51 protein-coding genes (1 of these 51 running past the window's edge) are annotated in these 57671 nt (G+C 70.1%); 26 read left to right on the top strand and 25 right to left on the bottom strand.

Going from position 1 to position 57671, the window contains the following annotated elements:
* Window positions 1-561, top strand: the 3' portion of a protein-coding gene (locus M1203_RS09545; RefSeq protein ID WP_249949140.1) for a small ribosomal subunit Rsm22 family protein. It extends 444 nt beyond the left edge of the window; only the last 561 of its 1005 coding nucleotides appear in the window; the start codon falls outside the window, past its left edge; it ends in the stop codon at window positions 559-561.
* Here the strand turns inward: M1203_RS09545 and M1203_RS09540 are convergent, their stop codons facing one another.
* Together M1203_RS09540 and M1203_RS09535 are read right to left on the bottom strand one after the other, a co-directional pair.
* Window positions 562-846 carry a DUF397 domain-containing protein gene (locus tag M1203_RS09540; protein WP_249949139.1) on the bottom strand — a complete coding sequence of 95 codons (285 nt, stop codon included), beginning with the start codon at window positions 844-846 and terminating at the stop codon, window positions 562-564.
* Window positions 843-1676, bottom strand: coding sequence for a helix-turn-helix transcriptional regulator (locus M1203_RS09535; RefSeq protein WP_249949138.1), 834 nt, complete (start codon window positions 1674-1676; stop codon window positions 843-845). Before M1203_RS09535 ends, M1203_RS09540 begins: the two co-directional genes overlap by 4 nt.
* Before the next feature lie 116 nt (window positions 1677-1792).
* Here M1203_RS09535 and M1203_RS09530 point away from each other — a divergent pair, with 116 nt between their 5' ends.
* The 9 genes from M1203_RS09530 (at window position 1793) to M1203_RS09490 (ending at window position 5156) form a co-directional block, all read left to right on the top strand.
* The gene (locus M1203_RS09530) at window positions 1793-1948 is read left to right on the top strand and encodes a hypothetical protein (RefSeq protein ID WP_249949137.1); all 156 of its coding nucleotides are present in this window, start codon (window positions 1793-1795) and stop codon (window positions 1946-1948) included.
* A complete protein-coding gene (locus M1203_RS09525) occupies window positions 1935-2144 on the top strand; it encodes a hypothetical protein (RefSeq protein ID WP_249949136.1) in 210 nt (69 codons plus the stop codon). Before M1203_RS09530 ends, M1203_RS09525 begins: the two co-directional genes overlap by 14 nt.
* The gene (locus M1203_RS09520; RefSeq protein ID WP_249949135.1) at window positions 2141-2314 is read left to right on the top strand and encodes a hypothetical protein; all 174 of its coding nucleotides are present in this window, start codon (window positions 2141-2143) and stop codon (window positions 2312-2314) included. The genes M1203_RS09525 and M1203_RS09520 overlap by 4 nt, the downstream gene beginning before the upstream one ends.
* On the top strand, window positions 2311-2580 hold the full coding sequence (locus tag M1203_RS09515; protein ID WP_249949134.1) for a hypothetical protein: 270 nt from the start codon (window positions 2311-2313) through the stop codon (window positions 2578-2580). Before M1203_RS09520 ends, M1203_RS09515 begins: the two co-directional genes overlap by 4 nt.
* A gap of 97 nt (window positions 2581-2677) precedes the next feature.
* On the top strand, window positions 2678-2902 hold the full coding sequence (locus M1203_RS09510; protein WP_249949133.1) for a hypothetical protein: 225 nt from the start codon (window positions 2678-2680) through the stop codon (window positions 2900-2902).
* Window positions 2903-2906: 4 nt separating this feature from the next.
* Entirely contained in the window at window positions 2907-3419 is a 513-nt protein-coding gene (locus tag M1203_RS09505) for a DUF6879 family protein (protein ID WP_374402752.1), read from the top strand.
* Entirely contained in the window at window positions 3388-4260 is an 873-nt protein-coding gene (locus M1203_RS09500; RefSeq protein ID WP_308404859.1) for a helix-turn-helix transcriptional regulator, read from the top strand. The genes M1203_RS09505 and M1203_RS09500 overlap by 32 nt, the downstream gene beginning before the upstream one ends.
* Window positions 4261-4336: 76 nt before the next feature.
* Window positions 4337-4570, top strand: a complete 234-nt coding sequence (locus M1203_RS09495; RefSeq protein WP_249949130.1) for a DUF397 domain-containing protein — start codon at window positions 4337-4339, stop codon at window positions 4568-4570.
* An 88-nt stretch (window positions 4571-4658) separates the two neighbouring features.
* The gene (locus tag M1203_RS09490; RefSeq protein ID WP_249949129.1) at window positions 4659-5156 is read left to right on the top strand and encodes a hypothetical protein; all 498 of its coding nucleotides are present in this window, start codon (window positions 4659-4661) and stop codon (window positions 5154-5156) included.
* 83 nt (window positions 5157-5239) lie between these two features.
* Here M1203_RS09490 and M1203_RS09485 read toward each other — a convergent pair whose 3' ends face one another.
* A complete protein-coding gene (locus tag M1203_RS09485) occupies window positions 5240-5557 on the bottom strand; it encodes a hypothetical protein (RefSeq protein ID WP_249949128.1) in 318 nt (105 codons plus the stop codon).
* A 208-nt stretch (window positions 5558-5765) separates the two neighbouring features.
* Window positions 5766-5999: a hypothetical protein gene (locus M1203_RS09480; RefSeq protein ID WP_249949127.1), complete on the bottom strand. Its 234-nt coding sequence runs from the start codon at window positions 5997-5999 to the stop codon at window positions 5766-5768.
* Window positions 6000-6331: 332 nt separating this feature from the next.
* Between M1203_RS09480 and M1203_RS09475 the strand changes: the two genes are divergently transcribed.
* Window positions 6332-7522 (top strand): hypothetical protein, encoded by a 1191-nt coding sequence (locus M1203_RS09475; RefSeq protein WP_249949126.1) that lies wholly within the window; start codon window positions 6332-6334, stop codon window positions 7520-7522.
* A 15-nt stretch (window positions 7523-7537) separates the two neighbouring features.
* On the opposite strand, the gene M1203_RS09470 is transcribed toward M1203_RS09475, so the two are convergent.
* Together M1203_RS09470 and ddaH are read right to left on the bottom strand one after the other, a co-directional pair.
* The gene (locus tag M1203_RS09470; protein WP_249949125.1) at window positions 7538-8566 is read right to left on the bottom strand and encodes a hypothetical protein; all 1029 of its coding nucleotides are present in this window, start codon (window positions 8564-8566) and stop codon (window positions 7538-7540) included.
* A gap of 157 nt (window positions 8567-8723) precedes the next feature.
* The gene (gene ddaH, locus M1203_RS09465; protein WP_374402556.1) at window positions 8724-9569 is read right to left on the bottom strand and encodes a dimethylargininase; all 846 of its coding nucleotides are present in this window, start codon (window positions 9567-9569) and stop codon (window positions 8724-8726) included.
* A gap of 213 nt (window positions 9570-9782) precedes the next feature.
* On the opposite strand from ddaH, the gene M1203_RS09460 reads away from it, so the two are divergent.
* The gene (locus tag M1203_RS09460; protein ID WP_249949123.1) at window positions 9783-10418 is read left to right on the top strand and encodes a TetR/AcrR family transcriptional regulator; all 636 of its coding nucleotides are present in this window, start codon (window positions 9783-9785) and stop codon (window positions 10416-10418) included.
* Window positions 10419-10684: 266 nt separating this feature from the next.
* Window positions 10685-11437 carry a bifunctional DNA primase/polymerase gene (locus tag M1203_RS09455; RefSeq protein WP_249949122.1) on the top strand — a complete coding sequence of 251 codons (753 nt, stop codon included), beginning with the start codon at window positions 10685-10687 and terminating at the stop codon, window positions 11435-11437.
* A 54-nt stretch (window positions 11438-11491) separates the two neighbouring features.
* Here the strand turns inward: M1203_RS09455 and M1203_RS09450 are convergent, their stop codons facing one another.
* The 7 genes from M1203_RS09450 to M1203_RS09420 all read right to left on the bottom strand — a co-directional run bounded on the left by M1203_RS09450 (window position 11492) and on the right by M1203_RS09420 (window position 19074).
* Window positions 11492-12412 carry a hypothetical protein gene (locus M1203_RS09450; protein ID WP_308404858.1) on the bottom strand — a complete coding sequence of 307 codons (921 nt, stop codon included), beginning with the start codon at window positions 12410-12412 and terminating at the stop codon, window positions 11492-11494.
* Entirely contained in the window at window positions 12363-13331 is a 969-nt protein-coding gene (gene efeU, locus M1203_RS09445; protein WP_249949121.1) for an iron uptake transporter permease EfeU, read from the bottom strand. Before efeU ends, M1203_RS09450 begins: the two co-directional genes overlap by 50 nt.
* A gap of 29 nt (window positions 13332-13360) precedes the next feature.
* Window positions 13361-14659 (bottom strand): iron uptake transporter deferrochelatase/peroxidase subunit, encoded by a 1299-nt coding sequence (gene efeB / locus M1203_RS09440; protein ID WP_249949120.1) that lies wholly within the window; start codon window positions 14657-14659, stop codon window positions 13361-13363.
* Between the two features lie 11 nt (window positions 14660-14670).
* Window positions 14671-15816: an iron uptake system protein EfeO gene (gene efeO, locus M1203_RS09435; protein WP_249949119.1), complete on the bottom strand. Its 1146-nt coding sequence runs from the start codon at window positions 15814-15816 to the stop codon at window positions 14671-14673.
* 202 nt (window positions 15817-16018) lie between these two features.
* Complete coding sequence (locus tag M1203_RS09430; protein ID WP_249949118.1) at window positions 16019-16855, bottom strand: heme ABC transporter ATP-binding protein; 837 nt, start codon at window positions 16853-16855, stop codon at window positions 16019-16021.
* Between the two features lie 34 nt (window positions 16856-16889).
* On the bottom strand, window positions 16890-17951 hold the full coding sequence (locus M1203_RS09425; RefSeq protein WP_249949117.1) for an iron ABC transporter permease: 1062 nt from the start codon (window positions 17949-17951) through the stop codon (window positions 16890-16892).
* Between the two features lie 4 nt (window positions 17952-17955).
* Entirely contained in the window at window positions 17956-19074 is a 1119-nt protein-coding gene (locus M1203_RS09420; protein WP_374402751.1) for a hemin ABC transporter substrate-binding protein, read from the bottom strand.
* Window positions 19075-19279: 205 nt separating this feature from the next.
* Here M1203_RS09420 and M1203_RS09415 point away from each other — a divergent pair, with 205 nt between their 5' ends.
* The 3 genes from M1203_RS09415 (at window position 19280) to M1203_RS09405 (ending at window position 23165) form a co-directional block, all read left to right on the top strand.
* Window positions 19280-20719, top strand: coding sequence for an HtaA domain-containing protein (locus M1203_RS09415; RefSeq protein ID WP_249949115.1), 1440 nt, complete (start codon window positions 19280-19282; stop codon window positions 20717-20719).
* Between the two features lie 122 nt (window positions 20720-20841).
* A complete protein-coding gene (locus M1203_RS09410) occupies window positions 20842-22503 on the top strand; it encodes an HtaA domain-containing protein (protein WP_249949114.1) in 1662 nt (553 codons plus the stop codon).
* Window positions 22504-22511: 8 nt separating this feature from the next.
* The gene (locus M1203_RS09405) at window positions 22512-23165 is read left to right on the top strand and encodes a PhzF family phenazine biosynthesis protein (RefSeq protein WP_249949113.1); all 654 of its coding nucleotides are present in this window, start codon (window positions 22512-22514) and stop codon (window positions 23163-23165) included.
* A gap of 27 nt (window positions 23166-23192) precedes the next feature.
* Here M1203_RS09405 and M1203_RS09400 read toward each other — a convergent pair whose 3' ends face one another.
* From M1203_RS09400 to map, 3 genes are all read right to left on the bottom strand, one after another.
* Window positions 23193-26501 carry a S8 family serine peptidase gene (locus M1203_RS09400; protein WP_249949112.1) on the bottom strand — a complete coding sequence of 1103 codons (3309 nt, stop codon included), beginning with the start codon at window positions 26499-26501 and terminating at the stop codon, window positions 23193-23195.
* 204 nt (window positions 26502-26705) lie between these two features.
* Entirely contained in the window at window positions 26706-27371 is a 666-nt protein-coding gene (locus M1203_RS09395) for a heme oxygenase (biliverdin-producing) (protein ID WP_249949111.1), read from the bottom strand.
* Window positions 27372-27533: 162 nt separating this feature from the next.
* Entirely contained in the window at window positions 27534-28391 is an 858-nt protein-coding gene (gene map / locus M1203_RS09390; RefSeq protein WP_249949110.1) for a type I methionyl aminopeptidase, read from the bottom strand.
* A 58-nt stretch (window positions 28392-28449) separates the two neighbouring features.
* On the opposite strand from map, the gene M1203_RS09385 reads away from it, so the two are divergent.
* Window positions 28450-28737 carry a hypothetical protein gene (locus M1203_RS09385; RefSeq protein WP_249949109.1) on the top strand — a complete coding sequence of 96 codons (288 nt, stop codon included), beginning with the start codon at window positions 28450-28452 and terminating at the stop codon, window positions 28735-28737.
* Window positions 28738-28774: 37 nt separating this feature from the next.
* Here M1203_RS09385 and M1203_RS09380 read toward each other — a convergent pair whose 3' ends face one another.
* Together M1203_RS09380 and M1203_RS09375 are read right to left on the bottom strand one after the other, a co-directional pair.
* Window positions 28775-30076 carry an MFS transporter gene (locus tag M1203_RS09380; protein WP_249949108.1) on the bottom strand — a complete coding sequence of 434 codons (1302 nt, stop codon included), beginning with the start codon at window positions 30074-30076 and terminating at the stop codon, window positions 28775-28777.
* Window positions 30077-30164: 88 nt separating this feature from the next.
* Window positions 30165-30782: a hypothetical protein gene (locus M1203_RS09375; protein WP_249949107.1), complete on the bottom strand. Its 618-nt coding sequence runs from the start codon at window positions 30780-30782 to the stop codon at window positions 30165-30167.
* A 166-nt stretch (window positions 30783-30948) separates the two neighbouring features.
* Between M1203_RS09375 and npdG the strand changes: the two genes are divergently transcribed.
* A complete protein-coding gene (npdG, locus tag M1203_RS09370) occupies window positions 30949-31659 on the top strand; it encodes an NADPH-dependent F420 reductase (RefSeq protein ID WP_249949106.1) in 711 nt (236 codons plus the stop codon).
* 87 nt (window positions 31660-31746) lie between these two features.
* Here the strand turns inward: npdG and M1203_RS09365 are convergent, their stop codons facing one another.
* Complete coding sequence (locus M1203_RS09365) at window positions 31747-31941, bottom strand: hypothetical protein (protein ID WP_249949105.1); 195 nt, start codon at window positions 31939-31941, stop codon at window positions 31747-31749.
* 295 nt (window positions 31942-32236) lie between these two features.
* Between M1203_RS09365 and M1203_RS09360 the strand changes: the two genes are divergently transcribed.
* The 3 genes from M1203_RS09360 to M1203_RS09350 all read left to right on the top strand — a co-directional run bounded on the left by M1203_RS09360 (window position 32237) and on the right by M1203_RS09350 (window position 42020).
* Window positions 32237-40066, top strand: a complete 7830-nt coding sequence (locus M1203_RS09360; RefSeq protein ID WP_249949104.1) for an RHS repeat-associated core domain-containing protein — start codon at window positions 32237-32239, stop codon at window positions 40064-40066.
* Window positions 40067-40295: 229 nt separating this feature from the next.
* Entirely contained in the window at window positions 40296-40439 is a 144-nt protein-coding gene (locus M1203_RS09355) for a hypothetical protein (RefSeq protein WP_249949103.1), read from the top strand.
* A 501-nt stretch (window positions 40440-40940) separates the two neighbouring features.
* Window positions 40941-42020 (top strand): Dyp-type peroxidase, encoded by a 1080-nt coding sequence (locus tag M1203_RS09350; protein ID WP_249949102.1) that lies wholly within the window; start codon window positions 40941-40943, stop codon window positions 42018-42020.
* A 21-nt stretch (window positions 42021-42041) separates the two neighbouring features.
* On the opposite strand, the gene M1203_RS09345 is transcribed toward M1203_RS09350, so the two are convergent.
* The gene (locus M1203_RS09345; protein WP_249949101.1) at window positions 42042-42851 is read right to left on the bottom strand and encodes a site-2 protease family protein; all 810 of its coding nucleotides are present in this window, start codon (window positions 42849-42851) and stop codon (window positions 42042-42044) included.
* A 356-nt stretch (window positions 42852-43207) separates the two neighbouring features.
* Between M1203_RS09345 and M1203_RS09340 the strand changes: the two genes are divergently transcribed.
* The gene (locus M1203_RS09340; RefSeq protein ID WP_249949600.1) at window positions 43208-46681 is read left to right on the top strand and encodes a BTAD domain-containing putative transcriptional regulator; all 3474 of its coding nucleotides are present in this window, start codon (window positions 43208-43210) and stop codon (window positions 46679-46681) included.
* 125 nt (window positions 46682-46806) lie between these two features.
* On the opposite strand, the gene M1203_RS09335 is transcribed toward M1203_RS09340, so the two are convergent.
* From M1203_RS09335 to panB, 3 genes are all read right to left on the bottom strand, one after another.
* Window positions 46807-47667 carry an ABC transporter permease gene (locus tag M1203_RS09335; protein ID WP_249949100.1) on the bottom strand — a complete coding sequence of 287 codons (861 nt, stop codon included), beginning with the start codon at window positions 47665-47667 and terminating at the stop codon, window positions 46807-46809.
* On the bottom strand, window positions 47664-48692 hold the full coding sequence (locus tag M1203_RS09330) for an ATP-binding cassette domain-containing protein (RefSeq protein WP_249949099.1): 1029 nt from the start codon (window positions 48690-48692) through the stop codon (window positions 47664-47666). The genes M1203_RS09335 and M1203_RS09330 overlap by 4 nt, the downstream gene beginning before the upstream one ends.
* 264 nt (window positions 48693-48956) lie before the next feature.
* On the bottom strand, window positions 48957-49847 hold the full coding sequence (gene panB / locus M1203_RS09325; protein ID WP_249949098.1) for a 3-methyl-2-oxobutanoate hydroxymethyltransferase: 891 nt from the start codon (window positions 49845-49847) through the stop codon (window positions 48957-48959).
* Window positions 49848-50004: 157 nt separating this feature from the next.
* On the opposite strand from panB, the gene M1203_RS09320 reads away from it, so the two are divergent.
* The 4 genes from M1203_RS09320 (at window position 50005) to M1203_RS09305 (ending at window position 55119) form a co-directional block, all read left to right on the top strand.
* Window positions 50005-51627: an MFS transporter gene (locus M1203_RS09320; protein WP_249949097.1), complete on the top strand. Its 1623-nt coding sequence runs from the start codon at window positions 50005-50007 to the stop codon at window positions 51625-51627.
* Window positions 51628-51755: 128 nt separating this feature from the next.
* Entirely contained in the window at window positions 51756-52433 is a 678-nt protein-coding gene (locus tag M1203_RS09315; protein WP_249949096.1) for a TetR/AcrR family transcriptional regulator, read from the top strand.
* Window positions 52434-52660: 227 nt separating this feature from the next.
* Window positions 52661-53689 carry an endonuclease/exonuclease/phosphatase family protein gene (locus tag M1203_RS09310; protein WP_249949095.1) on the top strand — a complete coding sequence of 343 codons (1029 nt, stop codon included), beginning with the start codon at window positions 52661-52663 and terminating at the stop codon, window positions 53687-53689.
* Between the two features lie 203 nt (window positions 53690-53892).
* Window positions 53893-55119 carry an MFS transporter gene (locus M1203_RS09305; protein ID WP_249949094.1) on the top strand — a complete coding sequence of 409 codons (1227 nt, stop codon included), beginning with the start codon at window positions 53893-53895 and terminating at the stop codon, window positions 55117-55119.
* Window positions 55120-55192: 73 nt separating this feature from the next.
* Here M1203_RS09305 and M1203_RS09300 read toward each other — a convergent pair whose 3' ends face one another.
* Window positions 55193-56950: an NAD+ synthase gene (locus M1203_RS09300; RefSeq protein WP_249949093.1), complete on the bottom strand. Its 1758-nt coding sequence runs from the start codon at window positions 56948-56950 to the stop codon at window positions 55193-55195.
* A 144-nt stretch (window positions 56951-57094) separates the two neighbouring features.
* Entirely contained in the window at window positions 57095-57514 is a 420-nt protein-coding gene (locus M1203_RS09295) for a CBS domain-containing protein (protein ID WP_249949092.1), read from the bottom strand.
* Window positions 57515-57671 lie beyond the last annotated feature (157 nt).

Genomic DNA, 57671 nt, shown 5'->3' with positions numbered 1-57671 from the left:
GCCAGGATCGACGCGGCACTGAAACTGCCGGAGAGCGACCTCGTGACGATCTCGTACGTACTGAACGAACTCACCGAACGCGACCGCACCGCCCTCGTCGCCGAGGCGGCGCGGGCCGGGCAGGCCGTGGTGATCGTGGAGCCCGGTACGCCCGACGGCTATCTCCGGATCATCGAGGCCCGCGACCAGCTCATCGCGGCGGGGCACCGTATCGCCGCCCCCTGCCCGCACGATGGCGCGTGCCCGATCGAACGGGGCACGGACTGGTGCCACTTCGCGGCGCGGGTCAGCCGCTCCTCGCTGCACCGCCAGGTCAAGGGCGGCTCGCTGCCGTACGAGGACGAGAAGTTCAGCTACGTCGCGGCGGCCCGCTTCGACACGCACCCGGCGCGGGCCCGGGTGACGCGGAAGCCACAGATCCGCAAGGGCCAGGTGCTTCTGGACCTGTGCACGAGGGACGACGGCCTGCGCCGAGACACGGTCACCAAGCGCCACGGCACGGCGTACCGGGCGGCGAGGGACACGGCCTGGGGCGACACCTGGCCGCCGCACGAGGCGTGATTACTGAGCGACGAAGGCGACGAAGTCGTTCCAGGCGGTGGGGGTGAGCAGGAGGACGGGCCCGGTGGGGGACTTGCTGTCGCGTACGGGGACGATGCCGGTGGGGGCGAGGTTGCGGGCGAACTCGACGCACTCGCCTTCGATGGTGCTGCTGTAGCTGGATTTCTCCCACTGTGCGCCGGAGACCGCGAGGAACGACCGGCTGAACTCGACGCACTCGCCGCCCTGGCCGCTGCTGTAGCTGGACTTCTCCCACTGTGCGGCGGAGAGATCGAATGTGCTCATCGGGTCCAGTCCTCCATTACCTTGCGCAACATGCCGACCGACTCTTCCGGACCGAGCGCGTCGGCTCGCAATCGATCGTAGAGCACGCTCGCATCTTTCACGGTCTTCCGGGAGTCGGTCACATGGCCTGCCCCCAGCGTCTCTTGGTAGAGCATGTCGGGCTCGTCGTCGGCGAACTTCAGCAGCGTGAAACCCAAATGCCAGGACATCGCCCCTGAACTGAACGGGAGCACCTGAAGGGTGAAGCGAGGAGACTCCGCTTCCTTGATCAGGTGTGCCATCTGCTCAGCCATCACCGCCGGACTGCCCACCACCCGCCGTAGGCAGGACTCGTCCAGGACGACCCAGACCAGCGGGGGATTCTCGCGTTCCAGTACTTGACGACGCTTCAGTCGCAGCCCGACCCTAACGGCGATGTCCTCCGGCGTGTCGGTCGGATTCGCCTTTCGGAAGACCGCCTGCGCGTATGCCTCGGTCTGCAACAGACCCGCTACCAGCCCGTTGCTGAAGTTCAGAGTCGCGGACGCCTGCCGTTCGAGCAAGACGTACGGCTCGAACCAGTCGGGATAGCCACCCTTTTCGGCGCAACGGTCCCGTAGCCGGGCGAACGTACGCGGCGTACCGAAGACTTGATCGCAGCCCGCGGCGAACTCGGGGCTCGCCATCCGATCCCCGGCCTCCACCTTCGCCACGTACTGCTGCGCGTACCGCGCGGGGGCGCCCACCTCGCGCTGGCTCAGCCCTCTGGCCAGCCGCCACTCCCGCACCTCGTTGCCGAAGTAGGCGGCTCCGCTGACCGGTCCGACCGGCCCTTTCGGTTCGTCGGCCATACCTCTTCCTCCTTCACCCCAGGCCCGTTGACGTGCGCTCAACCCTGTTCGGCGAAGGCACGCATGCCGAATCTTGAACACACACAGTAATGCCACGACGACGGAGGGGCGCGCCAATGGCAGAGAGGGAAGCACCGGCCTCGGCCACCGAGGACTACGAGGTGGTCGTATTGATCCCCGCTGGGGTGCCATGGGAATTCGCCGAACCGACACCGGAGTTGGTGCGGCGCGTGGAGCGCGGACTGCGGAGGCTGGCCGATGAGGCGAAGTGAGGCGCGCAGGCGTCTGTCGCTGATGATCGCCGCGTACGGGGTGGACGGTTCGCTCGTCGTACCGAATTCCGTGTACGACCCCGGCGCCGAGGGCGCGGACCTCGCTCCCGGGGACGCGCTCAAGTGGCCGCCGTGCGTGTGCGGTCACCCGTCGTGCCCCGACTCGGCACCCCGCCCCGGCGAGGACGAGCGATGACCGTATCCCTACCCGCGCGTGAGCCGGCTCCCGCGACCGGGTGCGACGTGTGCGCGGCGCTCTGCCGACAGCGCGAGGACGCGCGGGCGGTCGGCAACGGCCGCATGGTGCGGGACTGGAACGACGAACTCCGCAACCACCCGCACCGCCGCCCGGAGGACTGGAAATGAGCCCTCTCGCGCACCCGCGCCCGCGCCCGCTTCCTGTGTCACGGCCGGGGCCGGGCGAACTCCGCGTCGGCATGGCGGTGTTCGACCGCCACTACGACATGCCGGCGGAGATCACCGGCTTCGCCGGCCCGATGGTCCTCCTGACCCGCCCCACCGGCCTCCACTGGCGCGTCCACCCCATCTCGCTCCGCCCCGCCACGCCGTACGAGGAACGCCAACTCCTCGCTCTCGCGGCCCTCCACAGAACCCGCCTGAGAGGCCGCTGAAGCCGTTCTATGCGACTTCGTGACTTGAGCCGCGCCCGCCTTGTGGCGCGGGTGCCACCGTCCGTAACTTTCCGAGTACAGACCGGAGGAGGTTCGAGTGGAAGAACTGCGGGTGATCGCAGGCGGGTCCTGCAATCAAGGTGGCGATGACGATGACAAGTGTGGGAACGGCGACTGCCCGACTGTGTACGCCACACCAGAGCCCGGCATGCTGGCTGTCCAGGGCTACGACGTGGCCCACCCGACTCCGGACGGCGAGTCGATTGTGTTGATGCCCGAGGACATCCTCAAGGAGGCGGCCCGTGCCCGTGGATGGCTCTAGCCCTGTGCTGCTGGACGGCGACGAATGGCAGGCGTACTTCCGAGACTTCAAGCGCTCCGCATTCCGGCTGGAAGTCCACCAGACGTACACCATGCCAGCAGAGGACGCCACCGTCCGTGACTTCCTGGCCGGAGCCCCGAAGCCGGACGGCTTCAACGCGCCATGGCACCAGACCATTCGGGATCATGCGGCAGCCGGGCGGACGATGACCCGTGCCAAGATCGTCCGCCGGCCGCTCACGCCGTACAGCCGATACCTGTTCGAGTGGTGCATCCCGGGGAACGTGGCGGCCGGGGAGAACTACCACATAGTCGATCTGACGGACCGACCGAACCCCGGACTGCCTGGGCAGGACTTCTGGCTGTTCGACGAGACGGTCGTGGTCCATCTGAACTATCGCCCTGACGGGACGCAAATCAATCGGGAACTGATCCAGGACCCGGACATTGCCTCGTATCTCGCATGGCGGGATCTCGCCCTGGAAAGTGCAGTACCGTTCAGTGCCCATAGAACCTGAAAAACAATCACGCGAGCGGAGAGATCTGGCGGAGGCCCTTCGGGGCCTTCGTCGTGCATCCGGTCTGAGTGGCGAACGGCTGGCGATTCGCTGCAACATGAGTCAAACGAAGATCAGCCGCATCGAAACCGGCAGAGCGCTGCCGACGGTTCTGGATGTCGAGCGCATCCTCAGGGCGCTTTCCGTACCCAATGAAGTCGCCGAAGAGATTGTCGGTTTGACCCGTAGGGCGAACGTTGATTACGTGTCGTGGCGCGCGCACGCGAGGGTCGGCCTCTACCACAAGCAGGCGGAACTGAAAGCCCTTGAATCCTCGGCGCGTGTGATACGGCATTTCCTGCCGGCTGTTCCGACGGGCCTGCTCCATGTCCGTGAGTATGCGACGGAGACACTGTCGCCGACCGTCATCGGCGACCCGAGGAGGGACGTCGCGCGAGCGGTACAGGCACGCTTGGATCGTCAGGCCATCCTGGACGATGCCTCACGATCCTTCTGGTTTCTGATGACTGAACAAGCTGTCAGGTGGCGGCGTGTGCGTGCTGAGACCATGGCGGCCCAGTGCGCGCACATGGCCCAGGTCAACGGGAAGCCCAATGTGGAGATGGGGATCATTCCCGACGCGGCGCAGGTTCCGGGCATCCCGATGAATATCTTCGTCGTGTATGACGACCGCTTGGTGACTGTCGAACTGTTCTCCGGTGAAGTAGTGCTGCGCGATCCGAGAGACATAACCCAGCATCTGAATCTGTTCGATCTCTTTTGGTCCCACGCGCTGACGGGTGATGACGCCTCAGCCTACTTGGAAGAGGCGGCGACCAGGTTTATGCGTCAACGCGACTAGCGCTTCATCTGTACCTGGGCCGACGGGATGATGGATTCAACCACTCGGTATTTTCCCTCACCAGGAAGGTATATCGATGCTGAATGGCACCGATCTGTACGCGCTCGACATTGACGGAGCCGCGTTCGCCAAGGCATGCGGCGGCAACACCCACCCGGACGGGGAGTCCTGCGTGACTCTCGCCCGGATCGGCGAGGACGCCTGGGCGCTGGGTGACAGCAAGCGACCAGGCGTGGAGCCACTGCGGTTCTCCACGGAGGAATTGAGTACGGCCGGTATTGACCCCGCGCGATTCGGTCTCCCGGTCTGACGGCCTTGCCCCTGCCGGTCCCGGCCTCCTCCGAGAGTCGGGGCCGGTGCGGGGCTTTCACCTTCGACCGAGCCGAACGGAAAGACTCTTGCACCACCACGGCTACCTGTGGACCGGCCCGAAACAACGCTTCGACGAGGAAGGTCTGCGGCGGCCACCCCATCCCGAGCCGCCCCCGGCCGCAGCATTGGGTGACGGGGAACGGTTGCGGCTACAGGAGCGGTACCGAGAGGTTGTGGCTGAGTTCCCGCGATCCAACCTGCCGCCCATCGAGACCGCGCACTGGCTGATGAAGTCCAGGACTTCTGTCCTGGGCACCTGGGAGGAAGCCAAGGAAGCGGCGGCGTGGCTCGGCGACCGACTGTCCGAGTACGCGCCCCGCTTCGACTCCGACGCGGTCCGGGACACCACGCACGTGACCATGCTTGTCGACTCCGCCGTCGAACGGCTCGGATGGGGTGGTGACGTGTCCTTGGGTATCTACCTCGAACGTCCCTTGTTCCTGTCCTTGGCGCTGGTGACGTGCTCCCCGAACCGCTCGGTTCCTGAACTGGTCTGCCCTCGCCGACAGGGGAGTGACGTCTGAGCCGGGTCACGTGCGCTGACGACGCTCTGTGCTTTCGTGCTGCCCCCAGCCCTACACGGTTCGGTATGCCCGGAGAAAGTCGTTCATTCAAGCAGGTCGCGAATGTATCCCCGTAGCACTTCGGGGGCTGATTCGCATCTGATCTCGTTGAGGTGTGCAAGTTCCCCGGCATCCGTGAATTCACCGGATCCGAAGCCCAGAAGGGCATTGAGCTGTGATTCGAGGGCTGCGTGGTTCTGCTCGCATGCGGCGGTAACGGAAAGGATGGTTGCCAGCATTCCCCCGTCGGTCGACGAGTAGCTGCCGATCTGGTCTGTCGCCTCATCTGCCCCGAGTTCTCGCTGGCTGGCATCGAGGGAGGTTATTTTTCGAACAATTTCGAGCAGGTGACGGGCGTGCACAGTCTCGTGGGCTTCCTTGGGTTAGTAGGGGCTTGGCCATGGGTTGTCGTGGTAGGAGTTCCCCGCCGTTCGGGAGTTTCTAGTCATTCCTTGATACGAGGCTCACGCGCGACTTGATGGTGTTTTTCGTGGCTGAATATCTGAGGAGACGCTTCATCGCTGCCCATTCAAGAATGTGCCCAGCTCCTCGGCTTACTCTGCTGGTTCCTCAGCTGACGCTCATGCCGCGTTCTGGCCACTCCGACGCTTCTTCGTAAAGTGCGTTAATTTCACGTGAGGCTTTGAGGAATGCGTAGTTGATTTCACCGTCGATAGGTCGAGACCTGCGACTCTTCGTGTCCATTAGAAGTCGACCCGGCGGTTCATCGGTATCGAAGCCAAAGATGTATTCGATGGAATCATCTGTTTCAGCAACCTTGCGGAAATATACGAGTGAAGCCATCACCGTTTACCTTCCAGATCTTCCCGCTTGAACAGCGGGATCTCTGGAGTACGCTGGATCATTCAGAAGGTCTCTTGGGTGCCGTCGTGCTCTCATCATCCATTCACCGGGTAGGTGGCTGGCGGCCAGCCCTTCTCGAAGGCCCCCTTCAAGCCAGTTCTGAGCACGCCTGTGCCCTTGGTGCCGACGAAGTTGACCAAGCCTGCGGTGCACATTCGAGAGGCTGTCACGGGCCCGTTCCCGCGAGCAAGGCAGCCACGGCCACCGGTGGTTCTCCGGGGGATCAAGGACCTGCCCGGGGTCCGCGTGTCGGCGGTCGCTAGTCTGCCCGGATGCGTAACGGGGGAAGCGACAGTACCGGCAACAGCGACGGCGGCAGCGGTCGGCTGGTGCGTCGGTTGAGGAAGCATCGGACGCTCGCCTTGGGGGTGACGGCGGTGGTGCTCGCGGGTGCGGTGGGGATTCCGTTGGTCGTCGCCGACTCCGGCGACGACGAGTCCTGTTGGCAACTGCCCGCCTCGGCGCGGGCCCTCGCCGACGATCCGGTGGCCGCGACCAAGGCCCTCGATCCCGGAGGCGATGTCACCCGGCTCACGGCGGCACGGGAGTTGCTGGCGCATGGGAAGGTGTGCGGCGACGGCGCCCGTGTGCTGGGCCGTGTCGTGGAAGGGGCGACCCGTTCCTCGGGGCCCGGTGAGCCGCACACCGTGGCGCAGGCCGGCAGTGCCTACGCGGTGGCCGCCGCGCTCCACGACCGTGAACTCCCCGCGGGGCTCGCGCCTGCCGTGGCCCGGATGATGGCCGAGTATGTCGTGGACGCGGGGCGTGCCGGGAGTCTCGGCCGCGACGACGACGCGATCGGCCCCGCGGTGGCTCCCGAGGAGATCCAGCCCGACGGGAGAGGGTATGTGTCGCTCGGTCGCTTCCTCGCCCCCGGTGAAGCGCACGCCACTTTCGAGTACACCGACGATCTCGCGGGCGCGGACGCCGACATGGAGTTCCTGGTCGCCGAACTCGCCCAGGACCCCGAGGCGTTCGCGATCCTCTACGACGCCGAGCGCGCCTATCTCGCGTACTACCTGGAGCGGCTGACCGACCAGGGCGGCGACCCCGCCTTCCGCGCCTCGCCCGACCAGCGCGAAGGCTCCTCCGGCGCCACGACCTGGCCCGACAACGATCTTGAGGATCTGGCGGACCGCGTCGGTGACCTCATGAAATACCGCGCCCGCTACGCCAGGGACGGGACGATCCCCGATCTCGCCGCCTTCGACGCGTCAGTGCGTTCCCACACCCGGGGCGCTTTCCGTCCCGCGCCGGAGCGGTTGGACATCCGGCCGCCGATGGGCGACATCGCCCGCCGGCCGGTCTCCGGGCCGGTGCGCGGTGATCTGATGGACGGACGGCACCAGCTGTTCACGGTGGTGGACGGCTGGGCGCAGGACCGGAACGTACCCGCCCAACGCGCCAGTGCCATGAAGCAGTTGATGGACGACTCCTACGTCCGCGCCCTGTGGCTGAGGTAGACAGGAAGGCGGGGATCAGAAGGAGAAGCGCAGGTCCGAGCAGCCGCGCCGGCCCACCTCGTCCTCCGCGAACCGCTTGAGCATCCGTTGCCGCGCGGCGTTGTCGACCCCCGGAATGTCGTCGGACGCGTCGAGGGCGTAGTTGGCCGCCTCGCCGTCGCAGCGGGCGGTGGCCGTCAAGGAAAGACGCTCGTATCGGTCGTTCTCGGCCGTCAGCCGGTTGCTCCAGTCGCCGTACCAGGAGACGAAGGCCATCTGTGACCTCTGCTCCCCGGACTGCTCGTCCCTGGAATACAGGTCGCACCGACCTGTTGGGGCCGAGTGGTTCGTGGCCACTGCGACCCGCCAGCCCGCGTTCTCGGACAACCCGGCCCCGGTCACCCACCCGCAGGCCGTGTCCTTCGCGTCCGACAGCGGCACCGTCTTCGGATCTTCCTCGGGGTCGGGCAGTGCGACGTCCCGCTTCGGGGGCTCAAGGGGCTTTGCGCCACAACCGAGCCTGTCCGAAGCCGAGTTGGCGAGCGCGACGGCCGTACGGTACGCCGCTCCCGGGACCCCGGTGTTGACGTCCCGGCCCAGCCAGGTGTTCACCAGCAGCTTGCGCTGTCTGCCTTCGTCGTCCTTGCCGAGATCCGGGCAGTCCAGCAGGAGCTGGACGGCGCCGTACTGGCCGACGAACCCGGGCAGTCCCTCGGGCAGTGGAGCCTGCGCGGAGAAACCCGACTTCGGGAAGAGCGCCATGAACTCCCGGTCCTGGTCTTCCCGCCGGGTGTACGCCTCCATCTCGACGAACCGCTTGTCCCGCACCTCGTCGCCCTCAAGGGTGAGCCGGCACCAGTAGGAGCCGAGCCCGTCGATCTGCCGGGCCTCCTCGGACTTCAGCCGCGAGTCCGCCGGTGTGAGCCGTTCCAGTGAGTCCTGGGGCAGCGCCCCGCCACAGGCGTTCCGGGCCAGCCTCCAGTCCTGCGCGTAGGGCGCGGCGACGTATCCGCCCACGCCCAGGACCACCGCAGCCGCCACCGACACCTTGATCCAGCGCCGCATCCGCTCCCCGCCCCCGTCGTCCCAACATCTCCCGGGACCCTACTCGTTGCCGCCGGGCTTCTCGCGTCCGGCCGCCGGTGACCCTCCGGGGCCCCGGTGACCCACCGGGGCCGCCGGCGACCCCCCGGTTGTCGGTGACCCTCCGGCCGCCGGGCACTCAGCCGCGTAGCTCCTGCGTGCAGCACTTCACGCTGCCCCCGCCCTTGAGCAGTTCCCCGAGGTCGATGCCGAGCGGTTCGAACCCCCGGTCGCGCAGCGGGGCGAAGAGCCCGGCGGCGCTCTGCGGCAGCAGCACATGACGTCCGTCGCTCACCGCGTTCAGCCCGAGCGCCGCCGCGTCCGGCTCGGCGGCGATGAGCGCGTCGGGGAAGAGCCGGGCGAGTACGGTCCGGCTGCCGGGGGAGAAGGCGTCGGGGTAGTACATGATCTCGTCGGCCGCCTCGTCCAGTACGCACAGGGCCGTGTCCAGGTGGTAGTAGCGCGGGTCGACCAGATCCAGGCCGATCACCGGCCGGCCGAAGAACTCCTGCGCCTCGTCGTGCGAGAGCGGGCTGGACCGGAAGCCGCGCCCGGCCAGCAGATAGGTGGAGGTGACGGCGAAATCGCCCTCGCCCTCGTTGATGTGCACCGGCTCGCGGATGTCGGTGTAGCCATGGGCGCGGAACCAGTTCAGATGCGCCTCCGCCTCGCCGTGCCGCTCCTGATGGGCGAAGCGGGCGCCGAGCACGCGGCCGTCGATGACCGTGGCGCCGTTCGCGGCGTAGACCATGTCCGGCAGGCCGGGGTCGGGGTCCAGCAGCGAGACGCCGTGGCCGAGCGCCGTGTAGCGGTCGCGCAGGTCCTCCCACTGGGCCAGGGCCAGCGGCAGGTCCACCGGCTTCGAGGGGTTCATCCAGGGGTTGATCGAGTACGTCACCGCGAAGTGGCGCGGTGGGCACATGAGATAGCGGCGGGGGGAGGCGTCACGAGGCAATGGGGGCTCCTCACGAGCTGCGGGGCGCACGTGGCGTGGTGTGTGGGGGAGAGAAAGCTTGATGTGCGGGTGCGGGTGCGGGTGCGAGCGAGTGCGAGTGCGAGTGCGTGTGGGTGTGTGCGCGTGAAAGCCATGGTCCGCTCCGTCGGGCCCGCGCGCTGTCAACCGTTCGGGTGGTTCCGTACGCGGTGTCCGGGCCGTACGAGACGATACGTTCCGCCTCCCCGGTTGTAGATTGAGGCCATGGCTGACAGCAGGGCACCCGACTCCACCCGGCGCAGTGAACGCTCGCGCCGGGCGATCTACGACGCGGCCCTCGCCCTGGTGGGCGAGGTCGGCTACGGCAGGACGACGATCGAGGGCATCGCGGCCCGCGCCGGGGTCGGCAAACAGACGATCTACCGCTGGTGGCCCTCCAAGGGCGCCGTACTGCTGGAGGCCTTCCTCGACCTCAGCGACCAGGCGGCGCACGAGGCGGACGGCGGCGAGGGCATCCACGAGATCCCCGACACCGGCGATCTGGAGGCGGATCTCAAGCTGGTCCTGCGCGCCACGGTCGACGAGATGAACGACCCGAAGTACGAGGTGCCCTCCCGCGCGCTCGCCGCCGAGGGGATCGTCAACGCCGAGCTCGGTGTCGAATTCGCCAGGAAGATGCTCGAACCGCAGCTCCAGCTCTATGTGAAGCGGCTGCGGGCCGCCCAGGAGGCCGGGGAGGTACGGCAGGACCTCGATCCCCGTATCGCCCTGGAGTTGCTGGTCGGCCCCGTCGCCCATCGCTGGCTGCTGCGGACGCTGCCGCTGACGCACGCGTACGCGGACGCGATCGTGGAGTACGCGGTGCGCGGACTGGCCCCGAGGCCGCCCGCGCGGCACTGAGTGCCAGCGCGCGGCGCCCGCGCGCGGAGACGTCCGGGCGCCGGGGGGCGCGCGGGGGCGCGTCGATGCATACGGGGCGGGTGTGGTGAATCCCACCGCTCCCGGAGACCCCGAACGGGGCCATATTTCACCGCACAAGCGGCAATCCACCCCGTGGTGGCGGACGGCTCCCCGTACCCCGGTGGGGGCTCCCGGCCACCCGGGGAGCAGGATGGTGGGACCATGGGGAGAGTCCGCAGGGACGAGCATGAGGTGTGAGGGGATAGATGGGCGACGATTTCGGCCGCTACCGCGGCACGGAGAGCAGGATTCCCCAGTGGCTGCGCAGGCGCCCCAAGAAGAGCGCCGGCGGTTCCGCGTTCGACGAGGACGTGGCCGGCCGCGAGGCGCTGCTGCTCGCTGTCGCGCATGCCGGTATGCCCGTCTCGCCCGCCGCGCACCCCGTCGGCTACCGATGTTCCTGTGAACGGATCGGCTGTCCCACCCCGGCCAGACACCCCCTCTCCTTCGCCTGGCAGACCCAGTCCACGACCGATCGCGCGCAGATCGAGCGGTGGGCGCGCAACCAGCCCGAGGCCAACTTCATCACCGCGACGGGCATGATCCACGACGTGCTCGACGTGCCGCTGGAAGCGGGCAGCCGGGCGCTGGAGCGGCTGCTCGAACAGGGCATCGACGTGGGTCCCGTGGCGGACTCCGGCGGCGACCGGATGCTCTTCTTCACCGCGACCCGGGGCACCCCCGAGGACGAGGACGAGTGGTGGCCCTGTGAGCTGGACTGCCACCCCGAGACGATGGACGAGCACCCGGGGCTGCGCTGGCACTGCCGGGGCAGCTATGTGCTCGTACCCCCGGCCCGGTTGCCCGGCGAACTGTCGGTGCGCTGGCTGCGCGGCCCCGAGCACCCGCTGCCGGATCCGCTGACGCTGCTGGAGAGCCTGACCGACGCGTGTGCGCGGTACGCGGGGGAGAACGGCGAGCTGGACCCGCACGCGGTGGCCTGGCCGCTGGGCCGCTGACACGGGGCGGAAGCCGGCAGGGGCGCGATCGCGGGCGTACGGACCACAGCGGGCCTACGAACCCTTCGCCCCCGTGACCCCCTGAAGCCGGCTCGCCACCCACACCGTCGGTGTGTCCGCCCCGGCGCGCGGGACCAGCGCCACCTGGCTGGACACCCACTCCTTGGTGAGCGTGTTCCGTATGTCGCCCGTCAACAGCGCCTTGACATCAGGCTTCACCACCGGCTTGACGCCCTTCGCGCCCGTCTGCCGCTCGAAGTACCGCGTCGCGAAGAAGACCAGCGCGCCGCCGTCCTTGGTCCGCAGCCCCAGCGGGGCGAAGTCGCCCTCCTTCAGCGGCTGGTCGACATACTGCGTGACCAGACCGGGCAGCCGCGCGTTCTTCTCGCGGGCCTCCCGCCATCCGTTCGTGTGCGGCCCGTCCTCGAAGGTCTTCCCCGTACCGTCGCGCAGATACGAGACATACGCCTCGCTCAGCTTTCCCGGGGCCACCGCCAGCGCCTCGCTGTCCGGCGCCGCCGGTTCGCCCCAGCCGTCCTTGTCGGTCGCGAAGTCCGGGACCTCCTTCGTGGCCATGATCGTCAGATACGGCACCTTCCACCGCTCTTCGGGGCCGTTGCGCACGAAGACCAGCAGCCAGCGCGTGTCCTGCGGGCCACCGTTGTCCGTGTCGCGGTTGCTGTCGGTGTTCGCGACGAACCAGCGCGGCCAGCCCGCCTTCTTGGGGATCGTGAACGTCGCGTCGGTCAGCTCCAGCGGCTGATGCCGCGGATTGCCGTCCGGGTTCATGATGCCGGCCGCTTTGAGACCGGCCTGGTTGATCGCGCCCAGCGCGCCGGTCACCCGGCCCGCGTCGAGCGCCGGATCGTACGCCTTGTCCGCCGCGTTGTACGCGTCGGTGAAATCCTTCAGCGCCCGCGCGGCCTCACTCCGGTCGGCCGTCGGCAGTACCGCCAGCTCCCCGTGCACCGTCACGCACCCGCTCGCCGTCAGCGACAGAACCGTCGCCGTCGCGAGCCCCGCCGCTGCCCGAATCGGCCTTCCCCGCCTGCTCATCGGCCGCCTCTGCTCCTTGACCCCGACTGACCGGGCCCAACCCTACCGGCGCCAGGAACAGCGCGAGCGTCGGGACCAGATACAGGCACCAGACGATGACTTGAAGGACCGTCGGGTCCGGCTGGAAGTTGAAGACGCCCTTGAGCAGCGTGCCGTACCAGCTGTCCGGCGGGATGGTCGTGCTGATGTCGAACGCCTTGCTGGACAGGCCGCCCAGGAAGCGTGCCTCCTGGAGGTCGTGGACGCCGTACGCGAGCACACCCGCCGCGACGATCACCAGCATCCCGCCGGTCCAGGTGAAGAACTTGGCCAGATTGATGCGCAGCGCGCCCCGGTAGAAGAGCCAGCCGAGCACCACCGCGCTCGCGATTCCGAGCAGCACACCGATCAGTGGTGCGTGGCTGCCGTCGGAGGAGGCCCGTACCGACGCCCAGACGAACAGCGCGGTCTCCAGACCCTCCCGGCCCACGGCCAGGAACGCCGTCGCGACCAGCGCGCCCGTCCCCATCCGGAGCGCCGCGTCCAGCCGGCCGTGCAGCTCCGCCCTCAGATGCCGCGCCGTACGCCGCATCCAGAAGACCATCCAGGTCACCAGCGCCACCGCGAGGACCGACAGCGAGCCGCCGAGCGCCTCCTTCGCCTCGAACGTCAGCTCCTGCGAGCCGAATTCGAGCCCGAAGCCGAAGCCGAGCGCGAGGGCGACCGCGACCCCGATCCCGATCCAGATGGGGCGCAGCGCGTCGCGCCGCTCCGTCTTGACGAGATACGCGACCAGGATGCAGACCACGAGACTGGCCTCAAGGCCCTCGCGCAGACCGATCAGATAGTTTCCGAACACGTCGGAACTCCCTTTCCGATATTCCGATGTCAGGCCATCAGGTCCCGGCCCCACCAGTCGTCCTTGTCCCGGACGCCCGGTGGGATCGCGAAGACCGCTGAACCCACGTGCTGGATGTATTCGTTGAGCGCGTCGGAGCGCGCCAGGGACCGCTGCACGGGGATGAACGCGTCCCGTACGTCGCGCTGGTACGCCAGGAAGAACAGCCCCGCGTCGAGCCGGCCGAGGCCGTCCGTACCGTCCGTGAAGGAGTAGCCGCGGCGCAGCATCCGTGCCCCGTGGTGGGAGTCCGGATGCGCCAGCCGTACGTGCGAGGTCGGCAGCATCGCCTTCAGATTGGGCTTGTCGTGCTCGCGCGCCTTGCCGACCGCCGCGCCCTCGCCCTTGTCCCGGCCGAAGACGTCCTCCTGCTCCTGGAGGGAGGTACGGTCCCAGGTCTCGATCCGCATCGAGATCCGGCGGGCCACCAGATACGAGCCGCCCGCCAGCCAGCCGGGGCCGTCCGCGTCCGACACCCAGACGTGCTTGTCCAGGGCGGCGGTGTCCGTGCCCGCGATATTGCTGGTGCCGTCCTTGAAGCCGAAGAGATTACGGGGGGTCTGGGCGCCCGGCGTGGTCGATGACGTCTTGCCGAAGCCGAGCTGCGACCAGCGCACCGCGACCTTCCCGAAGCCGATCCTGGCCAGATTGCGGATCGCGTGCACGGCGACCTGCGGATCGTCCGCGCACGCCTGGACACAGAGATCGCCGCCGCCGCGCGCCGGATCGAGGTTGTCACCGGGGAACTTCGGCAGCTCGACGAGCGCGGCCGGGCGCCGCTCGGCCAGCCCGAAGCGGTCCTTGGCGAAGAGGCCGGGACCGAAGCCGACGGTGAGGGTGAGCCGGGACGGCTTGAGGCCGAGAGCCTCGCCGGTGTCGTCGGGCGGGGCCTCGGGGAGACCGCCGTACGCGCCCTCGCCGACCGCGTGCCCCGCCGTCATCCGCTCGGCGGCGCGGGTCCAGTCCTTGAGCAGCCGGACCAGTTCCGCGCGGTCCTCGGTCGTCACGTCGAACGCGGCGAAGTGCAGCCGGTCCTGGACGTCGGTGGCGATCCCGGCCTGGTGGCGGCCGTGGAAGGGGACCGCCGCGCCGGACTCGGCGGCGGGCGCGGCGGTGCCACCGTCCCGTACCGCGGCCACGGCGCCACCGGCCGCGGCGGCGCCGAGCGCGAGCCCGGCACCGCCCCAGCCGAGCAGCGCGCGGCGGGACGGCGGGGACGGTGCGGTCTTCTCGGTCTTCTCGGTCTTCTCGTCCGTTGTGCTGTCGTCCGTGCTGTCGTCGGAGGGCATGGCGCGCGGCCCTACTTGACGACGGCGGCGGCGAGCTTGGAAAGCGGCTCGGCCAGTGCGTTCACACCGTCCGAGAGCTCCTTGCGCTGCGCCTCGCCGACCTTCTCGTACGAGGTGAAGGCGTACGAGTCCGCGCCCCCGCCCTCGCGGTAGGTGTCGAGCAGCTTGTTCAGCGCGGCGAAGCGCTTGTCCAGCTCGGTCACCAGCGCCGGGTCGTTCTTCGAGGCGACCGGCTTGAGCAGTTCGTACGAGTGCTGCGCGCCCTCGACATTGCCCTTGAAGTCGACCAGGTCGGTGTGGCTGTAGCGCTCCTCCTCACCGGTCACCTTGCCGGCGGCGACCTCGTCGAGGAGTTCCTTGGCACCGTTGGCCATCGAGGTCGGGGTGATCTCGGCCTTGCCGACCCGCTGCCGCCAGTCGGCGAGGTCCTTGTCGAGCGCGTCCGCGAGCGCCTTGGCGTCCGGGCCGAGCTTCTTGTCCTGCCAGAGTTCCTTCTCCAGCCGGTGCCAGCCCGTCCACTTCTGGCCGGGCTCCAGTCCGTCGGCGCGTACGTCGACCTTCGGGTCGATGTCGCCGAAGGACTCGGCGACCGGCTCGGTGCGCTCCCAGCCGATACGGGAGGGCGCGTACGCCGTCTTCGCGGCTTCGAGATCACCGGCGCGCACGGCGTCGGTGAAGACCTTGGCCTTCGGCAGCGTCTCGTCGGCCTGCGTCTGCACGTACTTGCGGTACGCGGCGACGGCGGCGTCCATCTCCGGGCTGCGCTTGGCGGCGGCGGCGCCGGTGACCGTGACCTTCTGGCGGATGCCGTCGCCCTTCATACCGGGCTTGCACGCGATCTCGTACGAACCGGCCTTCACCTCGGCGGTGATCCTGGCCTTCGTGCCGGGGCCGATGTTCTCGCGCTCGGTGACGATCCGGTCGTCGGGGAAGAGCAGATAGACCTCGGTGACCTTGGTGCCCTTGTTCTCGACGGCCAGCTCCACATGACCGGCCGGGAACTCCTTCTTCGACACCTCGCAGGAGTCGTCCGCCGCGGTGACCTGGACGGCGCCGTCACCGGCCTTCGCGTCGCTCTTCTCGGCGCAGCCCGTCACGGCGGTCAAGGCGGCCACCGCCGCGGTGGCGGTGACGACGGAGAGACGGACAGGTCGCATGCGGGGCTCCATAAAACGGGCGGAAGGACGGCTGAGGTGGTGAGGTAAAGACGCCGAAGTGCGGCGGTGAGGCGGCCCTAACTTAACTGAGCCTTACCTGTGTCGTGACCCCTCGCGCAGTGATTCACCTCTCACCGCTTCCCCCGGATACGAGCAGGTCACAGCAGTCCCCGGGGCATCCCAAGACCGGGTCAAGCGCGGGTCAAGAAGCGCGCTTGGGGACCACCAGCGGAGCGCCGGTCCGGGGATGGGGGAAGACCTCGACGGGCTGGCGGTAGACCCGGCTCAGCAGCTCGTCACGGAAGATCTCGATGGGCGGTCCCACGGCGGCGACGGCTCCATCGTGCAGTACGGCCGTACGGTCCGCGTGGGCGGCGGCGAGCCCCAGATCGTGCAGGACGACCACGACGGCGTCGCCCGCCGCCGCGCGCTCCCGGCAGACCCGCAGGACCAGTTCCTGATGGCGCAGATCGAGCGCGGCGGTCGGCTCGTCGAGGAGGAGCAGCGGGGCGCGCTGGGCGAGGACGCGGGCGAGCGCGACGCGCGCCCGCTCGCCGCCGGAGAGCGTGGAGAAGGGGCGCGCGGCGAACTCGGTGGTCTCGGTGGCCGCCATCGCCCCGGCGACGGCGGCCTCGTCCTCGTCAGCCCGCGCCGTCCCGGCCCAGGGCGCCCGGCCCATCCGTACGACCTCCGCCACCGGGAAGGGGAACGAGAGCGCGGCCGACTGGGGGAGTACGGCGCGGCGCAGGGCGAGTTCGGGCGCGGACCAGTCGTGCGCGGGGCGCCCGGCGATCCGTACCTCGCCGCGGTCGGGCCGCAGATCGGCCGCCAGCGCGGCGAGCAGGGTCGACTTCCCGGCCCCGTTGGGCCCGACGAGCGCCAGCACCTCGCCGGCGCGGGCGTCGAGGCCGACGTCGCGAAGCACCTCGCGCTGTCCGAGCCGGACATGGAGGCCGCGGACCCCGGCGAGGGGAGTGCCGGGGGCGACGGGAACGGGGAGCGCGCGCCCGCGCGCGGCGAACAGACCGCGGATGCTCATGCCCAACCACCTTGCTCAGGAAGGGAAGCGGCGCTCATGCCCAGCCTCCCTGCTTGCGACGAGTCCTGCGCAGCAACCAGAAGAAGAACGGGCTGCCGAAGAGCGCGGTCAGTACGCCCAGGGGGAGTTCCGCCGGGGCCGCGACCGTACGGGCCGCCAGATCGCCCGCGACCAGGGCCAGCGCGCCGCCGAGCGCGCTGCCCGGGACCAGGAAGCGATGGCCCGGACCGTTCGCCATCCGCAGCAGATGCGGCACCAGCAGACCCACGAACGTGATGATCCCGGCCACCGCGACCGCCGCCGCCGTGAGCAGCGCGACGACCAGCACCAGCACCATACGGAGCCGCTCCACCTCCACCCCCAGATGACGGGCCGACCGTTCACCGAGGGCGAGAAGGTCCAGCCGCCGCGCGTAGAAGGGCGCCAGGGCCAGACCCGCCAGCGCGCACGGCAGCACCGCGAGCACCTTGGGCCAGGTCGCCTGGGCCAGCGAACCGAGCTGCCAGAAGGTGATCTGGGTGATCTGCGCGTTGTCCGCGAAGAAGATGAAGAGTCCGATCAGCGCTCCGGCGAACGCGTTCACCGCGATGCCGGTGAGGATGAGCGTGACCACTTCCGTACGGCCGCCGGAGCGCGACAGCGCGTACACCAGCAGGACCGTCGCGAGCCCGGCCACGAACGCGCAGACGGTCACCGTCCAGTTGCCGAGGAAGCTCAGCCCCAGCGCGATGGAGGCCACCGCACCGACCGCCGCGCCCGACGAGATGCCGATGACACCGGGTTCGGCGAGCGGGTTGCCGAACACGCCCTGCATCAGCGCGCCCGCGCAGCCGAGCGAGGCGCCGACGAGGAGCGCGAGGACGACGCGGGGCAGCCGTACGTTCCACAGCACGCTCTCGCCGACCCGGTCGAGCGCCGAGCCGCCGAGCCCGGTCCTGTGCTGTACGGAGGCGAGGACGTCCCCGAGAGGGATGTGGTACGCGCCGATCCCGGCGGAGAGCAGACAGAGGACGACGAGCGCACCGAGCAGTCCCGCGGTCAGCAGGGTGGTGCTCCCGGGCAGTCGCCGACGCGCGTTCGCGGTGAGCGCCGACATCACGTCACTTCCCGTCCGCGTACAGCTGCTTGACGATCGACCGCAGCACCTCGTCCGTGCGCGGACCGTAGTTCAGCAGCACTCCGTCGTCGACCGTGATGACCCTGCGGTCCATGCCCGCCGGTGTCTCGGCGATGCCGGGGATCCTCACCAGGCCGTCCACCCCGCCCACCGAGTCGAGCCCCTTGGTCATGACGAGGATCGCGTCGGGCGCGGCCTTCGCCAGTGCCTCGCTCGTGATCGCGGTGAAGTCCTTGGTCAGCCCCGACTCCTTGCCCGCGTCGAGCGCGCCTGCCGCTTCCAGCAGTGAACTCGCCCCGGATTCACGGCCGCCGAGCAGATAGACGGAGGCCGAGCCGCGCAGATACAGGAAGGCCACGCGCGGCTTCCCGCCATCCTTCCCTCCGCCCTTCCCACTGCCATTGCCGCCGCCCTTCCCACTGTCCTTGCCGCTGCCCCGCGTGCTCTGCTCATCCGTCGGGATCTCGTCGCGTACGGCGTCGATCCGTTCCTCCGTACGCTTCTTCAGCTCGGCGCCCGCCATCGGTACACCCAGCGCGCCGGCCACCGCGTCGATCCGCGTCCCGACATCGTCGAGGCTCTTCGCCGGGTCGACGACGACCAGCGGAATGCCCGCGTCCCGGATCTGGCCGATGGCCTCGGCGGGGCCCGTGGTGGTGTCGGCGAGGACGAGCGTCGGCCCGAGCGACAGCACGCCCTCCGCCGAGACATCGTGCGCCCTGGTCACCACCGGCAGTTTCGCGGCCTGTTCGAAGGTGGCGGTGATGTCGCGGGCGACGACCCGCTCGCCGAGGCCGAGTGTGAAGACGATCTCGCTCAGCGATCCGGTCAGCGGCACGATCCGGTCCGCCGAGGTGATCGTGACCTTCGCGCCGTCGGCGGAGTTGACGGTGACGGGCAGCCGGGGCACGGGCGCGGCGGCCAGTGGCTCCACCCGGTCGGCGGCGGCTGTGGGCGTCGGGTTCCGCTTCGCGTCGGTCGTATCCGTACCGTCTCCGCTTCCGCTTGCGCCGCCGGAACCGCAGCCGGTCAGAGCGAGGGAGAGGGCGATGAGGGAGAGAAAGGCGCCCGTGAGGCGTGATCTGCGCACCGAGCGCACCATCCTGTTCGTTCTGTCGAGTCGAGCTGTCGAACCGTCGAGCTGTCGAGCTGGCGAGCCGTCGAGTGGTTCGGCCGGGGTTTCCGTGGGGAGGGGTTCCAGCACAGGTTGAAGATAACTTAGGTTAGCCTTACCTTGCTCGTCAGGCCCGGGGCTGTTCCGCGTCCGGGCCCGCCGTCCCTGCTCGTCAGACGTGGGAGTGACTTCGATGCTGTCCTTCAGATCCCTGCGCGCCTTCGTCGTCGCGCTGCTCATGGCGCTGCCGATGGCCCTGCTGCCGGCCGCCGGCGCGGGGGCCGCCGACCGTACGGTGCAGGGCGGCCGGCTCGACTGGGGCATCAAGTCGTCCTTCCTCGGCTATGTCACCGGGCCGATCGCGCAAGGCAGTTGGGCGCTGAACGGGGGCGCCGCCACGGTGGGCAGCCAGTTCCGGTTCCACTCGGCCACCGGCACCTACGACCCGGACACCGGCGCCTTCAGGGCCGGCTTCTCCGGCGGGGTCCGGTTCCTCGGTCATCTCAAGGCCGACGGCAGCCATGAACTCGATCTCACCATCAGCCGTCCCACCGTCCGGATCACCGGCGGCAGCGGCACACTCCACGCGGACATGACCAGCAGGCCGAAGGGCGGCGGCAAGGTCACCTCGGCCTCCCAGGTCCCGCTGGCCACTCTCGATCTCTCCGGGATCGCGATGAAGGGCGGCGGCAGTCCCGTCGTCCTCACCCGCGTCCCGGCGACGCTCACCGCGCAGGGCGCCACCGCCTTCGCCGGCTACTACACCGCCGGAACAGCGCTCGACCCGGTCAGCCTGTCCGTGGATGTCAAGGCGGCGGGCGCACCGGGGAAGAAGTCATCGGCGCCGTCCGCGTCCGGACCCGGCGACGGTGAGAAGGCGACGGACGCCATCCAGGACGCGGCCGTCGACTGGGGCGTGCGCCGCACCTACCGCGAGTACGTCACCGGCCCCATCGCCCAAGGGAAATGGACGCTGAGCGGCGGCGCCCAGGACGGCGGCGCGCTGTTCCGCTTCCCACGGGGCAAGGGGACGTACGATGCCGGGAAGGGCACCCTCGACGCCGCCTTCGCGGGCAGCGTCCGGTTCACCGGAGCCAAGCTGGATCTGACCCTCGGCAAGGTCGCCGTACGGGTGAAGGACGGCAAGGGCACACTCTCGGCGGATGTCTTCGACGCGGCCGAGGGCAGCCCGCCCCGTAAGGCCGTGCCGCTCGTCACCTTCGAGGCCAAGGACTTCACGCCCGAGGACGGTCTCGCCTCGCTCTCCGAGGTTCCCGCGACGCTCACCTCACCGGGCGCCGAGACCTTCGGCTCCCTCTACGCGGCCGGTACCGCGATGGACCCGATCTCGCTGGCCGTCGCCGTCGACAAGAAGGCCGAGCTACCGGCGCTGCCGGACCTGGGCAGCGACGCCTCGCCCTCCGCCGCGCCGGAGGACCCGGCCTCCCCGTCCGCCGCGCCCTCCACCGGGGCGGCCACGGACGCCGCCCCGGCCTCGTCGTCCTCCTCGTCCTCGTCGTCCGCCGGAGCGGGGACGTACGTGGCGATCGGCGCGGGCGCGCTCGTCGTCGCGGGACTGGCGGGCTTCACGGCCGTCGCCGTCCGCAGGCGCCGCGGCGACAGCACGCCATAAACCCCCTCGTAACCCCCTCATCACCCCTCACGCCCTCCACCACACAACTCTGCCCTTTTTCGCACGGATTCCGTGTGTCAACGCGTGCGTTCCACGCCCCACCGCAAGGAGTACATCCCGCCATGGCAGCAACCCGCCGCCCCATAGCACTCGCCGCCGCCATCGCGACGGCGGCGGCCCTCGGCGCCACCGCCTTCACGCTCCCGGCGCTCGCGTCCGGCGCCCCTGCCGGCGCGCCCCAGGGACCGCTCGCCGCGCCCGGCGCCGCCCCGAAGCTCGATCTGAAGGACGGCACCCTGGACTGGGGCCTCAAGGAGTCCTTCCGCAATTACGTGACCGGCATGGCCGCGGGCACGATCACCGCCGCCGACGGCGCCACCCAGGCCACCGGAAACGGCCCCTTCACCTTCACCAACGGCACCGGCTCGTACGACCTGGCCACCCACAATGTCGCCACGGACTTCGACGGCGGCGTGCTGTTCTCCTCCAAGGCGCACGGCTTCGAGATCGAGGTGGCCGACGTGAAGCTGGTCACGGCGGGGACGGGTGGCGCCATCGAGGCGGACGTCACCCTCAACGGCGCGACCCAGAACGACATCGAGCTGGCCGCGATCGATCTGACGGGGATCCGCCCGGAGACCACGGGCGGGAGGATGGTCTTCAAGGACATCCCGGCCACGCTGACCGCCGACGGCGCGAAGGCGTTCAACGGGATGTACGAGGAGGGCACGGAGCTGGACAAGGCCACCCTCGCCGTCGGTTACGAGACGGGAGGCGGTACGTCCTCCCCGCCGCCCACGGAGCCCGAGCCGACGACGACGGAGTCCGCACCGACGACGGCCCCCACGGAGCCGACGACGGCCCCCACCTCGGAGGTGACCGCCCCCGGGCCGACCCCGACCACGACCACAAGCCCGGCTACGACCACAAGCCCGGCCACCACCCCGTCCACCGCCACCTCGGAGGCGCCCCTGAGGGCCGAGGACGGCGCGATCGTGGACGGCACTCTCGACTGGGGCGTCAAGGAGTCCTTCCGCTCGTACGTCGTCGGCAAGATCGCCCGGGGCAAGGTCGAACTCTCCGACGGCGCGGCGAAGTCGGGCGACGCTGCCTACCGCTTCCCGAAGGGCACGGGCGACTTCGACGCGACCGCGCGGACCCTCTCGGCGTCCTTCGGCGGTACGGTCCGCTTCCTCGGCCACCAGGACGAGGACGGCGAGTACGTTCTCGACCTCCGGCTGAGCGGTCTCCAGGTCGTGGTGGAGGACGGCAAGGGCACGCTCGTCGCCGATGTCAGCACCAAGGACCAGGAGACGCACAAGGTCGCCACGTACCAGGATCTGACCCTCGCCACGCTGGACATCCCGGCCGCCGGCCCGGTCGCCAAGGACGGAATCGTCACGCTGGACGCCGTACCCGCGACCCTCACCGCCGACGGTACGAAGGCCTTCGGCGGGATGTACCAGGAGGGCACGGAGCTGGACAGGCTGACCCTCGCGGTCGCGCTCGACGAGAACGCCAACCTCCCCGGCGGCACGGGCGGTTCGGACACGTCCGGCACGTCCGGCACGTCCGGCACGGGCGGTTCGGACGGTACCGGCACGGCGGGCGGCGGCGTTGTCGGCGGCGCGGCGGGCGGGGCCCTCGCCTCCACCGGGGCCGAGGTCCCGGTCGGCGCGCTGATGGGCGCGGCCGGTGCGATCGCCGCCGTCGGCGCGGCCGTCGTCCTCGCGGCCGAGCGGCGCCGTACGGGCCGGACCGCGCCGCTCGACGACGGTGCTTAAATGCCCGCGTGACTGACATCGACGTACTCAGCGTCTTCTGCGGGGCCGACGGCCGGCACGGCAATACGCTCGGTGTCGTCCGCGAGGGGCGTCACCACCCCGACCGGGCGGCCAGGCAGGCCATCGCGGCCCGGCTCGGCTACAGCGAGACGGTGTTCGTCGACGACCCCGAGCGCGGGGTGGTCGACATCTATACGCCGGGGCTGCGACTGCCCTTCGCCGGGCACCCGCTGGTCGGCGCGGCCTGGCTGCTGGATCTGGAGACGGTGAACCCGCCCGCGGGCGAGGTGTGGGTGCGCCAGGACGGCGAGTTCACCTGGATCACCGCCCGCCCCGAATGGGCGCCGCCGCGCACGCTCCGGCAGTACGCCTCGGCCGCCGAGGTCGACGCGCTGCCCGCCCCGCCGCCGGGCAAGGGCTGGCTCTACGCCTGGGCCTGGGAGGACGAGGCCGCCGGCCGGGTCAGGGCCCGCGCCTTCCCGCGCCGTGACGACGGCATCGCCGAGGACGAGGCGACCGGCGCGGCGGCGCTGCTGCTCACGGCGGCGTTGGGCCGTGCCCTGAACATCACACAGGGCCGGGGGTCGCAGTTGATCACGGCCCCCGGCCCTGACGGATCGATCGAGATCGGTGGCCGGGTGCGGCTGCTCACGACCACATAGGCCGACCGATCGTGCGGGTGTGGTGTGTTACTTCGTACGGTAGGCGTCGATGATCGTCTGGGAGAAGGCGTTGCCGTGCCGGTCCCTGACATCGGCCCGGAAGGAGACCGTGCCGCCGGCCGCCGGGTTGTCCACGCTCACCGCGCCCTTCCGCACGACGAGCCGGCGCCATGTCTTGCCGCTGTCGTAGGAGACGGACACCGTCAGCGACGCGAGGTCGCGGCCGGCGGCCGATCCCTGGACGGTGACCGGCACGGACTGCCTGACGCCACCGACGGCCGTGGAGTCGAGGGCGAGTCGCGGGGCGTAGCGGACCACGCTTGTCGGGACGGCGACGCTCTTCGACGCGTGGGACGAGACGAACTCGGCCTGCCAGGTGACGGTCGAGCTGACCGGCGAGACGCCGGAGGCGGCCCGGCCCACGGTGGTCACCAGTCGGTATCGCGCTCTCTCGGCGGGCAGTTGGAAACTGGCGGCGTCCAGGACGTCGTCGACGGTCGCGTACACGCGGCCGTTCCGGTAGAGCGTGGTGGACGCCGATGCCGCGTCGTACACGCTCCCGCCGCCGTGGCCCGCTCCGTCGGCGAAGGGCCGGATCGTGCCGGTCAGTGTGTCGCCCTCCCGGACCAGTCCCGGGCCCTCACCGAGCGCGGGGCCGAACACCCCGGTGTTGACAGTCTCCGTATAGCTCTTGCCGCCGAGATAGGTCCTGTCGGGAATCCTGTACTCGGCCAGGACGGTCCTGGAGTCGGCCGCGAGCTGCTGGGAGTACTCGCCCCAGCGGTAGCCCCCCTGGAGATATACCGTCCTCGTGTTCGGCAGGTCCGAGTAGAACCCCACCGTACCCGCCCCGATGTCCGGCGCCGCCGTCCAGTTCAGTCCGAGGGCGCCGACGACGGGGGAGCCCTGCCGTACGGTGAGTTCGGCCAGGTCCGCGGAGGTCACGTGCTGTGTATGGCCGGTGTAGAAGGCGTCCTTGAGGGTGTCCGCGAGGTGGTACTCGCTGTCGCCGTTGGACCAGTGCGACAGGAAGTGCGAGGTCAGCTCGCCCGGTGGCACGGGCGCACCGATCTGCGCGGTGCGGGTGTTCGCCAGGTTCGTCCCCAGACCGAGTGTGGTTGTTGTCTCCGTGCCGTGCGCCTTCACCGTGGTGACCATGAACGAGGAGTAACCGGTGGCCTCCGGGGCCGGTGACGACACGTCGATCGGCTTCGCCTGCCGGGCGTCGATCTCGATGGTCATGTCGCGGTCGACCGTCAACTTCGGCGCGACGAGATAGTCCAGGCCGAGTCCCAGGGTGTCGTCCCTGCTGAAGGTCTTGCCGACGACGGTGTAGTCACCCGCGGGCACCCGGACCGTCGCCGTGCCGTTCTCCCCCCTGACCAGCTCGTAGGCGTCGTTTCCGACACCGGTCAAGATGGCGGCCCAGTCGAACGCGCCGGGCGTCGAGCCGTCCCGGCCGGTGGCCTTGAAGGTGAGGCTGTGGGACTGTGCCGCGCGGTCGAGCCCGCCGACGCTGCGGACGGTCTGGCCGCCGCCGGTCGCGATGACGGTGAGGCTGTAGGCGCCCGTGGCGTCCCCGCCGATCCGGGTGTCCGCGGTGACGTCGACGGCGGCGGTTCCACCGGCCGGGACGGTGACCCGCTGGGCGCCGAGGGTGAACAACCCCTCGGGGGCCGCGCCGCCCGCCGCGTCGGCGCCGAGGGCGGACACGTCGAGCGTCACCGGCTGGTCGCCGTCGTTGCGGTAGGTGATCGTCCTGGTCATCGGCTCGTCGTCGGTGTGCGGCCAGGGCACGCGGCCGAAGTTCAGCGAGACGGGTTCCGCGACGACGCTCTGCCCCGTCGCCCGGGTCAGGTCGATCCGCCCGCTGCCCTGCTCGAACGTGCTGTACTCGCCGGGCTCGGCCGAACCGACCAGCGCCGCTTTGATCTGCCGGCCGCTCCAGTCCGGATACCGCTGGGCGAGCAGCGCCGCCGCGCCCGCGACATGCGGCGTGGCCATGGAGGTGCCGCTGATCGTCACGTAACCGGGCACGGGATGCGGGGAGTTCGGCATGGTCCCCGCGGCCGACGCCGCGGTGATGTCCACGCCGGGCGCGGTCACGTCGGGCTTGACGCCGCCGTCCTCCAGCCGCGGCCCCCGGGAGGAGAAGGACGCGAGCACGTCCTTCTTGTCGACGGCACCCACCGTCAGCGCGGACTCCGCGACGCCGGGGCTTCCGACGGTGGTGTCCCCCGGGCCGGAGTTGCCCGCGGCGATGACGAAGAGCGCCTGGTCGGACAGCGCGTCGACGGCTTCTTCGAGCGGGTCCTTGCCCAGCTTGTCCGGGGCGCCGAGGGACATGTTCACGACGTCGGCGCCCTGTTCGACCGCCCATTGCATACCGGCGATGATGTCGGAATTGAGGCCGGAACCGGCGGTGTTGAGTACTTTGCCGATGACCAGATCGGCGCCCGGCGCCACCCCGCGGTAGCCGCTGCCGGAGGCCGCGCCGGTCCCGGCCGCCGTCGACGCCACATGCGTGCCGTGCCCGTTGTGGTCCTGGACGTCCGCCTCGGCCGTGAAGTTGCGCTGGGCGACGACCTTGCCCGCCACATCGGCGTGGCCGGTGTCGATGCCGGTGTCGAGTACGGCGATCTTCACCCCCTTGCCGTCGTAGCCCGACTTCCACACGTCCGGTGCGCCGATCTGCGGGACGCTCACGTCCAGCGCCGCCGTCGCCACGCCGTCGAGCCGGATGGAGGCCACGCCCGGGGCCAGTTCACTCACCCCTGCCGATGTGCGGGTGAGCGAGGACCACGCACCGGCCGCCTCCTTCGGGCGCAGGACCAGCGCCTCGCCGTCCACGGCGGAGAGATCTGTGACGGGGGTGCTGGTCGTTTCGTGCAGTCGCGTCCGCGCGGCCGGGTTCCGCGCGGCGTACTCGACGAGCACCGGCGTGCCGCCGTCGGCCAGTTCGTCGTACTCGGGACGGTTCAACTCGGCCGCGTCGAAGAGCGACAGGTCAAGGCGCCCCTGCGCGATCAGCGGTTCGACGTCCGAGGGGATCACATACGTGTGCCCGTCGGTCCTGCTGATCTGGACGGGTAAGGAGGCCCGGCCCTTGGCGGGTGCCACGCCGATGACGTCGCCGTCCTTGTCCAGCAGCACCTGGTCACCGGTGATCAAGGTGACCGTGTGCACGGCGGCGGTCGCGGCACCCGACGCTGCTGCGATCCCGGTGCTCGCGGTGCCCGTGGCGCTCTCGGTGCCCGTGGCGCTCCCGGTGTTCGCGGCGGCCGATGGTGCGTTGGCGAGCCCCCCTGTCATCCCCGCCGTCAGTGTCACGGCCATGGCCAAGGCGATGGCGGCGGGACTGATGCGTCTTCTTCTCGGCACTATTCGCACAGTCGGCCCTGTCTGTAGGTGTGGGGTATCAGCAGACAATCACTCAACTTTCGGTTGGCAAGCCTGTCCGGGATGTCTAGACCATGTCAAGGAAGCACGGAACCACGGAAGCACCGGCCGGGCGCTTCGACGAGGAGGCGAGGTGCGTGCTTACGCGCTCAGTGGGAACTGCGCGCCCAGCTCCCGGAACACCGCTCCGTTGAAGTCGAACGCGCGCTTGCACTCGTCGATGATCCGCTGCTTCTCCAGATCGTCCGCCGCCACCCGGTCGAGCAGCTCGCGGTAACTCCGCTTGAACGCGGCCGGATTGGCGATCCCCTCGAAGACATAGAAGCGGACGCCGTCGCCCTTGCGGGCGAAGCCCCAGGTCTTCTCCGCCCTGTCGCGGATGATCTGGCCGCCGGAGAGGTCCCCGAGATAGCGGGTGTAGTGGTGCGCCACGAAGCCGCCCGGCCAGTCGCGCGCACACTCCTCGACCCGCGCGGCGTACGCGGCGGTCGCGGGCAGCGGCTCCAGGCCCGTACGCCAGCCCGCCCCGCGCAGATGGCGCAGATCGCGCTCCAGCTCGGGCGTGCGCTCCAGCTCACGCCGGATGAAGGGCCCGGCGACCGGGTTCCCCCGCAGCGACTCCGAGGCGCCCTCCAGCGCGCGGTACACGAACCACAGCTGCTCGGTGTAGCGCGTGTACGCGTCCACCCCGAGCCGGCCGCCCAGCAGATCGCTCATGAACGTCGACGTCTCCGCCTCCGTGTGCTGTGCGTGCGAGGCGACGCGGATGAGCGTGGAGAACGGGGTGGCGGTGGCGGTTGCGTCCAAGGCGGGCCTCCGGGGACCGAGGGGGACGGGAGCAGGCGAATACCGGTGTCGGCGGCACGGACGGCCGCCAGGACCGATACTCTTACTTAGGCTTACCTAAGTCAACTGGTTCCCGACGTCCTGTCGGTAAAAACGCTACCCCGATCACGAGGGCCGGCAACCTCAGGGAAGAGTGAGAATCTCGGCCCCCGTCTCCGTCACCACCAGCGTGTGCTCGAACTGCGCGGTCCGCTTGCGGTCCTTGGTCACGACGGTCCAGCCGTCGTCCCACATGTCGTGCTCGTATGTACCGAGCGTGAGCATCGGCTCGATGGTGAAGGTCATGCCCCGCTCGATGACGGTGGTCGCGTGCGGGCTGTCGTAGTGCGGGATGATCAGCCCGGAGTGGAACGACGAATTGATCCCGTGGCCGGTGAAGTCCCTGACGACGCCGTAGCCGAAGCGCTTGGCGTACGACTCGATGACCCGCCCGATCACATTGATCCGGCGCCCGGGCCGTACGGCCTTGATGGCGCGGTTCAGCGCCTCGCGGGTCCGCTCCACGAGGAGCTTCGACTCCTCGTCGACATCCCCGCAGAAGTAGGTGGCGTTGTTGTCCCCGTGCACCCCGTTGAGGTACGCGGTCACGTCCAGGTTCACGATGTCGCCGTCGCGGAGCACCGTGGAGTCCGGGATTCCATGGCAGATGACCTCGTTGACCGAGGTGCAGAGGGACTTGGGGAAGCCGCGGTAGCCGAGCGTCGACGGATAGGCGCCGTGGTCGCACATGAACTCGTGCGCGACCCGGTCCAGCTCGTCCGTGGTGACGCCGGGCGCGATGTGCTTCGCGGCCTCCTCCATCGCCTGCGCGGCGACGCGGCCCGCTATCCGCATCAGCTCGATGGTTTCCGCGGTTTGCACTTCCGGCCCGGTGTACGGGGCGGGAGCGGGTTTCCCGACGTATTCGGGGCGCCGGATTCCGCCGGGGACGGAGCGGACGGGAGAGAGCTCCCCTGGTACGAGGAGTGACTGGCCAGACATGCCGGCGAGTCTAACGAGCGCCGGTGGGGCAGCATGGCGTCAGAGGAAGGAGCCGATGATGGCCCTGTTCAAGAAGCGCACGGTCGGCAAGCCCGGCGAGTGGTACTACTGCCTGAAGCACCAGAAGGTCGAGGAGGGGCCCGAGTGCCCCGCCAAGGACCGCTTCGGGCCGTACACGAGCCGCCAGGAGGCGGAGCACGCGATGCAGACGGCTCAGGAGCGCAATCTGGAGTGGGAGACGGATCCGCGCTGGCACGACGCGTCCGAGGGCGGCTCCGACGGCGGCTCCGCGGGCGGGTCCGCAGGCGAGTCCGCGGGCGGGAAGGACACGAACCCGTCCGGCTGAGGGGTGCTGTCCGGCCGCCGGGCCGTGTCCGGCGGGGTCAGGCCGTCGTCGCCGTCGCCGCTTCCTTCTGGGCGCGGCGGCGCAGGGCGTCCTCGTCCGTCTCCGAGTCGTAGGTGACCAGCTTCGGCAGCACCGCCGCGAGCAGCCCCACCGAGGCCAGACACGCCAGCCCACCGCTCCAGATCGCGGGGCGGGTGCCCGTCCAGCCCGCCATCGTGCCCGCGCGGATCTGGCCGAGCTGCGGTCCGACGCTGTACGAGAGCACCTCGATCCCCGCGAGCCGGCCACGCAGCTCCTCCGGGATCGTCTGGTTCCAGATGGTCGAGCGGCCCAGCCCGCTGAGCATGTCGCCCGCGCCCGCGAACCCCAGACAGACCAGCACCACCCAGATGTTCGAGAACCACCCCGCGGCCGTGATCGCCAGCCCCCAGCCCGCGGCGCCGAACACCACGAAGAGGCCGTGCCTGCGGACCCGTGAGGTCCAGCCGCTGGTCAGGCTGAGGACGACCGAGCCGACCGACCCCGCCGCGTACATCAGACCGAGCGACCACTCGGCGTTGAGATCGTCCGCGAGGAACGGGAAGATCGTGTTCGGGAACGCGAAGAACATGGCGGCCAGATCGATCGCGTACGTCCCCAGCAGCACCGGTCTGCTCCACGCGTAACGGGCCCCCTCCACGATGCCCCGCAGGGACGGCGCCTCCGCGTCGTGCGCGGCGGGCGCGGGCGAGAGCCGCAGACAGAGCAGTACGGAGACGGCGAAGCCCAGGATCGTCACCCCGTACGCCGGGCCATGACCGGCGTACGCGACGACCAGACCGGCCAGCGAGGGCCCCGCGATCGCGCCGAGCTGCCAGCGCAGGGCGTTGAGCGCGGCGGCGGCGGTGAGCTGGTCGTGCGGGACGATCCGCGCCATCAGCGAGTCCAGCGCCGGCCGTTGCAGCCCCGCCAGCGCGGACACGCCGGCCGCCACCACATACAGCGGCCACAGCAGGGGCTCGGGAAGCAGCGCGTTCACCAGCAGGATGACGGCCAGCAGGCCGAGCCCCGCCTCCGTGAGCAGGATGACCTTGCGCCGGTCGACGGCGTCGGCGAGCGCGCCGCCGTACAGCCCGAAGATCACCAGAGGCACCAGCTCCACCGCGCCCATCGCGCCGACGGCGAGCGGCGATTCGGTGAGGTCCTTGATCTGGAGCGGCAGCGCGATCATCGCCATGAAGCTGCCGAAGTTCGTCACCAGCCCCTGCACCCAGAGCAGCCGGAATTCCCGGGAGGAACGGAGCGGGGAGAGATCCGGCAGTATCGCGCCGAGCTTTTTGGTGCCGAGCTTTTTGGTCACGAAAGGCCATGTTCGGTGTGGACGGGTCGATATGGCAAACGAATTGCGGCCTACCGACCCGCGGGCGGGCTACCAGCGGGCGGGCGGACTACCAGCGGGCGGGCGGCGGCGCCGTCAGCTGGTCGGCCAGCCGGGACAGCCGGTCCCGGAACCGCCGCCGCCCGCGCGGCCCCGGCAGGCTGTTCTCCCCGGCTGCCGCGCTCACCAGATGCTGCACGGTGTCCAGATCCACATCCACGCCGTGCGCCGCCTCCGTCGCGTCCACCGACAGGGCCTCGTGCGCCAGCCCGCGCACCTCCGCGTCCCCGCCGTCCAGCGACAGCACCGTCGCCCCGGCCCGGCGCGCGCCGTGGACGCGTTCCAGCAGGCCGGTACCCGGCCGCTCCGGCGCCACCACGAGCAGCGTCTCGCCCCGGCCGGCCGCCTCAAGACGCCCCAGTCCGACCGCCAGATGCGCCGGGTCCCCGGCGCGCACCCGGTGCCGCACCAGCGTGGGCGTCAGCTCCGGCTGCCCCGACCACGCCGCCTCGTCCACGAGATGCGCGGTGAGATGCCACGGCTCGTACTCCGCCGTCCCGACGAGCAGCAGCCCGCCGCCCTGCGACACGACGGAGGCACGCAGCGCCCCCGCGAACCGGCGGGTCGCGGACGGCCATTGCGTTCCGGCGAGTACTTCACGCAGCAGTGCGACGCGTACGGCATCCATGGGCCCGCATCCTGCCGCAGTCGGCCGCGCGGCGCGGGCGGTCGGCGACGGCTCACCCGAACGTGCCCTGGCCGAGTAGGTCCGAAGTCCCGTCTGCCCCGAGGGGGCGGACGGACGATGCTCCTTCGGACGTACTCGTCCAGTACCGGCAAGTAGGGTCGTGACCATGACTTCAACGGACAGTGGCAACACCCCCAAGCCCCCCGCCAGGGACCCCTGGGACCTCCCGGATGTCTCCGGTCTTGTCATCGGAGTACTCGGCGGCACCGGCGACCAGGGGCGCGGGCTCGCCTACCGGCTGGCGCGGGCCGGACAGAAAGTGATCATCGGATCCCGGGTCGCCGAGCGGGCCGAGACGGCGGCGGCCGAACTGGGCAACGGCGTCGAGGGCCTGGCCAACGCCGAATGCGCGCGCCGCAGCGACGTGGTCATCGTCGCCGTGCCGTGGGAGGGACATGCCAAGACCCTGGAATCCCTCAAGGAGGAACTGGCGGGCAAGCTCGTCGTCGACTGCGTCAATCCGCTGGGCTTCGACAAGCAGGGCGCGTACGCGCTGAAGCCGGCGGAGGGCAGCGCCGCCGAGCAGGCCGCCGCCCTGCTGCCGGATTCGCGGGTGACCGCCGCCTTCCACCATCTCTCCGCGGTGCTGCTCCAGGACCCGGCGATCGAGCGGATCGACACGGATGTGATGGTGCTGGGCGAGGCACGCGCGGACACCGACCTCGTCCAGGCGCTGGCGGCCCGTATCCCGGGCATGCGCGGGGTCTTCGCGGGCCGGCTGCGCAATGCCCACCAAGTGGAGTCGCTGGTGGCCAACCTGATCTCGGTGAATCGCCGGTACAAGGCACACGCGGGCCTGCGCGTGACGGACGTCTAGGTACGTACGTACGGGGGAGGCGCGGCCAACGACGGCGCGGCCAACGACGGTACGGGCAGCCCGGCGCGGGCCGCGCGGCCCGCGCCGTCAGCCCGCGGCCGTCGCCGTACGGGCCGCGCGCTCGGCCTTCGCCTTGCGTACGTAGTACCAGGCCATGTTGGACGACAGCCCGGCCAGCAGCACCCACACGATGCCGAGCCAGTTCCCCTCGATGAAGGAGAACACGGCCGCGGCGACGGTGAGCACGAAGACGGCGAGGGCGTACAGAGCGAGGCGGGGCATGGGGGTCGGCTCCTGTCGAGGCGTCGTGGGCGCCTTGGGCGTCGTGGGCTGTTGTCGTATCCGCTGTACGCGCTCCAGTGTCCCCCATGCCCGGGAACGTCCCACCGCCGCCCGACCGCCTCCGTGCCGCCCCTCGGATGTCGTCCTTGAGATGTCGCCCTCACCGCACTGACATGAACGTGTCGATTTTATGGTGCGACAGTGACCGAATGTGTGTACGTTGTGACCGCCCGCGTGGGGAGTGTGGGCATCGTGGGCCTCCAGGGGCCCCTTTTCGTTGCTCTGGGGAGGGCGCGTGCGTACGCACGGCGAGCTGTTCGGGTCCCATCTGTCGGCGCGTTGGCGGTCGTTGACCGTCGGAGCGCTGGTGCTGGCGCTGTCGGTCGGCCTCGTGTCGGCCGAGGCGGCGCCGCCACCCGCCCCCACACCCGGGGTGTCCTCATCGGCGCCGCCACCCTCCGGGGCGAAGCCCGCGGCCGAGCCGGCGGGCCCGGTGAACAAGGCCGCGGCGGCTCCGACGGTCAGCGACGCCGTGTACGCGTACGACGCCGCCGGCCGTCTGGTCGGCGTGACGGACCCGGCGGGCGAGACGGCCCGCTACCGCTACGACGAGGCCGGGAACCGGCTGGGCGTCGACCGGTTCGCGTCCGCCGAACTGTCGGTGCTCTCGCTGGTGCCGACACGGGCCGCGGCCGGCGCGACCGTCACCCTCTCCGGCACGGGCTTCGCCACCACGGCGACCGCGAACACGGTCTCGTTCGGCGGCAAGACGGCCGAGGTCGTCTCCGCGACCGCGACCCGGCTGAAGGTCAAGGTCCCGGCGGCGGCCGGGAACGGCAAGGTGTCGGTGACGAGGGGCGGCGGCACGGCCCAGTCGCCGGAGTCCTTCACGCTCGCGGCGCCCGCGCCGTCGGTCTCCACGATGGACCCGGCCTCAGGGGCCGTGGGTGCGTCGGTGGTGCTGACGGGCTCGGGATTCGCGTCGACGCCGTCCGAGAATGTGGTGCGGTTCGGCGGTGGCGTGCTGGCGGAGGTCACCGCCCGTACGGCCACCGCGCTCACGGTCAAGGTCCCGGCCGGGGCCGCGACCGGCCCGGTCGAGGTGGCGACGCCCGACGGCCGCACCGCCACCGCGACCGGCTTCCGGGTCACCACCAGTGGTTCCAGCGGGGAGATCGAGTCCACGGTGACCACATCGGTCTCGGACGCCACACCACCGACTGCCTCGATCACCACACCGGGCAACCGGGCGCAGGTGCTCTTCGACGCCGACCCGGGCGACGACATCAACTTCGGCTTCACCAACGCCACCTTCAACTCGTCCGTCACCCTTGAGCTGTACGACCCACAGGGCGAGAAGGTCGGGAGCAATGGCAGCTTCAACGGAACGGCCGGGGACTGGGAGGTCGAGAACCTCCCTCTCGCGGGCCAGTACTCGCTGATCCTCAGGCCCGGATCGACCAACTTCGGCGCCGCCACCGTCACCGTGTCGAAGCCGGTGACCGGACTGCTGGACCTGACCGGACCGACAGCTCAAGTACCGCTGTCCCGGGCCGGACAGGACGGCAAGCTGTCCTTCTCCGCGCTGCTGGGCGACTCCCTCAGTCTCGGTATCGATGCCGCGCCCCTGGGCAAGAGCATCTATGCCCGTCTGTACGGGCCCGACGGCAGCCAGGTCAGCAGCCGCTACATCGCGGCGAACGGCGCGGGCGGGATCGATGTCGACGTCCTGTCGCAATCGGGCACATACACGCTGAGGCTCGACCCCGACGCGGCGGCCACCGGCACGGTCGGCGTGACCGGCTCGCACTACGCCGACGCGGGAGCCGTCGATCCGGCCGCTCCCGCGGTCGAGTTGGCGGTCGACCGGCCGGGGCAGGACGGGCGGGCACGGTTCACCGCCGTGGCGGGACAGCGTCTGTCACTGGGCGTGGCGGGCGCCGGGTTCGGCAGCCATGTACGGATGGAGATCCGCCGGCCGGACGGCTCGCTGCTCGAATACTTCCTGGTCCCCGACAACTCCAGCGCCGAGTGGGACAGTCCCGCACTGCCCGATTCCGGCACGTACACGATCGCCGTACTCCCCAACTACGCGCTGGCGACCGGCCGTCTGACGCTGACACTGTCCCGTCCGGTGGCGCTCGCCCCGCTCTCCACCACGGGTGATCCCGTCGCGGCGACCATCGGCCGCTTCGGACAGAACGCCGAGTCGGCTTTCCAGGGCCAGGCCGGTACCCAGCTCTCGCTGGGCATCACGGGGAACACCTTCACCGAGACCGTCGCGGTGACTGTCCTCGCGCCGAGCGGCGCGGCCGTCGTCGACGCCGACAGCGTCGCCGCGGGCAAGCCGGCGACGATCGCCCTGCCGGTGCTGCCGGAGACCGGCTCGTACCAGGTGATCATCGACCCGAACAAGGGCGCCGGGGGGACTCTCGCCCTGACCCTGTCCACGGATGTCCTGGCGCCGCTGACGGCGGACGGGCCTTCGGCGCCGGTGTCCTTCGCACGCGCCGGGCAGCGGGTCCGGGCCGAGTTCACCGCGCCGGACACCGCGTCACTGGGTTTCGCCGCCACCGGCAACAGCGTTCCGCAGGCGACCGATGTCCGGCTGATCCCGGAGGGCGGGACCCCGGGGACCGTCGGCTCCTTCACCAAGAACGCCGACGGCGCCTACTACCTGACCGGTCTGACGGCCGGTAAGAAGTACACGCTGCTGCTGACACCCGCCGCCGCGGCCACCGGCTCCCTCACCCTCTGGCTGTCGAAGCCCGCGCCCGCCGCGGTGCTGACCCCGGCCGCCCCCTCCGCCACCGTGGACATCACCCGGCCGGGGCAGCAGGCGGAGCTCCGTACGGACGCGACCGCCGGGGACGGCTTCGCCGTCGCGTTCTCGGGCACCACGCTGACCTCGCAGTCGAGCGTCCGGCATCTGCCGCCGGCGGCCACGGCCGATGTGTCGATCGGCTCGCTGCGTACGACGGATCTGGACGTCGCGCTGCGTGCCCCGCTGACCGGTGGCACCCACCGGGTGCTGGTGCAGCCGAACGCGCCGGCCACCGGGCGTACGACGGCGACCCTGGTCAAGGACGTGGACGGCGGAACGCTGACGGTGGGCGGCCCGCAGAAGCCGCTGGTGATCGCCACCCCGGGCGGGCACGGTCACTTCACCTTCTCCGGCACCAAGGGGCAGAAGCTCACGCTGGGCATCGCGGCACCGGCATCCGAGTGGGTCCTGTCCGTCTACGGCCCCGACGGCAAGTGGCTGGTCAACGAGCGCTCGATGAGCGCCACGACCCTCTCGTACGCCCTCGCCGCGCTCCCGGCCGACGGTCTCTACACGCTGACGGCCGATCCCGGGGCGCTGAAGACAGGCACCTACACCCTGGGGCTCACCGCCCAGACCTTGAAGGCGTCCACCAGCGCCGCACCCACCAGCGCCGCGGGCACGGCGGTCGCGGACACCGAGGGTGATGCGGACGCCGAGGGCGATACGGCCGTCGCGGCTGGTGCGGACGCGCCCGAGAAGGCGGCGCCGGGTGTCGACCCGAGCGGCCCCGACGCCTGGCGGCCCGGCAAGCGGAACCTCCAGGGCCAGGACTGGATCACCGCACGCGGAGCCGCGCCCAAGGCCCCGCCCGCGCTGCGCGCCCCGCCCGGTTCCACCGCGCTGACCGGGCATGTACTGAAGCTCGACGGCAAGCCGCTGTCCAAGGTCACCGTCTCGGTGGGAGACACGTCCACGCGTACTGACGCCCGCGGCCGGTTCCTGCTCGCCGGGATCCGCCCGGAGGCGACGACTCTGGTGGTCGAGGGCGCGAGCGCGAACACCGAGCAGCGCCAGTACGGCCGGTTCGACATCCGGATCCGGCCCGAGGCGGGCCGCTCGGTCGACCTCGGCTTCCCGGTGTGGATGACGCCGCTGGACACGAAGCACACCGTCCGCTTCGCGGCCCCGGCGAAGACCGAGGTCGTACTGAAGACCCCCAGCATTCCGGGACTTGAGGTACGGATCCCGAAGGGGTCCGTGGTCCGTGACGAGAAGGGCAGGCCGGTCACCGAGCTGGGAATCACGGCGATTCCGCTCGACCGGCCGCCGTTCCCACTGCCGGAGAACAGCGTCGTGCCGGTGTTCTTCACCGTGCAGCCCGGCGGCACGTACGTGTTCCCCAAGGGCGCCCAGGTCATCTACCCCAACTACACGCGCGAAGCCCCGGGCACCGAGGTCGAGTTCATGGACTACGACCCGAAGAAGAAGGGCTGGTACGTCTACGGACACGGCAGGGTGTCCGCGGACGGAAAGCAGGTGGTGCCGGACGCGAAGACCCGCGTATGGGCCTTCCACGGCGCGATGTTCAACACCGGCCAGCTGCCGCCGTGGCTGACGTCCTGGCTGAAGGACACACTGGACTGGCTCTCCGGCGACCCGGTCGAACTCTCCACCGGGATGCTCACCGACTCCCGTACCGACCTCGCCGTCTCCGACCCGCTCGGCCCGGCCGAGGTGACCCGTACCTACTGGCAGGGCGACACCTACAAACGAGCGTTCGGTATCGGGCGCGATCTGATCTACAACTCCTTCCTCCACTCGGCGCAGCCGTATCGCGAGGTCGACCTGTATCTCCCCGGCGGGGCGAAGGTCCACTACACCCGTACCTCACCCGGAACCGGCTGGAACGACGCCGTCTTCGAACCTCTCGACACTCCGAGCGAGTTCCGCGGATCCAAGATCTATGGGGGCAACGGCCGCTGGGAGATCCGGTTCCGCGACGGCAGCATCTGGACGTATCCGCAGTACGCGCCGTTGCAGCAGATACAGGACCGGCACGGCAACACGCTCAAGATCAGCCGTCTCAATGGCACCAAGGGCGATATCACCCAGGTCACGACCCCGGGCGGCCGGTGGATCAGCTTCGGATACGACACCAGCCACCGGATCGTCAGCGCCCGCGACAACACGGGCCGCACCACGGCCTACACCTACGACACCGCCGGACGCCTGGAAACGGTGACTGATCCGGCGGGCAAGGTCAGCCGCTACACCTACGACGGCACCACGAACCGGATCAAGACCGCCGTCGACGCCCGTGGCATCACGTACATGTCCAACACCTTCGACACGGACGGCCGGGTCAAGGAACAGACGCTCACCGAAGGCGCGAAGTACGCCTTCGAGTACACGCAGACCGGCGAAGGCAAGATCACCTCGGCGACGGTGACACAGCCGGGCGGCGCGGTGCGCCGGGTCGAGTTCGACGCGGACGGCTACGGCGTATCGGACACCCAGGCGCACGGCAGCACGCTGGCCCGCAAGACGGTGTACGAACGCGGTTCCTACCACCGGATCGACGCGGTCACCGACCCGTACGGCCGTCGTACCGAACTCACCTATGACGCCAACGGCTATGTGACCTCGGCGAAGGAACTGGCGGGCACACCACAGGCCCGTACGACCGGGATGGCGGTCTACGACGGCCCGTACGACCAGCCGACCGCCCTCACGGACCCGCTGGGCAAGACCACGACCCTCGGCTATGACTCCGCCGGTGATCTCCGGACGGTGACGGACCCCGAGGGCCGGGACACTCTTCTCACCCACACCCCCGACGGACAACTGAAGACGCTCACCGACGCGTCCGGCGCCGTCACCGAATACACGTATCAGTACGGCGAGGTGACCGAGGTCAAGGACGCCGAGGGCGGCACGGGCGGCCAGTTCCTGGACGCGGCGGGCCGGCCGGTGGTCATGACGGACCCGTCCGGCGCGCGGACGACCCTCACGTACGACGCGCTCAACCAGGCGCGGAAGGTGACCGATCCGCTCGGCCACACCACCGCACTCGACTACGACGACAACGGCAACCTCACCACCCTGACCGACGCCAGGAACAACGCCACCACCTGGGCGTACGACACCGCCGACCGTCCCGCGTCGGCCACCGACCCGCTCGGGGCGCAGGCGGTCTTCGGCTATGACCCGGCGGGGCGGCTGACCAAGGTCACCGGTCGTACGGGCCAGGTCGCCACCGCGGAGTACGACCTGCTGGGCCGGACCAAGAACGCCAAGTACGGCGTGGACGCGGTGGGCCAGGCGCAGTCGACGACCACCTACGCCTACGACGGCGTCGACCTGCCCAAGACCGTCACCGACACGGTGGCCGGCACGCAGTCCTTCACCTACGACGCCTACGACCGGACCAAGTCCGTCACCGGTCCGACCGGCACCGTCGGCTACGACTACGACGGCGCCGACCGCCGCAAGGAGATGACGGCCGGCGGGACCACCACGGCCTACGGCTACGACACCTCCGGCATCCTCACCTCGGTCACCACCGGCGGCCAGGCCGTCACCTTCGGGCTGGACGCGGTGGGCCGCGAGAAGACCGCGTCCCTCCCCGGCGGATTCACCCGCACCACCGGCTACGACAAGACCGGTACGACCACCGGCATCGCGTACACCCGCGCCGGGGCCACCGTAGGAGACCTCACCTACACCCGTGACGAACGGGGACTCCAGACGCGCCTGACCGGCTCCCTCGCGAACATCGCGCTCCCGGCGGCCGAGTCGGGCGCGGTCTTCGGCAAGGACAACCGGCTCACGACGTTCAACGGCCGCTCCTTCACGTACGACGCCGAGGGACAGCTGAAGTCCGACGGCAAGCGGACGTACGACTGGAACGCCCGGGGCGAGCTGACCGGCCTGACGGGGACGGGTGGCCTGAGCGGCACCTTCGCCTATGACCCGCTGGGCACGCGCAGCGCGAGAACGCTGGGCGGCACGACGAGCAAGTTCCTCACGGACGGCTCCAACCCCCTGGCGGAACAGTCCGGTTCGGGCGAGACGACGGCCACGGTGGCCACCTCGGGCCTGGACGAATACCTCACCCGCACGGAGAGCGGCCGGACCCAGATCTATCTGACCGACGCCCTCGGCACGGTCGTCGGCCTCGCCGACCAGGACGGCACGATCGCCACCCGCTACGCCTACGACCCGTACGGCCAGCCCACGGCGTCCGGGGCCGCGTCCTCGAACCCGTACACCTTCACCGGCCGGGAGAGCGACGGCACGGGCCTGCTCTACTACCGCAACCGCTACTACGACCCCGAGACCGGCCGCTTCATCTCCCAGGACCCCATCGGATACGCGGGCGGCACCAACCTCTACCAGTACGCGCTGAGTTCACCCACGACATACACCGACCCCTCGGGCAACAACCCGCTGCTGATCGGCTGCGCGGGCGGGGCGGCCTTCGAAGGCGGCCTCGACTGGCTGAGCCAGCGTCTCTCCGGCCGCAAGGTCGACTGGGGCCAGGTCGGCTCGTCGGCGGCCCTGGGCTGCCTGACCGGAATGCTCGGCGCGGCGGGCAGCGGCGGCAAGCTCGCGGGCCGCGTCGGCTGCAAGAACAGCTTCACCGGCGACACCCCGGTCCTGATGGCGGACGGCACCCGCAAACCGATCAGGGACGTACGGGTCGGCGACAAGGTCCTCGCGACGGACCCCGAAACCGGCGAGAGCGGCCCGCGCGAGGTCACCGCCCTGATCCAGGGATCGGGCGACAAATCCCTGACGGACATCACGGTCGCCGCCGCGACGGCGGACGGCAAACCCGCCAAGATCACCGCCACGGACGGCCACCCCTTCTGGCTCCCCGAGGTGAAGGAATGGGCCGACGCCGCCGACCTCCAGCCAGGCCAGTGGCTCCGCACGAGCTCGGGCACCTGGGCCCAGATCACGGCAATCAGCCACCGCACACAGCCGACGGCGGTCTACAACCTCACGGTCGACGACCTCCACACGTACTATGCGGTGGCGGGGAAGACGCCGGTCCTCGTTCACAATTCCAGCTGCCCTGTGCCAATTTCGAAGGGTCGCTGGGATCACATATGGGATCGGCATGTTGTTCGTGGCGGCGAGTTCCCCAGCAAGAGCAAGTTCTTGACGACGAGCAAAGCGAAGATCCAGAAAATGATCAATCGCGCACTCGATGGCCAGACCGGCAACGGGGCGTACTACTACAAGTTCCCGAATCCGATCGGCCGGAACGGGGCTGGGGATGATCAGTACTACATTCGGGTTGTGGTTCGTGATCGAAAACTAATCACAGCCTTCCCATCTGAGGGACCCTAGTGATGTGTGGTTGTGACATCGGGCCCACACTTAAGGAGGTGTTGTGGGCGTAGATGTGGCCCTTGTGTGCGTGGAGCAACGAGGGGGAAGTCCAAGGCGGCGGCGTGCGAGTCAGGTGGACGCTGTTCTCGATCTTCACGACAAATTTGCTCGCCTTTGTGAATCGAGCGCGCTCCCCATGCTGAGTCGAGTGGATCCCTACGGGACTCTGATCTTGAGTTCGAGTGAGATGGATCAGTTCATCGCGGAAATCGAGGTCGAATTACTGCGGGCCGAGGATCCTGCAGTAATGGAGTTCCTTAAAGGCGCGCTCAGGCTGGCTCGTGAATGTCAGGAAAAAGAGGAAATGCAGCTACGTCTAGACGGAGATTGAAGTATGTAATATTTAGCTGCCCCCACCGAAAAACTTGCCATCCGAAACGGATCGAAAACTGTGGCCTCGGTCGAGCATCATGGCTACCTTCCGCCAACGGAGTTCGTTCAAGCGATAATTGACGGAAGGGAAGGGACACGACTTTGCAATTCGTCGACTTCGCGGGATGGTCAATGATGCGCCTCGGGTGGAGGACAGAGTTGATGCGGCGATTGATCTAATTCAAGTGTCGCCAGCCAGTTCGGCGAAGCGGCTCAGTGAAGTCGTCGAATTTCCGTCCTGTCACTCTTACTTCACTCTTACTTCAAGAAGCGAGTAAAGGAGGTCCTGCGGCTTTTGTGACCGCATAGTAGTGCGCGTCGCAATGTCAGTAGTTGACGACAAGGACGAAAGGAGAGACCCGAAAAGGGCAATGGTATACAACCCGTACACAACGGGGTTCTGGTATTCGGTGTGGTGAGTTCTGTGTGGGGGAGAACGCGCGTGGTCAGACGGAGATCCTTGCTGCTCGCTTCATCGGCGGCCGGGCTCGCGGTGGGCGGCGCCGTCGTCTATGGCGTGCGGGACGGGGCCGGGAGTGGTGATGCCGGGGACGGGAGTCCGGGCGGGGGGCCGGGGGTGTTGGGGCTCGCGCAGTTGCGGGGGGTGCGGCCCGGGGGGCGGGTGGTGATGGTCGCGCTCGATCGTGGGGCTCGTGACGGTGAGTCCCGGGCGATCCTGCGGGAGTTGGTTTCCGGCTTGCGGGGTGTGGAACGGGCCGGTCTCGCCGTGGGGGTGGGGCTCGGGGCGAGTGTCTTCGGGGTGGCTGCCGACCGTCCGCGTCAGCTTGTTGACATGCCGTCCTTCCCCGGCGATCTGCTGGATCCGGCGCGGTCGCACGGCGATGTGCTCGTCGAGGTGGCGGGGGACCGGGTCGCCGACGTACGGGCGGCGGTCGATCGTTTGTTGCCCGCCGTTCCTGGCTGGCGGGAGCGGTGGCGGATCGAGGGGTTCCGGGCCGGGAACCGTGAAGAGGGGGGCCGAGGGCTGGCCCGTAACCCCTTTCACTTCACCGAGGGGTTCGGGAATCCGGCCGGTGAGCGGGAGACCGCGGATCGCGCCCTCGTACGGGCCGGGCAGGGCGAGCCGGACTGGGCCGTGGGCGGGAGTTATCAGGTCGTACGGGTCATCCGGCTCGCGACCGAGCTGTGGGACAAGGACTCCGTCCCCGAACAGGAGCGGATCATCGGCCGCCGTCGTGACGGACGGTGGCTCGACGGGGCTCCCACGGACGAGGAGCCGAACTTCGCGGCCGATCCCAAGGGCCGGCTCACCCCGCTCGACTCGCATGTACGGCTCGCCGCGCCCGACCGCCGTGATCCGCCGCCGCTCGTACGGCGCAGCTACAGCTACGACCGGGGCGACGGCGACAGCGGGCTCGTCTTCTCGTGCTTCCAGCGCGATCTGGCCAAGGGGTTCGAGGCCGTGCAGAAGCGGCTGGAGGGCGAAGCCATGGCCAAGTATCTGCTGACCACCGGAGGCGGGTACTACTTTGTCCCGCCCCCGGGCGACGCCTGGACCGACAGGGTCGGTCAGCGGTAGGCGGGGCGTCCGTCGCCGCCCCTACTGACCCACCGGGCCGCAGACGAACTCGTTCCGCGTCGTCCAGAAGCTGAAGAGATCGCGTCCGCAGTAGCTGTCCAGCTCCGAGACCCCCATCCCGCGCAGGATCGTGTGGATCAGATCGAAGAAGGCCGCGTTCACCTGGGGGATGAAGAAGAGCAGCACGAAGACCGCGAGCAGTCCGTACGGGGCGAACGGCTCCACCTGGCGGCGGAACGTGTAGGAGAGCCACGGCTCGACCACTCCGTAGCCGTCGAGGCCCGGCACCGGCAGGAAGTTCAGGATCGCCGCGGTGATCTGGAGCAGGGCGAGGAAGCCGAGGGCGTAGCGGAAGCCCGTCGGGACGCCGGACAGGGCGTCCAGCCAGAAGGGCGCGGTGCAGACGACGGCGAACAGTACGTTCGTCAGCGGCCCGGCCGCGGAGATCAGGCTGTGCCGCCAGCGGCCCTGGATCCGGTGGCGCTCGATGAAGACCGCGCCGCCCGGCAGACCGATACCGCCCAGGATCACGAAGACCACCGGCAGCACGATGGACAGCAGCGCGTGCGTGTACTTGAGCGGGTTGAGCGTCAGATAGCCCTTCGCCCCGATCGAGATGTCCCCGCTGTGCAGCGCGGTACGGGCGTGCGCGTACTCGTGCAGACAGAGCGAGACGATCCAGGCGCCGGTGACGAACAGGAATACGGCGATCCGGATGTTCGCCGCGAAGTCGGTCCACACGGCCCAGCCCGAGACCGCCGTGACAGCGACGATCCCCAGGAAGACGGGGGAGATCCGCCGGTCGCTCCGGCGGGAGGAGGTGGTGGTCATGGGTGGGTCTCCTCGGTGGCGGTGGCGGTGGCGGTGGCGTGGACAGGGGACGTGGGGCGTCGGGGGTCGGGTGTCGGGCGTGGCATGGTCCGGCGGTCGGACCGCCCCGCCGTGAGCGGCGCCGCACTACGGGCGGCGTCGACCGACCGTACAGCCGTCAGAACGGAAACGTCCGGCACGCCGATAACGTCTCGCCAACGGATCCCGGTTCCGGGGAGGCCGCTCCGGGGAGGCCGCTGCCGGGGCGGCAGACGGTACGACCCTCGCGCGGTGGGGGCGCGACCGGCGTGCTGGTCGGACTCGCGACGGAACAGGTCGAGACGGCCTTCCCGACGGCGGTCACGGACAATGGGCTGATGCGCTACCGGCTCCTCGGCACCACACGGGCACTGCATGACGACGGCACCCCCGTCGCCCTCGGCGGTGCGCGGCTGCGTGCGCTGCTGACGGTGCTCGCCCTGCGGCCCGGCCGTACGGTTCCGGTCGCCCTGCTCGTCGCCGAGGTCTGGGACGGCGATCCGCCCGCCGACGCGGTGGGGGCGCTCCAGGCGCTGGTCGGGCGGCTGCGACGGGCGCTCGGCCCCGGGGCCGTCTCCTCCGGGGAGGGCGGCTACCTGCTGTGCGCCGACGAGGAGGATGTGGATCTCCACCGCTTCGGGCGGCTCGCAGGGGAGGGCGCGCGGGCGCTGGCGGACGGAGACGCGGCCAAGGCGGCCGGCCTGCTCGACGAGGCGCTGGCGCTCTGGCGCGGTCCCGCGCTGGCCGACCTCCCCGACCGTACGACCGAGGCGGCCCGCTGGGAGACCCGTCGGCTGGAGGCGCGCAGGGCGCGGCTCACGGCCGAGCTCGCCCTCGGCCGGGCCGAGGAGGCGCTGCCCGAACTGGCCGCGCTCTGCGGTGAGTTCCCGCTCGACGAGCCGCTTCAGGCACTGCGTATCCGAGCCCTGCGCGACGCGGCACGCCCGGCCGAGGCCCTGGCCGCGTACGACAGGGTGCGCCGCGCGCTGGCGGCCCGCCTGGGCACCGACCCCGGCCCCGAACTGCGCGCCCTGCACGAGGAGTTGCTTCGGGGCGCCGACGGGTCCGAGGGGTGGGCCGAAGACGCCGACGGGTTCCACGGGACGCGCGGGTGGGCCGGGGGCGGTGGACACTCCGCCCGTACGACCGCCACGACCGCCGCGGCCCCCGCAGCCGCTACGGCCTCCGCAACCACGCCCCCCGGCAATCTCCGCGCACGGCTGACCAGCTTCGTCGGGCGCGAGGGCGATATCGAAGCCATCCGCGACGATCTGGGCCGCGCCAGGCTCGTCACCCTGCTCGGGCCCGGCGGAGCGGGGAAGACCCGGCTCTCGCAGGAGGCCGCTGAGCGGATGGCCGAGCGGTGGCCCGACGGCGTATGGCTCGCCGAACTGGCGCCCGTGAACGACCCGGAGACCGTGCCCGAGGCCGTACTGTCCGCGCTCGGAGCGCGGGAGACCGTGCTGCGCGGCGCCGGGGCCGAGGAGTTGCGGGCCGCCGATCGGCACGCCGGTGAGCCGATCGTACGGCTGGCCGAGCACTGCGCGCGCCGGCGCATGCTGCTGCTTCTCGACAACTGCGAGCATGTGATCGGCGCTGCCGCCGCCCTCGCCGAGGAGTTGCTTGCCCGCTGCCCGGAGCTGACCGTTCTGGCGACCAGCCGGGAGCCGTTGGGGGTGCCGGGTGAGTCGGTGCGGCCGGTGGAGCCGTTGCCTCCGGATCCGGCGCACCGGTTGTTCGGTGAGCGTGCGAGTGCGGTGCGGCCGGGGTTCGATCCGGCGGGGGATCCGGAGGCGGTGGCGGAGATCTGTCGTCGTCTTGACGGTCTGCCGTTGGCGATCGAGCTGGCGGCGGCGCGGTTGCGGATGCTGACGCCGCGTCAGATCGCGGATCGTCTCGATGACCGTTTTCGGCTGCTGACCAGCGGGAGCCGGACGGTCCTGCCGCGCCAGCAGACCCTGCGCGCCGTCGTCGACTGGTCCTGGGACCTGCTGGACGCGTCCGAACGCGCTGTACTGCGGCGGCTGTCGGTCTTCGCGGGCGGCTGTGGACTGACGGCCGCCGAGTCGGTCTGCGCGGATGAGCCGACCGGCTCGGACACCCCGGCCGGCCGTGACGGGATGGACGACACGGACGGCCCGCACGAACCGGCCTTCACCCACCCCGTCGCGTCCTCGGACGTCGCCCTGCTCCTCGGCTCGCTCATCGACAAGTCCCTCGTCGTCGCCGCGCCCGCGCCGGACGGCGACATGCGCTACCGGCTGCTGGAAACCGTCGCGGAGTACGCCGCCGAGCGGCTCGACCAGGCCGGTGACCGGGCCGCCGCCGAGCGGCGCCATCTCGTGCACCACCGGGAGCTGGCCCGTACCACCGACCCACTCCTGCGCGGCCCCGGCCAGCACGCCGCGATCGCCCGCTTCCAGCTGGAGTACGAGAATCTGCGCACCGCGCTGCGCCGCGCCGTCGCCGCCCGCGACGAGCAGGAGGCGCTTTGTCTCGTGCTCTCTCTGGGCTGGTTCTGGCAGATGCTCGATCTGCGCGCCGACGCCCGGCATTGGGCGGGGGCCGCCGCGGCTCTCGGACCCGACCCGTTCGCCCCGCCCGTGGAGCCGGCTCCGCCCCTCTCGCAGCGGTGCACGGACACGCCGCCGCCCATGACACCCGAACTGCTCCACGAGGCCCGGCGCCAGGTGCGGCTGATCGGGATCGCCAGCATGAATCACGACGCGGAGAACTGGACCACACCCGAACGGCTCGCGTGGCTGCGTGAGGTCGCCGGCGCGTACAGCCCGGGGCTTCCGCAGACCTGCCGGTTCCCCGGCACGCTGTGGGTCTTCGCGTACATGCTCACCGGGGATCCGAACGGGCTGAGACGGGTCGTGGACGAGACCGTACGGGCCTGCGAGAGGCTCGGTTACGAGTGGGAGCTGGCCGGCGCACTGCATGTACGGGCCAATCTCTTCTCGAACCGCACCGACGGGACCGAGGCCGCGAGCCGGGACGCCGACCGCAGCCTGGAGATCTTTCAGCGGCTCGGCGACACCTGGGGCGCCGCCGAGGCGCTGTCCGCGCGAGGGGAGGCCAGGGAGAAGGCCGGGGAGTACCGCCTCGCCGCCGACGACTACCGGGCCGCCATGGCCCACGCCGAAGGGCTGGGCGCGCAGAGTCAGGCCGCGCTGTTGCGTTCCCGGCTGGCGGCGACCATGTTCGAGACCGGCGAGGGCGAGGAGGGCGAGCGCATCCTCCGCGAGGTGCTGGCCGAGGGGCGTGACACCTGGCACGAAGCGCAGCCCGCGGCCCGGCTCTTTCTCGCGCTCTGGCTGGGCGGTACCGGACGCGGGGACGAGGCGCGGGAAGAACTCAACCGTCTGCTCGATGTGTTCCGCTCCGAGACGCTGGCCATCTTCGAGGGGTTCGTCCAGGGGGTCTTCGCCTGGCTGGACTGCGCGGACGGCCACTACGCCACGGCGCTGGGGGCGGCCCGCACGGCGGTGGAGGCGGCGCTGACACCGCTTTCGCTGATGGTCGCCCCCGAGATGGCCGCGGTCCATCTGGTGACCGTGGCCTGGGCGCTGGGCGGTCTGGCCACCGAAACGGGCGACCGGGAGCGCGGACGGGACGCGGCCCGGCTGATCGGCGCGTACGAGGCGCTGTCGCCCGTCGGGCGCCACCCCGCGTTCTCGGAGCGGTACATCGCGAAGGGCGCGCGCGAGACGGTGGTGGGTCTGCTCGGCGAGGCCGCGTTCGAGGAGGCCCGCGCCGAGGGCAGCGGCCTCACACTGGAGGAGGCCACCGCCCTCGCCCGTGGCTGAACCCGCCGGATCCCGGACCCGCCGGATCCCGGACCCCGCCGGACACCGGACCCGCCCGATCCCGGACCCGGCTCCGGCTCCGGCCCCGGCTCCTGCTCCCGGCTCCGGCACCCGGCTCCCGAACGTCAGGACTTCTTGCGGAACTTGGCCACCGCGAGCGGCGCCGTCACCACCGTGATCGCCGCCGCCCACCCCAGCGTCATCCACATCGAGTGCGCGACAGGCCCGCCGTTTATCAGATTCCGTGCCGCGTCCGCGAGATTGGACAGCGGGTTGTAGTCGGTGAACGCCTGGAGCCAGCCGGGCATCGTGGACGGCGGGGCGAAGATCGACGAGCCGAACTGCAACGGCATCAGGACGAGCATCGCCACCCCCTGGACGGCCTGCGCCGTCTTCATGGTGAGCCCCAGCAGGATGAAGATCCACATCAGCGAGGCACCGAACACCAGGGACAGACCGACGGCGCCGAGCAGTTCGAGCACCGACGTCCTGATCTCCATGCCGAGCAGGAAACCCATGCCGAGCAGGACGGCGGTGGCGACCAGCATCCGGCCGATCTCGACGACGATCTTGGCGATCAGCACGGACGACCGGGCTATCGGCATCGTACGGAACCGGTCCATGACCCCCTTGCGGAAGTCGTCGTTCACACCCGTGCCGACGGCCATCGCGATGTTCATGCCCATCATCGCCATCAGACCGGGAATCACATAGTTCACATACTGGTCGCGGCTGCCACCGAGGCTCGCGCCCACGGAGCCGCCGAAGACATAGACGAACAGCAGCGTGAAGATGATCGGCATCAGCAGGACGTCGAACATCGACTCGGGGTCCTGCTTGATCTGGAGGGCGTTGCGGCGCACCAGCGCGCCGATGTGCCGCAGATTGTTGCGCAGTCCGATCCGGCCCTCGGCGGTGGCGACGGTGACGGGCCTCGGCGCGGGTGCCTTCTCGGGTGCGGACGTGGGCAGTGTGGTCGTGCTCATGCCGCGACCTCCTCGGGTGTGGTGTCGGACACGGAGGCCGTCTTCTGGCCGGTGATGGCCAGGAACACTTCGTCCAGGCTCGGGAGATGGGTGCCGATATGGGCGATCCCGAAGCCGCGCTCGCCCAGCAGACCGACGACCGCGGTCAGCTGCTCATCGCTCAGGATCGGTACGTACAGCAGGCCCTCGTCCGGGACGGCCTGGGTGCCGGCCAGGCCGTCGAGCCCGGTCTCGGCGATCGCCCGCGCCATCGCGGGGAGCTGGGCCGGGTCCGCGGGCCGGATCTGGAGCGTACGGCCGCCGACCTTCGCCTTCAGTTCGTCCACCTTGCCGTTGGCGATGACCCGGCCGCGGTCGAACACCGTCAGCTCGCTGGCCAGCTGCTCGGCCTCTTCCATGTACTGCGTGGTGAGCAGGACGGTGGCCCCCTCCGCGACCATCCGCTGCACCTCGTCCCAGACCTCGTTGCGGGTACGGGGGTCGAGGCCGGTGGTCGGCTCGTCCAGATACAGCACCGCGGGCCGGCCGATCATCGACGCCGCCAGGTCGAGCCGGCGCCGCATCCCGCCGGAGTACTGCATCGTGGGCTTCTTCGCCGCCTCGGTGAGGGAGAAGCGCTCCAGCAGATCGTCGGCGCGGCGGCGGGCGTCCTTGCGGGACAGATCGAGCAGCCGGCCGATCATGTACAGGTTCTCCCAGCCGGAGAGCTTCTCGTCGACCGAGGCGTACTGGCCGGTGAGACCGATGGTGCGGCGCAGCTGGCGCGGCTGGCGCAGGACGTCGTATCCGGCGACCATCGCGGTCCCGGCGTCCGGCTGGACGAGCGTGGAGAGAATACGGACGAGCGTTGTCTTGCCGGCGCCGTTGGGCCCGAGCACACCGAGGACGGTGCCCTCGCGTACATCGAGGTCCACTCCGTCGAGTGCCCGGGTGCCCTGTGGTCCGCCGTAGTGCTTGACCAGCCCCCGTACCTCGACGGCGTTGCCCGTGCGGCTGCCGTTGGGGTGTTTGTCGATTCGCGTCATGACACCAGTGGACCAGCTGCCACCGACAATCCACCGACAAGCTGCCGACAAGCCGCTGTCGGGCGGTCGTCGGGACGCTGTCGGGCGACCGCCGTACCGCCCTTCGGAGAAGCCGACAGCCCGCCGACGGGGGAAGATCGGCGGGCTGTCGTCCGTGCGGGCAGTGGCTTCTGGGGCGGAGGGGCTACCTCACGGGGGCGGGGGACCGCCTCGCGGGGGCGGATCCGCCCAGTGAAACGTGTGCTCGTCCAAACGTGTGCGCGTCTAGTGGAAGGTGTGCTCCTCCTGAGGGAACGTTCCTCCAATGACCTCGTCCGCAAACTCCCTCGCCGCGTCCCCGAGGGTTTGGCGGAGATTCGCGTACTGCTTCGTGAAGCGCGGCACCTTCCCTCCGGTCAGCCCGACCATGTCCGTGTAGACGAGCACCTGCGCGTCCGTCTCCGGCCCCGCGCCGATCCCGACGGTAGGAATGTGCAGGATGCGGGTGACCTCGGCGGCCAGCTCGGCGGGGACCAGTTCGAGCACGACCGCGAACGCCCCCGCGTCCTGTACCGCCTTGGCGTCGCGGAGCAGCTGCTGCGCGGCTTCCTCGCCGCGGCCCTGCACCCGGTAGCCGAGGGTGTTGACGGACTGGGGCGTCAGTCCGATATGTCCCATCACCGGGATACCGGCCCGCACCAGCAGCTCGATCTGGTCGTGCGAACGTTCGCCGCCCTCCAGCTTGATCGCGCCCACGCCCGCGTCCTTCACCAGCCGCGTGGCGCTGCGCAGGGCCTGGGCCGGCCCTTCCTGGTACGAGCCGAACGGCAGGTCGCCGACGATCAGGGCGCGCTTCGTGCCCCGTACGACGGCCGCGGCGAGCATCGTCATCTCGTCCAGCGTGACGGGCACGGTCGTCTCGTACCCGAGATGGCAGTTCCCCATCGAGTCGCCGACGAGCATGACCGGAATGCCGGCCTCGTCGAACACGGAGGCCGTCATCGCGTCATAGGCGGTGAGCATGGGCCACTTCTCGCCGCGCTCCTTGGCGGCGGCGATGTCATGGACGGTGACGCGCCGCGAACTCTTGCCGCCGTACAGCGCCTTGGAACCGGCTTCGGCGCCGGCCGGGCGTCCTGCGGGCGGCTTCTGAGCAGCCTCGGTCTGAACAGTCATGGCCAAAGGCCCTTTCGTCATCTCGAGGCACCCTGACGGTGTCCCCGGACCGGTTCCATGGTGGCATCCCGGTACCGGTCGCGGGAAGTAGGGGCTGTTCGTAAAGACTTTCCAATACGAGACGGTCTCGTATCGAAACGGGTCTAGGGTGTACGCCATGTCCACACCGTCCGGCGGCGCCGCCGCCGCACCCCGCATACCCGAGTCCCGTGTCCCGGAGGCGGTCCACCGCCGTCGCTGGGCCATCCTCGGTGTCCTGATGTTCAGCCTGCTCATCGTCGTGCTGGACAACTCGATCCTGAACGTGGCGGTCAAGACGATCGCCGCCCCCGAGCCCACCGGTATCGGCGCCACCCAGAGCGAGCTGGAGTGGGCGATCAACTCCTACACGCTCGTCTTCGCCGGACTGCTCTTCACCTCAGGGCTGCTCGGTGACCGCGTCGGCCGCAAGAAGGTGCTCCTCTTCGGCACAGCCGTCTTCGGCCTCGGCTCGGCGCTCGCCGCCCTGTCCGGATCGCCCGCCGAACTCATCGGCTACCGCGCCCTGATGGGCTTCGGCGCCGCCTTTGTGATGCCCGCCACCCTCGCCATCCTGATGAATGTCTTCGAGCGCGAGGAGCAGCCCAAGGCCATCGGTATCTGGGCGGGCAGTGTGGGCCTCGGCATCGCCATCGGTCCGATCACCGGCGGTCTGCTGCTCGAACACTTCTGGTGGGGCTCCATCTTCCTCGTGAACGTCCCGGTGGCCGTGGTCGCGCTGATCGCGATGGTGCTGCTGGTCCCGGACTCCAAGGACCCCAGGCCCGGCCGGCTCGACCCGGTGGGCGTCGTGCTCTCCATCGTCGGACTCGTCCTGCTGGTGTACGGCATCATCCGCGGCGGCGAGCTGGCCGACTTCACCGGCGCGAGCGTGCTCGCCCCCCTCATCGGCGGTGTGGCCGTGCTCGCCCTCTTCGTCTGGCACGAGAAGCGCAGCAGCCACCCGGCCATCGACATCTCGTACTTCAGGAAGCCGGCCTTCGCGGCGGCCGTCGCCGCCATAGCGCTGGTCTTCTTCGCGCTGATGGGTGTGACCTTCTTCTCGGCCTTCTACCTCCAGAGCGTGCGCGGCTACAGCGCGCTCCAGTCCGGGCTGCTGATCCTGCCGCTCGCCGCAGCCCAGATGATCTTCGCGCCGCGGGCCCGGCTGGTGGTGGACCGGTTCGGCGCCCGCGCGGTCTGTACGGTCGGCATGCTGCTGGTCGCCGCCGGACTCGCCGCGTTCGCCGTCTTCGACGCGGACACCCCGGTCTGGGTGCTGTGCCTCGTCTTCTTCGTCCAGGGCACCGGCATGGCGCACATCATGCCGCCGGTCACCGTCGCGGTCATGCAGGCGCTGCCCCGGGAGAAGGCCGGTTCGGGCTCGGCCATCAACAACACCTTCCGCCAGGTCGGCGGCGCCCTCGGGATCGCCGTACTCGGCTCGGTGCTCTCCGCCACCTACCGGGGCGGGATCGAGGGACACCTCGGCGCGGTGCCGGCCGGTGCGCGGGACGCGGCGGGGGAGTCGATCGAGGCGACGATCGGCGTCGCGGAGAAGATGGGTCCGGCGGGCCGGCCGCTGATCAGCTCCGCCTACGACGCGTTCCTCGACGCCATGCATGTCACGGCGCTCGGTTCGGCGGCGGTCGCGCTGATCGGCGCCGCGGTGGTCGCGCTCTTCCTGCCGGGCAGGCCGGAGCCGCGCAAGCTCGCGGGGAGCGAGGAGGCACCCGAACCCGTGAGCGCCGTCCGCGGCTGACAGCGACGCCGTAAGCGCCGTATCCGCCGCGTACGTGTGCACGCCGTGTACGTGTGCACGCCGCGGGCATGTGCACGCCGTGTACGTGTGCGCGAGGACGGCGTGCGGCGGTCCGCCGTATACGAGAATTGGCGCGGTGGGAGCGCGGCGCGACGTGCACGGCGGCCGGGCCCCGGGGCGGCGAGAGGCGGAGACAGGTGCGGGAGCAGGGTCACGAGAAGGAACACCGGCGCGGCAGGCCACGCAGTGAGGCGGTCGAGCGGGCGATCCTGGAAGCCGTCGTGACCCTGCTGGAGGACGGTGTGCCGCTCGGCGCGCTCTCCGTCGAACGCATCGCCCGTACGGCGGGCGTCGGCAAGGCGACCATCTACCGGCGCTGGCAGGGCAAGGAGGAACTCTTCCTCGACGTCCTGCGGGAGATCGAGCCGCCCGAGCCCGAACTGCCGGGGACCTCGGCGCTCGACGATCTCCGGATCATGCTGGAGGCGATGCGTCAGCGCGGTCTCGCCCAGCGCTCCTCGACCCTGCTGCACAACGTCGTCGTCGAGATGAAGGGCCAGCCCAGGCTCTGGGCGGAGTACCACCGGACGGTCATCGACCCCCGGCGCGCGATGACGACGGAGCTGATCCGGCGCGGGGTCGCCGCCGGTGAGCTGCGGGACGACCTGAGCGTGGAGCTGATGAACGAGCTGCTGATCGGCCCCATGCTCATGCGCACCCTGTACCGGCAGGGCGCGCCGCTGGAGGAGGACCTTGCCGACCAGATCATCAGCGCCGTGCTCCAGGGGCTGCACCCGCGCACGTGACGCGTGCGCGGGTGTCCCCGTACCGGACCGGCGCGCGACGCGAAACGGACGTAACGGCGGTGCGGGATCTGTCACACCCGCCCCTCTTTCGTCCTTGATCGGAACCCCCAAACCCTCCCTCTTCGTCTCCGTCGGGGAACGGCTGTCCCCGGACGGCGGAGAAAGTGCCCGTACATCGCCTAGGGTCGGGGGCGAGCGTGCACAGCAAGGCAGTGAGGGCAGCGCATATGACGCAGGAGTACACGGCGCATTCGGTGACGGACGGCGAGGAGGAGGACCCCCGCACCGGCTCGCGCGCCGGAGCCCTGCTCGACCGATGGCGAAACGATCCGGGCATCTGGCGGCGAGGCATCGTGCTGGCGGTGCTCGCCGTGATCGTCGCGCTGTTGATGATCTTTCACGCGCAGATCCCCAACAAGATCGGCAACTTGGGGAGTCTCACCGAGACATTCCTGCCCTGGTTCGGTGTGTTCGTTCCGCTGATCCTCGTCCTGGCGCTGGTACGGCGCTCCGCCACCGCGCTGATCGCCGTACTGCTGCCCGCCGTGGTCTGGGTCAATCTCTTCGGCGGACTCCTCACCGACAAGTCCGGCAGCGGCGGTGACCTCATGGTCGCCACCCACAACGTGAACGCGGACAACCCGGACCCGCAGGGCACCGCGCGCGAGCTGGCGCGGTCCGGGGCCGATGTCCTGGCGCTGGAGGAGCTGAAGGCCAGTGCCGTACCGACCTATGCCGACGCGCTGGCCGAGACGTACAAGTACCACTCGGTGCAGGGCACGGTGGGACTGTGGAGCAAGTACCCGATGAGCGGGATCAAGCCCGTCGACATCAGGCTCGGCTGGGTCCGTGCCATGCGCGCCACCGTCAACACACCGGAGGGCCCGGTCGCCGTCTTCGTGGCCCATCTCCCCTCTGTACGCGTCAAGATGAACGCGGGCTTCACCGCCAACCAGCGTGACAAGAGCGCCGACGCGCTGGGCGAGGCCATCGCCGACGAGTCGCTGAGCCGGGTGATCCTGCTCGGCGATCTGAACGGCACCATGAACGACCGCTCGCTCAACGCCGTGACCGCCCAGATGCGCTCGACGCAGGGCGCGGCCGGGCACGGGTACGGCTTCAGCTGGCCGACGTCGTTCCCGCTGGCCCGGATCGACCAGATCTTGGTGAGGGGCGTCGAACCGACCTCGTCCTGGACCCTTCCCGAGACGGACAGCGACCATCTGCCGATCGCGGCACGGGTGGAACTGGGCTGAGCCGGCGGGCGAGTCCGGCGCCCACCGAACCCGGGGCGGCCGATCCGCGCGGGCCGGACCTCGCCCGCTGGAGCACTGGGCGCAATCCGGAGTTCATCCGCCGGAACAAAAACCCTGAGAGACTTTGTTCCGTGGGGGTACTTAACCCCTGAGGCTCATCCCCTGAGGCTCACCCCTTGAAGCTCACCACGGAAGGTCTTTTGATGCCCCTCGCCCTGTTCGCCCTGGCCGTCAGTGCTTTCGGCATCGGGACGACAGAGTTCGTGATGATGGGCCTGCTGCCCAATGTCGCGGACGATCTGGGTACGTCCGTGCCGACCGCCGGATATCTGGTCTCGGCCTACGCGATCGGTGTCGTCGTCGGCGCCCCCCTGCTCACCGCCCTCGGCTCCCGTATCCCGCGCAAGCGGATGCTGCTCCTGCTCATGGCGCTCTTCGTCCTCGGCAACCTCGGCTCGGCGCTCGCCCCCGGCTTCGGCTGGCTGCTGGCGGGCCGGTTCCTCGCCGGGCTGCCGCACGGCGCGTTCTTCGGCGTGGGCGCGGTCGTCGCCGCCCGGCTGGTGCGCGAGGGCCGGCAGGCGCGGGCCGTCGCGACCATGTTCCTGGGACTGACCGTCGCCAATATCGTCGGTGTCCCCGCGGCCACCCTGCTCGGCCAGGGCCTTGGCTGGCGCGCCACCTTCCTGGTGGTGACCGTGATCGGCCTGATCGCGCTCGCCGCGCTGGCCCGGCTCGTCCCCTACATACCACTGGAGGCGCACCAGAGCGTGGGCCGTGAGATACGCGCCCTCGGCGACCGTCAGGTGCTGCTCGGCCTCGCGACCGCGGTCTTCGGCTTCGCCGGGGTCTTCGCCGTCTACTCGTATCTGGCCTCGATCACGACCGAGGTGATGGGCTTCGGCGAATCCTCCGTCACGCTGGTCCTCGCGCTTTTCGGCATCGGCATGACGCTGGGCGCGCTGGTGGCCGGGCCGCTGACGGACCGGGCGCTGCGGCCCACGCTGTACGCCTCGCTGGCCGCGCTCGCCGTCGTCCTGCTCGCCTTCCGCTTCACTGCGCACATCCAGTGGGCGGCGCTGGTGACGGTCGTGGTGCTCGGCGCGGTCGGGTTCATGACGACCACTCCGCTCCAGATGCTGGTCATGCGGAAGGCCAGGCACGCGCCCACGATCGCCTCCGCCTCGAACCACTCGGCCTTCAACCTGGCCAACGCGGGCGGCGCCTGGCTCGGCGGTGCGGCGATCGCGGCGGGCTGGGGCTGGCTGTCCCCGAGCCTGGTCGGCGCGGTCCTCGCCCTCGTCGGGCTGGCGATCGCGGTGACGGCCGGGCTGCTGGACCGGGGGGAGCGGGCCGACCGGGTGCCGGAGGCATCGCGGGTCGTCGCCTCCGCCGTGACGAAGGCCGAGGCGACGACGGAACGGGTGAGCTGAGCCCAGGGCTCCCACGCCTCCCAGGGCTCCCACGCCTCCCGCGCCCCCACGCGTCCGCTACGACGTGTGCTCGCTACGACGTGTGTTCGCGCCAGCGGTTCGTGATCGGCAGCCGCCGGTCCTTGCCGAAGCCCTTCGCCGAGATCTTGGTGCCCGGCGGGTACTGGCGCCGCTTGTACTCCGCCGTGTCCACCATCCGCAGCGTCCTGGCGACCAGTTCGGCGTCGAAACCGGCCGCGACGATCGCGTCCCTGCCCTGGTCGCGGTCGACGTACAGCTCCAGGATCCGGTCCAGCACGTCGTAGTCGGGCAGCGAGTCCGTGTCCACCTGCCCCGGGCGCAGCTCGGCGCTCGGCGGCTTGGAGATCGAGGTCTCCGGGATCGGCGGGGTCTGGCCGCGCTCCTCGGCGACGCCGTTGCGCCAGCGCGCGAGCCGGAAGACGGAGGTCTTGTAGACGTCCTTGATCGGGCCGTACGCGCCGACGGAGTCGCCGTAGAGCGTCGAATAGCCCACGGCGAGCTCGGACTTGTTGCCCGGCGCGAGCACGATGTGCCCCTCCTGGTTGGAGAGCGCCATCAGCATCGTGCCGCGCAGCCGCGACTGAAGGTTCTCCTCGGCGAGCCCGGTCAACCCGAGGGCGCCCATGTACGCGTCGAACATCGGCTCGATCGGGTGCGTACGGAAGTTGAGCCCGGTACGGCGGGCCAGCTCGGCCGCGTCGTCCCTGGAATGGCCGGACGAGTACTTCGACGGCATGGAGACGCCGTACACGTTCTGCGCGCCGACCGCGTCACAGGCGATCGCGGCGACGAGCGCGGAGTCGATTCCGCCGGAGAGACCGATCAGCACGGACCGGAAGCCGTTCTTCGCGGCATACGCGCGCAGGCCCACCACCAGCGCCGAGTAGACCTCCTCGGCGTCGTCCAGGCGCTCGGCGTAGCCACCCGTCAGCTCGGGCTCGTAGGCCGGCAGCGGGTCCTCGGAGAGGATGACCCGGTCGATCCGCAGCCCGTCGTCCACCACCCCGTCCGGGGCCTCGGGCGAGGCGGCCGGCAGTTCGAGGTCCAGGACCACACAGCCCTCGGCGAACTGCGGTGCGCGCGCCACGACTTCGCCGTCCTTGTCCACGACGATCGAGTCACCGTCGAAGACCAGCTCGTCCTGGCCGCCGATCATCGCGAGATACGCGGTGGTGCAGCCGGCCTCCTGGGCGCGCTTGCGCACCAGGTCGAGGCGGGTGTCGTCCTTCTCGCGCTCGTACGGCGAGGCGTTGATCGAGAGCAGCAGCCCCGCCTCCGCGGACCGGGCCGCCGGGACCCGGCCGCCGTCCTGCCAGAGGTCCTCGCAGATCGCGAGCGCGATGTCGACGCCATGGACCCGGATGACGGGCATGGTGTCGCCCGGCACGAAGTACCGGAACTCGTCGAAGACGCCGTAGTTGGGCAGATGGTGCTTGGCGAAGTTGAGGACGACCGCGCCGCGGTGCAGCACGGCGGCGGCGTTGCGCGGGGCGCCCGCGGGCTGGCCGTAGCGCGGCTGGGCCGACTCGGAGCGGTCCAGATAGCCGACGACGACGGGCAGCTCGCCGAAGCCCTCCTCGGCGAGGCGCCCCGCGAGCGCGCGCACGGCGGTCCGGGACGCCTCGACGAAGGACGGCCGCAGGGCGAGGTCCTCGACGGGGTAGCCGGTCAGCACCATCTCGGGGAACGCGACGACATGCGCTCCCTGTTCGGCGGCGTGCCGGGTCCAGTGCACGATCGCCTCGGCGTTCGCGGCGAGATCGCCGACGGTCGAGTCGATCTGATTCAGAGCGAGACGTAGTTGGGGCACGGGACCCAGTCTAATCGTCTGACTGACACGATGTCCTGGGGTGCGCGTGTGGGGCGCCCCACTCGGTCGCCACGGCCCACTGGCCATGGGCGATACGCGCGAGACGGGCGATACGCGCGGTACGTGTGTGACGCGAGCCGGGGCTCAGCCGTGCGCGTAGACCTGTTCCATCCAGGAGGCGAGCTGCCCGTCGGTGAGGTGCTGGGCCAGATCGGCCTCGCTGATCATCCCGACCAGACGCTTGTCCTCGATCACCGGCAGCCGGCGTATCTGGTGGCTCTGCATCTCGAACAGCACCGTGTCCACGTCCGCGTTCGCGTCGATCCAGCGAGGGGTGCCGTGCGCCATCTCACCGGCCGTCGTCCCCGCCGGGTCATGGCCCATCGCCACACATCCGACGACGATGTCGCGGTCCGTGAGAATGCCGGTCAGCCGCTCCTCCGCGTCGGCGATGGGGAGCGCGCCCACATCCAGCTCACGCATCAGCTGGGCGGCGCGGTCCAGGGTCTCGTGGGCCGGGATCCACTGGGCCCCGGGGTGCATGATGTCTTTGGCGGTGGTCATGGTCGTCCCTGCCTCCTGAGTGCCGTCCACCCCGAGCCAGATCCATCATCGTGGACCCGTTCGGGTGACGCGACCGCAAGCGCCCGAACAGGGACGGAGGGGTGTGGCGGGCCGCGCCCGGGACGGGGGACGGCCGAGACCGCGGGGCCGGCGGGTC

It is taken from the genome of Streptomyces sp. 35G-GA-8, from assembly GCF_023534745.1.
Taxonomy (GTDB): Bacteria; Actinomycetota; Actinomycetes; order Streptomycetales; family Streptomycetaceae; genus Streptomyces.
The sequence above is the reverse complement of the archived record's forward strand: the minus strand, read 5'-3'. Positions and strand labels throughout refer to the sequence as shown.

Coding starts and splice junctions, on each gene's coding strand:
- M1203_RS09470 (WP_249949125.1), bottom strand. CDS start 8,566: ATGCGGCGCTGGATCAAGGTGTCGGTGGCGGCTGCGGTGGTCCTGGGC.
- M1203_RS09305 (WP_249949094.1), top strand. CDS start 53,893: ATGCCCCTCGCCCTGTTCGCCCTGGCCGTCAGTGCTTTCGGCATCGGG.
- M1203_RS09365 (WP_249949105.1), bottom strand. CDS start 31,941: ATGCCCCGCCTCGCTCTGTACGCCCTCGCCGTCTTCGTGCTCACCGTC.
- M1203_RS09475 (WP_249949126.1), top strand. CDS start 6,332: ATGCGTAACGGGGGAAGCGACAGTACCGGCAACAGCGACGGCGGCAGC.
- M1203_RS09385 (WP_249949109.1), top strand. CDS start 28,450: ATGGCCCTGTTCAAGAAGCGCACGGTCGGCAAGCCCGGCGAGTGGTAC.
- M1203_RS09330 (WP_249949099.1), bottom strand. CDS start 48,692: ATGACGCGAATCGACAAACACCCCAACGGCAGCCGCACGGGCAACGCC.
- npdG (WP_249949106.1), top strand. CDS start 30,949: ATGACTTCAACGGACAGTGGCAACACCCCCAAGCCCCCCGCCAGGGAC.
- M1203_RS09420 (WP_374402751.1), bottom strand. CDS start 19,074: ATGGTGCGCTCGGTGCGCAGATCACGCCTCACGGGCGCCTTTCTCTCC.
- M1203_RS09355 (WP_249949103.1), top strand. CDS start 40,296: ATGGATCAGTTCATCGCGGAAATCGAGGTCGAATTACTGCGGGCCGAG.
- M1203_RS09455 (WP_249949122.1), top strand. CDS start 10,685: ATGGGCGACGATTTCGGCCGCTACCGCGGCACGGAGAGCAGGATTCCC.
- M1203_RS09415 (WP_249949115.1), top strand. CDS start 19,280: ATGCTGTCCTTCAGATCCCTGCGCGCCTTCGTCGTCGCGCTGCTCATG.
- M1203_RS09525 (WP_249949136.1), top strand. CDS start 1,935: ATGAGGCGAAGTGAGGCGCGCAGGCGTCTGTCGCTGATGATCGCCGCG.
- M1203_RS09540 (WP_249949139.1), bottom strand. CDS start 846: ATGAGCACATTCGATCTCTCCGCCGCACAGTGGGAGAAGTCCAGCTAC.
- efeO (WP_249949119.1), bottom strand. CDS start 15,816: ATGCGACCTGTCCGTCTCTCCGTCGTCACCGCCACCGCGGCGGTGGCC.
- M1203_RS09460 (WP_249949123.1), top strand. CDS start 9,783: ATGGCTGACAGCAGGGCACCCGACTCCACCCGGCGCAGTGAACGCTCG.
- M1203_RS09335 (WP_249949100.1), bottom strand. CDS start 47,667: ATGAGCACGACCACACTGCCCACGTCCGCACCCGAGAAGGCACCCGCG.
- M1203_RS09535 (WP_249949138.1), bottom strand. CDS start 1,676: ATGGCCGACGAACCGAAAGGGCCGGTCGGACCGGTCAGCGGAGCCGCC.
- M1203_RS09530 (WP_249949137.1), top strand. CDS start 1,793: ATGGCAGAGAGGGAAGCACCGGCCTCGGCCACCGAGGACTACGAGGTG.
- M1203_RS09400 (WP_249949112.1), bottom strand. CDS start 26,501: ATGGCCGTGACACTGACGGCGGGGATGACAGGGGGGCTCGCCAACGCA.
- M1203_RS09410 (WP_249949114.1), top strand. CDS start 20,842: ATGGCAGCAACCCGCCGCCCCATAGCACTCGCCGCCGCCATCGCGACG.
- M1203_RS09320 (WP_249949097.1), top strand. CDS start 50,005: ATGTCCACACCGTCCGGCGGCGCCGCCGCCGCACCCCGCATACCCGAG.
- map (WP_249949110.1), bottom strand. CDS start 28,391: ATGTCTGGCCAGTCACTCCTCGTACCAGGGGAGCTCTCTCCCGTCCGC.
- M1203_RS09295 (WP_249949092.1), bottom strand. CDS start 57,514: ATGACCACCGCCAAAGACATCATGCACCCCGGGGCCCAGTGGATCCCG.
- M1203_RS09480 (WP_249949127.1), bottom strand. CDS start 5,999: ATGGCTTCACTCGTATATTTCCGCAAGGTTGCTGAAACAGATGATTCC.
- M1203_RS09430 (WP_249949118.1), bottom strand. CDS start 16,855: ATGAGCATCCGCGGTCTGTTCGCCGCGCGCGGGCGCGCGCTCCCCGTT.
- M1203_RS09345 (WP_249949101.1), bottom strand. CDS start 42,851: ATGACCACCACCTCCTCCCGCCGGAGCGACCGGCGGATCTCCCCCGTC.
- M1203_RS09495 (WP_249949130.1), top strand. CDS start 4,337: ATGCTGAATGGCACCGATCTGTACGCGCTCGACATTGACGGAGCCGCG.
- M1203_RS09375 (WP_249949107.1), bottom strand. CDS start 30,782: ATGGATGCCGTACGCGTCGCACTGCTGCGTGAAGTACTCGCCGGAACG.
- M1203_RS09425 (WP_249949117.1), bottom strand. CDS start 17,951: ATGTCGGCGCTCACCGCGAACGCGCGTCGGCGACTGCCCGGGAGCACC.
- M1203_RS09310 (WP_249949095.1), top strand. CDS start 52,661: ATGACGCAGGAGTACACGGCGCATTCGGTGACGGACGGCGAGGAGGAG.
- M1203_RS09515 (WP_249949134.1), top strand. CDS start 2,311: ATGAGCCCTCTCGCGCACCCGCGCCCGCGCCCGCTTCCTGTGTCACGG.
- M1203_RS09520 (WP_249949135.1), top strand. CDS start 2,141: ATGACCGTATCCCTACCCGCGCGTGAGCCGGCTCCCGCGACCGGGTGC.
- panB (WP_249949098.1), bottom strand. CDS start 49,847: ATGACTGTTCAGACCGAGGCTGCTCAGAAGCCGCCCGCAGGACGCCCG.
- efeB (WP_249949120.1), bottom strand. CDS start 14,659: ATGCCCTCCGACGACAGCACGGACGACAGCACAACGGACGAGAAGACC.
- M1203_RS09340 (WP_249949600.1), top strand. CDS start 43,208: ATGCGCTACCGGCTCCTCGGCACCACACGGGCACTGCATGACGACGGC.